This is a genomic window from Streptomyces sp. NPDC008001 (genome assembly GCF_042958085.1).
GTDB lineage: Bacteria > Actinomycetota > Actinomycetes > Streptomycetales > Streptomycetaceae > Streptomyces.
Window position 1 is genome coordinate 112,214 of sequence record NZ_JBIBIZ010000011.1, and the last position, 42,037, is coordinate 154,250.

The 42,037-nt window shown below is 72.9% G+C and carries 36 protein-coding genes (1 of these 36 only partly in view); 20 read left to right on the top strand and 16 right to left on the bottom strand.

Annotated features, from left to right (window positions below; genetic code table 11):
- Both ACFZCD_RS28770 and ACFZCD_RS28775 read left to right on the top strand, forming a co-directional pair.
- Nucleotides 1–233, top strand: partial view of an aldehyde dehydrogenase family protein gene (locus ACFZCD_RS28770; RefSeq protein ID WP_391835823.1) — the 3' portion only. It extends 1,246 nt beyond the left edge of the window; 233 of the gene's 1,479 nt are visible here — the last part of the coding sequence; the start codon falls outside the window, past its left edge; it ends in the stop codon at nt 231–233.
- Nucleotides 234–265: 32 nt separating this feature from the next.
- On the top strand, nt 266–1,336 hold the full coding sequence (locus ACFZCD_RS28775; RefSeq protein WP_391835825.1) for a Zn-dependent alcohol dehydrogenase: 1,071 nt from the start codon (nt 266–268) through the stop codon (nt 1,334–1,336).
- Between the two features lie 27 nt (nt 1,337–1,363).
- Here ACFZCD_RS28775 and ACFZCD_RS28780 read toward each other — a convergent pair whose 3' ends face one another.
- Nucleotides 1,364–2,398: a GlxA family transcriptional regulator gene (locus tag ACFZCD_RS28780; protein WP_391835827.1), complete on the bottom strand. Its 1,035-nt coding sequence runs from the start codon at nt 2,396–2,398 to the stop codon at nt 1,364–1,366.
- Between the two features lie 161 nt (nt 2,399–2,559).
- On the opposite strand from ACFZCD_RS28780, the gene ACFZCD_RS28785 reads away from it, so the two are divergent.
- Together ACFZCD_RS28785 and ACFZCD_RS28790 are read left to right on the top strand one after the other, a co-directional pair.
- Entirely contained in the window at nt 2,560–3,906 is a 1,347-nt protein-coding gene (locus tag ACFZCD_RS28785) for an MFS transporter (protein ID WP_391835829.1), read from the top strand.
- Between the two features lie 188 nt (nt 3,907–4,094).
- Entirely contained in the window at nt 4,095–5,114 is a 1,020-nt protein-coding gene (locus tag ACFZCD_RS28790) for a hypothetical protein (protein WP_391835831.1), read from the top strand.
- A 22-nt stretch (nt 5,115–5,136) separates the two neighbouring features.
- On the opposite strand, the gene ACFZCD_RS28795 is transcribed toward ACFZCD_RS28790, so the two are convergent.
- The 3 genes from ACFZCD_RS28795 to ACFZCD_RS28805 all read right to left on the bottom strand — a co-directional run bounded on the left by ACFZCD_RS28795 (nt 5,137) and on the right by ACFZCD_RS28805 (nt 9,045).
- Complete coding sequence (locus ACFZCD_RS28795) at nt 5,137–5,796, bottom strand: flavin reductase family protein (protein ID WP_391835833.1); 660 nt, start codon at nt 5,794–5,796, stop codon at nt 5,137–5,139.
- 95 nt (nt 5,797–5,891) lie between these two features.
- Nucleotides 5,892–6,782: an enoyl-CoA hydratase/isomerase family protein gene (locus tag ACFZCD_RS28800; protein ID WP_391835835.1), complete on the bottom strand. Its 891-nt coding sequence runs from the start codon at nt 6,780–6,782 to the stop codon at nt 5,892–5,894.
- Between the two features lie 37 nt (nt 6,783–6,819).
- The gene (locus ACFZCD_RS28805; protein WP_391835837.1) at nt 6,820–9,045 is read right to left on the bottom strand and encodes an acetate--CoA ligase family protein; all 2,226 of its coding nucleotides are present in this window, start codon (nt 9,043–9,045) and stop codon (nt 6,820–6,822) included.
- 158 nt (nt 9,046–9,203) lie between these two features.
- Here ACFZCD_RS28805 and ACFZCD_RS28810 point away from each other — a divergent pair, with 158 nt between their 5' ends.
- Nucleotides 9,204–9,728 (top strand): Zn-ribbon domain-containing OB-fold protein, encoded by a 525-nt coding sequence (locus ACFZCD_RS28810; RefSeq protein WP_391835839.1) that lies wholly within the window; start codon nt 9,204–9,206, stop codon nt 9,726–9,728.
- Here ACFZCD_RS28810 and ACFZCD_RS28815 read toward each other — a convergent pair.
- The gene (locus ACFZCD_RS28815) at nt 9,671–10,360 is read right to left on the bottom strand and encodes a pyridoxal 5'-phosphate synthase (RefSeq protein ID WP_391835841.1); all 690 of its coding nucleotides are present in this window, start codon (nt 10,358–10,360) and stop codon (nt 9,671–9,673) included. The genes ACFZCD_RS28810 and ACFZCD_RS28815 overlap by 58 nt on opposite strands.
- 59 nt (nt 10,361–10,419) lie before the next feature.
- A complete protein-coding gene (locus ACFZCD_RS28820; RefSeq protein WP_391835843.1) occupies nt 10,420–11,598 on the bottom strand; it encodes an acetyl-CoA acetyltransferase in 1,179 nt (392 codons plus the stop codon).
- Nucleotides 11,599–11,686: 88 nt separating this feature from the next.
- Between ACFZCD_RS28820 and ACFZCD_RS28825 the strand changes: the two genes are divergently transcribed.
- Together ACFZCD_RS28825 and ACFZCD_RS28830 are read left to right on the top strand one after the other, a co-directional pair.
- Nucleotides 11,687–12,904: an acyl-CoA dehydrogenase family protein gene (locus tag ACFZCD_RS28825; protein WP_391835845.1), complete on the top strand. Its 1,218-nt coding sequence runs from the start codon at nt 11,687–11,689 to the stop codon at nt 12,902–12,904.
- Nucleotides 12,905–12,966: 62 nt separating this feature from the next.
- Nucleotides 12,967–13,398 carry a nitroreductase family deazaflavin-dependent oxidoreductase gene (locus ACFZCD_RS28830; RefSeq protein WP_391836195.1) on the top strand — a complete coding sequence of 144 codons (432 nt, stop codon included), beginning with the start codon at nt 12,967–12,969 and terminating at the stop codon, nt 13,396–13,398.
- 142 nt (nt 13,399–13,540) lie between these two features.
- Here the strand turns inward: ACFZCD_RS28830 and ACFZCD_RS28835 are convergent, their stop codons facing one another.
- A complete protein-coding gene (locus ACFZCD_RS28835) occupies nt 13,541–14,188 on the bottom strand; it encodes a TetR family transcriptional regulator (protein ID WP_391835847.1) in 648 nt (215 codons plus the stop codon).
- Between the two features lie 489 nt (nt 14,189–14,677).
- Between ACFZCD_RS28835 and ACFZCD_RS28840 the strand changes: the two genes are divergently transcribed.
- Nucleotides 14,678–17,194 (top strand): PQQ-binding-like beta-propeller repeat protein, encoded by a 2,517-nt coding sequence (locus ACFZCD_RS28840; protein WP_391835849.1) that lies wholly within the window; start codon nt 14,678–14,680, stop codon nt 17,192–17,194.
- Nucleotides 17,195–17,304: 110 nt separating this feature from the next.
- Here the strand turns inward: ACFZCD_RS28840 and ACFZCD_RS28845 are convergent, their stop codons facing one another.
- The 3 genes from ACFZCD_RS28845 to ACFZCD_RS28855 are packed head-to-tail and all read right to left on the bottom strand — an operon-like array spanning nt 17,305 to nt 19,710.
- Nucleotides 17,305–18,096 carry an enoyl-CoA hydratase/isomerase family protein gene (locus ACFZCD_RS28845; RefSeq protein WP_391835851.1) on the bottom strand — a complete coding sequence of 264 codons (792 nt, stop codon included), beginning with the start codon at nt 18,094–18,096 and terminating at the stop codon, nt 17,305–17,307.
- Nucleotides 18,093–18,560: a Zn-ribbon domain-containing OB-fold protein gene (locus ACFZCD_RS28850; RefSeq protein ID WP_391835853.1), complete on the bottom strand. Its 468-nt coding sequence runs from the start codon at nt 18,558–18,560 to the stop codon at nt 18,093–18,095. Before ACFZCD_RS28850 ends, ACFZCD_RS28845 begins: the two co-directional genes overlap by 4 nt.
- 4 nt (nt 18,561–18,564) lie before the next feature.
- Entirely contained in the window at nt 18,565–19,710 is a 1,146-nt protein-coding gene (locus ACFZCD_RS28855) for a lipid-transfer protein (RefSeq protein WP_391835855.1), read from the bottom strand.
- 306 nt (nt 19,711–20,016) lie between these two features.
- On the opposite strand from ACFZCD_RS28855, the gene ACFZCD_RS28860 reads away from it, so the two are divergent.
- Both ACFZCD_RS28860 and ACFZCD_RS28865 read left to right on the top strand, forming a co-directional pair.
- Nucleotides 20,017–21,657 carry a FadD3 family acyl-CoA ligase gene (locus ACFZCD_RS28860; protein WP_391835857.1) on the top strand — a complete coding sequence of 547 codons (1,641 nt, stop codon included), beginning with the start codon at nt 20,017–20,019 and terminating at the stop codon, nt 21,655–21,657.
- A gap of 85 nt (nt 21,658–21,742) precedes the next feature.
- Entirely contained in the window at nt 21,743–22,180 is a 438-nt protein-coding gene (locus ACFZCD_RS28865; RefSeq protein WP_391835859.1) for a pyridoxamine 5'-phosphate oxidase family protein, read from the top strand.
- Nucleotides 22,181–22,207: 27 nt separating this feature from the next.
- Here ACFZCD_RS28865 and ACFZCD_RS28870 read toward each other — a convergent pair whose 3' ends face one another.
- From ACFZCD_RS28870 to ACFZCD_RS28880, 3 genes are all read right to left on the bottom strand, one after another.
- The gene (locus ACFZCD_RS28870; protein WP_391835861.1) at nt 22,208–22,516 is read right to left on the bottom strand and encodes a hypothetical protein; all 309 of its coding nucleotides are present in this window, start codon (nt 22,514–22,516) and stop codon (nt 22,208–22,210) included.
- A 662-nt stretch (nt 22,517–23,178) separates the two neighbouring features.
- The gene (locus tag ACFZCD_RS28875) at nt 23,179–23,421 is read right to left on the bottom strand and encodes a hypothetical protein (RefSeq protein ID WP_391835863.1); all 243 of its coding nucleotides are present in this window, start codon (nt 23,419–23,421) and stop codon (nt 23,179–23,181) included.
- A 550-nt stretch (nt 23,422–23,971) separates the two neighbouring features.
- On the bottom strand, nt 23,972–26,896 hold the full coding sequence (locus ACFZCD_RS28880; protein ID WP_391835865.1) for a BTAD domain-containing putative transcriptional regulator: 2,925 nt from the start codon (nt 26,894–26,896) through the stop codon (nt 23,972–23,974).
- Nucleotides 26,897–27,060: 164 nt separating this feature from the next.
- Here ACFZCD_RS28880 and ACFZCD_RS28885 point away from each other — a divergent pair, with 164 nt between their 5' ends.
- From ACFZCD_RS28885 to ACFZCD_RS28910, 6 genes are all read left to right on the top strand, one after another.
- Nucleotides 27,061–28,287: an amidohydrolase family protein gene (locus ACFZCD_RS28885; RefSeq protein WP_391835866.1), complete on the top strand. Its 1,227-nt coding sequence runs from the start codon at nt 27,061–27,063 to the stop codon at nt 28,285–28,287.
- The gene (locus tag ACFZCD_RS28890) at nt 28,274–29,257 is read left to right on the top strand and encodes a TIGR03619 family F420-dependent LLM class oxidoreductase (RefSeq protein ID WP_391835868.1); all 984 of its coding nucleotides are present in this window, start codon (nt 28,274–28,276) and stop codon (nt 29,255–29,257) included. The genes ACFZCD_RS28885 and ACFZCD_RS28890 overlap by 14 nt, the downstream gene beginning before the upstream one ends.
- 138 nt (nt 29,258–29,395) lie before the next feature.
- Entirely contained in the window at nt 29,396–30,169 is a 774-nt protein-coding gene (locus ACFZCD_RS28895; RefSeq protein WP_391835870.1) for an SDR family NAD(P)-dependent oxidoreductase, read from the top strand.
- 100 nt (nt 30,170–30,269) lie between these two features.
- Entirely contained in the window at nt 30,270–31,397 is a 1,128-nt protein-coding gene (locus ACFZCD_RS28900; protein ID WP_391835872.1) for an LLM class flavin-dependent oxidoreductase, read from the top strand.
- Nucleotides 31,398–31,567: 170 nt separating this feature from the next.
- Entirely contained in the window at nt 31,568–33,334 is a 1,767-nt protein-coding gene (locus tag ACFZCD_RS28905; protein ID WP_391835874.1) for an amidohydrolase family protein, read from the top strand.
- Between the two features lie 239 nt (nt 33,335–33,573).
- The gene (locus tag ACFZCD_RS28910) at nt 33,574–35,133 is read left to right on the top strand and encodes an APC family permease (protein WP_391835876.1); all 1,560 of its coding nucleotides are present in this window, start codon (nt 33,574–33,576) and stop codon (nt 35,131–35,133) included.
- 31 nt (nt 35,134–35,164) lie between these two features.
- Here the strand turns inward: ACFZCD_RS28910 and ACFZCD_RS28915 are convergent, their stop codons facing one another.
- Nucleotides 35,165–35,761, bottom strand: a complete 597-nt coding sequence (locus ACFZCD_RS28915) for a YceI family protein (protein WP_391835878.1) — start codon at nt 35,759–35,761, stop codon at nt 35,165–35,167.
- A gap of 278 nt (nt 35,762–36,039) precedes the next feature.
- Here ACFZCD_RS28915 and ACFZCD_RS28920 point away from each other — a divergent pair, with 278 nt between their 5' ends.
- Nucleotides 36,040–36,732, top strand: a complete 693-nt coding sequence (locus tag ACFZCD_RS28920; RefSeq protein ID WP_391835880.1) for a TetR-like C-terminal domain-containing protein — start codon at nt 36,040–36,042, stop codon at nt 36,730–36,732.
- On the top strand, nt 36,729–37,625 hold the full coding sequence (locus ACFZCD_RS28925; protein ID WP_391835882.1) for a serine hydrolase domain-containing protein: 897 nt from the start codon (nt 36,729–36,731) through the stop codon (nt 37,623–37,625). Before ACFZCD_RS28920 ends, ACFZCD_RS28925 begins: the two co-directional genes overlap by 4 nt.
- Nucleotides 37,626–37,641: 16 nt before the next feature.
- Here ACFZCD_RS28925 and ACFZCD_RS28930 read toward each other — a convergent pair whose 3' ends face one another.
- On the bottom strand, nt 37,642–38,424 hold the full coding sequence (locus ACFZCD_RS28930; protein WP_391835884.1) for an SDR family oxidoreductase: 783 nt from the start codon (nt 38,422–38,424) through the stop codon (nt 37,642–37,644).
- A 76-nt stretch (nt 38,425–38,500) separates the two neighbouring features.
- Here ACFZCD_RS28930 and ACFZCD_RS28935 point away from each other — a divergent pair, with 76 nt between their 5' ends.
- Nucleotides 38,501–39,436, top strand: a complete 936-nt coding sequence (locus ACFZCD_RS28935; protein WP_391835886.1) for a sigma-70 family RNA polymerase sigma factor — start codon at nt 38,501–38,503, stop codon at nt 39,434–39,436.
- A gap of 50 nt (nt 39,437–39,486) precedes the next feature.
- Here ACFZCD_RS28935 and ACFZCD_RS28940 read toward each other — a convergent pair whose 3' ends face one another.
- A complete protein-coding gene (locus tag ACFZCD_RS28940) occupies nt 39,487–40,488 on the bottom strand; it encodes a DUF5937 family protein (RefSeq protein WP_391835888.1) in 1,002 nt (333 codons plus the stop codon).
- 61 nt (nt 40,489–40,549) lie between these two features.
- Here ACFZCD_RS28940 and ACFZCD_RS28945 point away from each other — a divergent pair, with 61 nt between their 5' ends.
- Complete coding sequence (locus ACFZCD_RS28945) at nt 40,550–41,821, top strand: MFS transporter (RefSeq protein WP_391835890.1); 1,272 nt, start codon at nt 40,550–40,552, stop codon at nt 41,819–41,821.
- The last annotated feature ends 216 nt before the right edge of the window (nt 41,822–42,037 follow it).

The following is a 42,037-nucleotide window of genomic DNA, read 5'->3' on the forward strand; positions in this document are numbered from 1 at the left end:
GCATCGCCAACAGCACGTCCTACGGGCTCCACGACTACGTGTTCAGTGCCGACACCGCCCGCGCCTGGGCCCTCGCCGCCCGCCTCCGCAGCGGAAATGTCGGCATCAACACCGTTCAACGGCACCCCGAGACGCCCTTCGGCGGCTTCAAGGAGAGCGGCGTCGGCCGGGACGGCGGCTCGTTCGCCCTGCACGCGTACAGCGAACTCCAGTCGGTCGTCTGGGCGTCCTGAGCCCGGCCCGCCCCCTCCGAGAGGACCCAGCAGTGCGAGGCGTCATCTTCGACGGAAAACGAACCCTGGTCGCCGGCGACCTGGAGGTCCGGGAGCCGGGCCCCGGCGAGGTCCTGGTGTCGGTCGCCGCCGCCGGGCTCTGCCACAGCGACCTGTCGGTCGTCGACGGCACGATCCCGTACCCCCTCCCCGTGGTGCTCGGGCACGAAGGCGCGGGCGTGGTCGAGGCCGTCGGCCCCGGCGTCGCCCACGTCGCGCCCGGCGATCACGTGGCCCTGTCGACGCTCGCCTCCTGCGGTGTCTGCGGCGAGTGCGGCCGGGGCCGCCCGGCCATGTGCCGCGCGTCGATCGGCAGGCCCTCCCGGCCTTTCACCCGGCGGGGTGAGCGGCTTTTCCACTTCGCCTCCGCCTCCGCCTTCGCCGAACGCACCGTCGTCAAAGCCGTCCAGGCGGTGCCGATCCCCGGCGATGTACCGCTGACCTCCGCGGCGCTGCTCGGCTGCGGCGTCCTCACCGGCGTCGGCGCCGTACTCAACCGCGCCCGCGTCGGCCCCGGCGACTCGGTCGTCGTGATCGGCGCCGGCGGGATCGGGCTCAACGTCCTGCAGGGCGCCCGCATCGCCGGAGCGTCGGTCATCGTGGCCGCCGACGCCAATCCTCACAAGGAGGCGGCAGCCCGGCAGTTCGGCGCCACGCACTTCGTCGACGGCACCGCGGCCACCGGCACCCCGGCAGCCGTACGCGACATCCTCCCGGACGGCGCCGACCACGCCTTCGAATGCGTCGGCGACACGCGGCTCGTCCGGCAGGCGGTCGACCTCCTCGGCCGGCACGGGCAGGCGGTGCTGCTCGGCGTGCCGCCCGCCGGCGCCGAGGCGTCCTTCCGGGTCGATTCGCTCTTCCTGGACAAGGCGATCCTGGGCTGCCGCTACGGCTCCTCACGCCCCCAGCGCGACATCGCCCTCTACGCGGAGCTCTACCGGCAAGGACGCCTCCTCCTGGACGAACTCGTCACCAGCACCTACCCCGTCGAGGACTTCGCCCGGGCCGCGGACGACACCCTTCACGGCCGCGTCTCCCGCGCAGTCCTCACCTTCCGCTGACCCCCTGTCCCGCCGCCGACCCCTGACTCAGCGGGAGGAGGAGACGTCCGGCGCCGCGCGGAACGTGCGCCGGTAGGCGGTCGGGGACACCCCCAGCGCCGCCTGCAGATGCTGCCGCATCGACGCAGCCGTACCGAACCCGGCGTTCCGCGCCACCTGGTCCACGGAGAGATCGCTGTCCTCCAGCAGGTGCCGCGCGCGCTCGACCCGCTGCTGGGTCAGCCACTGGCCCGGGCTGATGCCGACCTCCTCGCGGAAGCGGCGCGTGAACGTCCGGACGCTCATCGCCTCCTGCTCGGCCATGTCGCGCAGCTGGATCGGCTGGTCCAGCCGCCCCAGGGCCCAGGCGCGGGCACCCGTGGTCGTCGCCAGCTGCGGCTCGGGCACCGGCCGCTGGATGTACTGCGCCTGACCGCCGTCGCGGTGCGGCGGCACGACGCTGCGCCGGGCCACCTCGTTCGCCACGGAGGTGCCGTGGTCGCGCCGCACGATGTGCAGGCACAGGTCGATGCCGGACGCCACCCCCGCCGACGTCAGCACGTCGCCGTCGTCCACGAAGAGCACGTCGGCGTCCACCCGCACGGAGGGGAACATCCGCTGGAAGCGCTCCGTGCTGCTCCAGTGGGTGGTCGCGGGCCGCCCGTCGAGCAGGCCGGCGGCCGCGAGGATGTACGAGCCGGTGCAGATCGACACCATGCGCGTGCCGGGGCGTATGCGGGCCAGGGCGCCGGCCAGCTCCTCGCCGAGCCGCCCCTCGTCGTAGGGCGGGCCGAACTCGTACGAGGCGGGGACGACGACCGTGTCGGCCTCGGCCAGGGCCTCCGGCCCCAGGTCGACGTTGAGGGAGAAGTCGGCGTCGGTCCGGACCGGCCCCGCGGCCAGCGCGCAGGTCACCACCTCGTACAGCGGCTCCCCGGAGGAGGTGAGGGCCTTCCCGAAGATCCGGTACGGGATGGAGAGCTCGAAAGGGATCACTCCTGCCAGGGCGAGCACGGCGACCCGGTGCGGCGGGGCGTCGGGATGCTGGTCGGAGCGGGTGATCCTGGTGGTCTGCTGTGTCATTCCCGTTCGCCCCCGGTGCGTTCCGTCCGCCGCCACGCATGTTCCGTTCGTCTCCCCCGTACGGGCAAGAGACGTTTTCGTCACCCTACATGGCCCGATCCTTGCGGATGCTGTCCTCTCGGCCACTCGTTCGGCCGGTGCCCGCTCCTGATGCTGAGGGCGTGACCCAGACAACCGGACATCCCGCACCCCCGGAGAGCGCTCCCGCCGGCCCGCTTCCCGCCGCAGAACCCGCACCGCACCGCCCGCGCCTCCACCGCGCGTGGTCGGTGGCCGCCGTCACCTTCGTGACCATCATCGGCGCGGCGGGCTTCGCCTCCCTGCCCGGCCTGCTGATCGAACCGCTCCACGGGGAGTTCGGGTGGTCACGCGGCACGATCGGGTTCGCCGCCTCCGTCAACCTCGCCCTGTACGGCCTCACGGCGCCGTTCGCCGCCGCCCTGATGGACCGCTTCGGCATCCGCAGGGTCGTCGCCTGCGCCCTGACCGTCATCGCGGCCGGCGCCGGGCTGACGGTCTTCATGACCGCCGCCTGGCAGCTCGTGCTGTGCTGGGGCGTGCTCGTCGGACTCGGCAGCGGATCGATGGCCCTGGCCTTCGCCGCGACCGTGACCAACCGGTGGTTCACCGCCCGGCGCGGCCTGGTCACCGGAATCCTCACGGCCGCCGGCGCCTCCGGGCAGCTGGTCTTCCTGCCGCTGCTCTCCTGGATCGTCGAACACCACGACTGGCGGCCCGCCGCGGTGACCGTCTCCGTCGCCGCCCTCGTCGTCGTCCCGTTCGTGTGGCTGCTGCTGCGCGACCACCCTGCGGACGTCGGCGTCGCCCCGTACGGCAGTGACGTCCCCGTACCGAAGCCGGCCCCCGCGCAGGGCGCCGCGCGGCGTGCGGTCAGGGCACTGCTCGATGCGGCCCGTACCGGGCCCTTCTGGCTCCTCGCGGGGACCTTCGCGATCTGCGGCGCGTCCACGAACGGTCTCGTGAAGACCCACTTCGTGCCCGCCGCGCACGACCACGGCATGCCCGTGACGGCAGCCGCCGGACTGCTCGCCGTGGTCGGTGTCTTCGACGTCGTCGGGACCGTCGCCTCCGGCTGGTTCACAGACCGGTTCGAGGCGCGCCGGCTGCTCGCCGTCTACTACGGCCTGCGGGGCATCTCCCTGATGTTCCTGCCGATGCTGCTGGCGCCCACCGTCCACCCGCCGATGATCTTCTTCATCGTCTTCTACGGGCTCGACTGGGTCGCCACCGTGCCGCCCACCATCGCGCTGTGCCGCGAGCACTACGGCGAGGACAGCGCGATCGTCTTCGGCTGGGTGCTCGCCTCCCACCAGGTCGGTGCCGCAGTGGTGGCCTTCCTCGGCGGGGTGGCACGCGACGCCTTCGGCTCGTACGACGTCGTCTGGTACGCCTCGGGCGCGCTGTGCGCCGTGGCGGCCCTCATGGCCCTCGTCATCCGCAGGCGCCCGCGGACCACGGTCGGGCTCCCGGCCGCGGAGCCGGTGTGATCCCTGCTGCGATCGGCATCCGGGGGCTTGCGCCCGCCTGCGCCCGGATGTGTTGTTTGTTCGTGCCCTGATGCCCTCCGGTCCCTGCGCCACGGCGTGCAGCTCACATGCGGGCAACAGGGATTATTCGGTCGGCAAAAGCAACCTCTCAGCCGCTGGGGGAATCATTCTTGGGGAGAGGGGCGGCGATGACACAGCAGGCTGAGCCGGACGCGACGGCGGAAGCGGTACCGGCCGACGCACAGTCCGGTCCTGGTGCCCAGAAGGCGCCCGGGGTACAGAGGCGGGTGATGCACCCGGACGGTTTCGGCGCGGCATACTGCGCGTCGATGGCCGGGCTGTGCGCGGAGGCGGCCGTAGCGGGCACCATCGGCGTCCTGGTGATGCTCTCGCGCGAGCATGCGGGCCTGCCCCACGGCCTTCTTGCGATCGCCGCCGTCGTGTTCGCCGTCGCCCTCCTCGGCATCCTCGTCAGCGGGTTCGTCACGGCCGTCACCGTGATGCCCGCCCTGGCGCTCGCCCGCCGTGTCTCCCGCCGCACGGGGCGCCCCGAGGGGGCGCTGTGGGACGCGGTCGCGGTGCCCGTCGTGGCGGCCGCCGCGGTGGCCGTGTTCGGCGGGGTGTCGGCGCTCGGCAGCCTCTCCCTGTCGTCCCCGGTGAAGTACCTCCTGGGGTGGGCCTCCCTCACGGTCGCCCTGCTGCCCGCCACGCTCATCGCCGGGGTCGCCGGCCGGCGCGTCCGTGAAGGCCGGTCCGTACGGATGGCCCGGCGGGTGTCGCGCGACGGCGCCGTCGCCTGGCTCGCGGTGTGCGCCGTGGGCGCCGCGGTCTACGGGTCCGGCCTGGTGAGCGTCTACCAGCCGCCCCGGCTCGACACGGAGCAACTGGCGGGCACGTGGACCGACGGCCACGGCGGTACGGTCAAGCTGGCCGAGGACGGTGCGGCGGTGGCCGACGGCCTCGACAACTACGTGTGGGACGGCACCGGCAAGGACAGGCCGAAGGACTGCGACGGCTCGGGCACGTGGAAGCCGGTCAAGGACGGCGGGAAGGTCGAGGGGCTGTCCCTGCACATCGGTTCGTGCGAGCTCACGCGCAATTGGAGCGTCAGCGGCACCGTCAAGGAGCCGCGGATCTCTCACGAGATCGGCAAGCCGGGTTCGGGCAAGCGGTACGTACTGACGAAGGTCGTCAAGCACAGGAAGTAACGGGAAGCAGCGGGAACGGGCGTCATGCCTTGAACGGAGTGAACGTCCCGAACGCGCTCCTGTGGAAGACCAGCGGACGCTTCTGTTCCGCTCCTTCGCCGTCCTCGGCACCCAGCGCTTCGACGCGTCCCACGACGATGAGATGGTCCCCGCCGGTGTGCACGGCGTGGATCTCGCAGTCGACCCATGCGGGCACTTCCGCGAGCAGGGGTGAACCCGTCGCGGGCGAAGGGCTGTGCCGCACCCCGGCGAACTTGTCGGCCGCCTGCGCACCGCTCACTGCGAAGGCCCGGCAGAGCGCGCCCTGCCCGGCGCCGAGGATGTTGACGCAGAACACCCCTGCGCGGGCGATGCGCGGCCACGTCGTGGACGTACGGCCGACCATGAAGACGACCAGCGGCGGGTCGAGGGAGAGCGAGGCGAAGGACTGGCACGCGAAGCCGGCGGGAGGCTCACCGCCGGCTCCGGGGGCGGTGATCACGGTGACGCCGCTGGCGAACCGGCCGAGGACGCGGCGCAGCTCCCCGGGAGCGGGCGGAGGCTTCTCGTCCGCTCGTACGGCCCGCAGCTCCGGGCGGGGCATCGGGTCGGGCGGCCGCGCCCCGGGGTCCGGGGGGCCGCCGGGCCGCAGATAGCGGACGGCGAGAGCGGCCATGCCTGCGTGTCCCATCATGGAAACCATTGAAGCTGATGAGCCGTCAGCGTTGAAGGCTTATGCCGGGCCTCCGGGTTGCATGGTCGTGCAGTCGCGTGTCCACGGACTGCCGGGATTTCGGGCTAGCGCCCGCGGTAGACGGGGCTGCGGTGTTCGAGGAAGCTTCTGACGCCCTCCTGTGCGTCGTCCGTCGTCATGTTGATCTCCTGGGCCGCGGCCTCCGCCGCGAACGCCGCCGTGCGGTCGGTATCCAGCGAGGCGTTGACCAGTTGCTTGGTGAGGGCGAGCGCCCGGGTCGGCCCGGTGGCCAGGCGCTCGGCCCACGACCGGGCCGTCGCCGCCAGCCCCGCCCCGGCCACGACGCGGTTGACCAGCCCCATCCGCTCCGCTTCGGCGGCGGTGAGGGCGTCCCCGAAGAACATCAGCTCCTTCGCCCGCTGCGGCCCCACCAGCCGCGGCAGGAGGTACGCGCCGCCGCCGTCGGGTACCAGGCCGCGGCGGGCGAACACCTCGACGAACGTGGCCGATTCGGCCGCCAGGACGAGGTCGCAGGCCAGTGCGAGGTGGGCGCCGAGCCCGGCGGCGGTGCCGTTCACGGCGGCGATCACGGGTTTCTCGCAGTCCAGCACGGCGGAGATCAGCCGCTGGGCGCCCCGGCGGATCGTACGGGCCACGTCGCCGGGCAGCCGGCCTGATGCCACGGAGGCGGCGGATACGCCCGGGACGGCAGGGTCCATTGCGCTCGAAGGGGTGGCGCGGAGGTCGGCCCCGGCGCAGAACGCGGCGCCCGTGGCGGTGATGACGACGGCCCGGACGGCCGGGTCGGCGGAGGCTCCGAGCAATTGGGAAATCAGGCATTCCCGCTGTTCAGGAGCGATGGCGTTCATGACTTCGGGCCGGTTGAGCGTGATCCACGAGACCCCGTTGTCAGTGGTGTGGAGTATCACTGAGTCATCGGGACCGCTGTGCTCGAGCGGGTTGTCCCGCGGTTTGTCACGGGGGGAGAGGGACATGGGGGTTCTCCTGCTTCTACGCGCTGCCGCGCGCTGTTCAGTGGCAGAAGGCGAGCGCGTCCAGGGCCACGGCGCCCTGACCGCGCTCCAGCACCACCAGAGGGTTGATGTCGAGCTCGGCAAGTGCCCCGCCCAGCTCCAGGGACATGCGCTGGACGCGCAGGACGGTCTCCACGAGCGCGTCCACGTCGGCCGGGGGCGCCCCCCGGACGCCGTCCAGCAGGGCGCGTCCGCGCAGCCCTTCGAGCATGGCGCGCGCGTGGTCCTCTCCGAAAGGCGGCACGGCCACGGCCGTGTCGTGCAGGACCTCCACCAGCGCACCGCCCAGGCCGACGGTCACCGTCGGGCCGAACAGGCTGTCGGGGGAGATGCCGACGACCATCTCCACCCCGCGCCCCACGAGCTGGCAGACGAGGATGCCGTCCAGCGGCAGCCCTTCGTAGCGCGCGATGTCGGTGAGCTCGCGGTAGGCGTCGCGGACCTGGCTGGCCGAGGTCAGCCCGATCTTGATCAGGCCCAGTTCGGTCTTGTGGGCGAGCTGCGGCCCCGACGCCTTCATGACCACGGGATAGCCCACGAGGCCGGCGGCCCGCACGGCGGCGGCCGCGCTGGTCACCAGCTGTTCGCGCGGCACGCGTATGCCGTACGCGCGCAGCAGCTGCTTGGCCGCGTGCTCGCTGAGCTGCTCGCCCGGGCGCATGAGGCCCTGCGCCTTGCGCGCCGACGGGGACGGGGTGCGGGGCGCGGTGTCGAAGGGGGAGCGGTAGGTGTCGGTGAAGCGGTGGTGTCCGAGGTAGGCGCGTACGGCGGTGATGCAGTTGGAGAAGGTGCGGAAGGTGGCCACGCGGGAGGAGCCGAGGAGGGTGGTGCGATAGGCGTCCTCGGTGCCGACCGGGGAGCCCCAGACGACGCAGACCAGCTTGTCCGTCCGCTCCGCCGCGGCGACGAGGTCGCGGACGAGCTTGTCGCTCAAGGGCGGGAAGGGGCCGGGCACGGGACAGATGAGGACGCCTATGGACGGGTCGTTCAGCAGCGCGTCGATGATCTTCCGCCCGCGTTCGTCGCCGACGGGGTGGCCGCCGCAGTCGACGGGGTTGGCGACGCTCAGGTAGTCGGGTATCCACTGGTGGAGCTCGGCCTGTTTCGCGGTGGAGAGGGCCGGCAGGGCGAGGCCGGCGGCCGTGGCCAGGTCGGCGAAGTGGGCGCCGGTGCCGCCCGAGATCGAATAGACGGCGACGCCGGGGGCGCGGGGCGGCCGGGCGCGGGCGAGCAGGGCCGCGGTGTCCTGCAGCTCGTCCAGGCTGTCGACGCGGATCACGCCGAACTGCCGCATGGCCGCGTCCACCACGTCGTCCGCGCCGGTCAGCTTGCCGGTGTGGGAGGCGGCGGTGCGGGCGCCGGCTTCGGTGCGGCCGACCTTGACGGCCACGACGGGCACCTTGTGGCGGGCGGCCCGGTCCGCGGCGAGGAGGAAGGAGCGGCCGTCCTTGAGCCCTTCCACATATGCGGCGATCGCTCCGACCTCGGGCCGGGTGGCGAAGTAGGAGATGAAGTCCGCGCACTCCAGGTCCGCTTCGTTGCCGGTCGGGGCCCAGTGCGAGAGCCGGATGCCGAGCTCCTGGAGGGCGAAGACCGGGCGGCCCTGGTGGCCTGACTGGGTGATCAGCGCGATGGCGGGGCCTTCGAGGTCCTCGCGGAAGTCCTCGAAGGCGTTGAGGTTGGTGTTCGGGCCGAGGAGACGGACGCCGGAGCGCCGGGCGGCGTCCGCGAGGACGGCCTGGGCGGCGGCGCCCGCGGGGCCGGTCTCGGCGAAGCCGCCGGCGAAGGCCACGGCGAAGGCGGCCTTGGAGCCGTCCAGTTCCTCCAGCACGGGCAGCGGGTCGCCCACGAGGAGGACGGCGAGGTCGACGCGTTCGGGAAGGTCGCGGACGGACGGATGGCAGGGGAGGCCGAAGACGGAGGTACGGGTGGGGTGCACGGGGTGCAGGCGGGCGCCGACGCGTTCGGCCCAGGCGAGGAGCTGCCGGGTGATGCCCGTGTTGGGGCGGCCTTCGGCGTCCGAGGCGCCGACGACGGCGACGGTCTCGGGGCGGAAGAGCCGGTCCAGGTCGGGGATGTCCGAGCGCAGGGGCCTGCCGCTGACGTCGGTGTCCTCGGTGCCGTCGGCCGAGCCGTGGACGGCGGGGCCCGGACGCTCGCCGCAGGCCACCACGCGGGCCGGACGGGAGGTGGTGGTGAGGGTGCCGTGAGTCGATCCAAGCATCGTGTCTCGTCCACTCCTGCTCAATGGCCGACAAGCTGACGTATAGTCAGGCTACAGAGCTGACGTTCTGTCAGGAATGGCGCTGCGGGCAAACAAACGAAGGCCGGGGCAGGGGTGATTCCCGGAAAACGGGCAGTAAATGCAAGGGGGTTGAGGCATTGCATGCGAATCGGCCGCCCGAGCCTCCGGCGCCGCGATTCGACGTTCCGGAAGCCGATGCCTTCTCCCGCCCCTACTGGGAGGCGGCGGGCCGGGGCCGGCTGCTCATACGCCGGTGCCGTGCGGCCGGCTGCGGGCAGGCGCATCACTATCCCCGGGAGTTCTGCCCGCGCTGCTGGAGCGAGGACGTCGTCTGGGAGACGGCGAGCGGCCGGGCCGTGCTCTACACCTGGTCGGTGGTCCACGTGAACGACCTGCCGCCTTTCGGCGGGCGGCTGCCGTACACCGCGGCCGTGGTGGACCTTGCGGAAGGCCCGCGCATGATGACCGAAATCGTCGGCTGCGAGGAGGACGGACTGCGCATCGGCATGCCGCTCACCGCCGGCTTCCGGAGGCTGGAGGGGGAGCTCCCGGCAGGGCGGCCGCCCCTGTCCGTGCCGGTCTTCACCCCCGCCTCGTCACCCGCTCAGGGCCAGAGCAGCTCGGTCGACCAGCCGTCCTCCGGGGAGGCGCGGCGGCGGTAGTTCAGGCGCACGTGCCGGCGCCGGGCGTCGCCCTGGAAGAACTCGACCTCCTGCGCCTCCAGGACGTACAGCGTCCAGCTGTCGACGGGGGCGCCGGGCTCGCGGCGGGCCCGTTCCCAGGCGGCGTCCGAGGCGCGCTCCAGCTTCTCGTACGAGGGCAGCACCTCGCTCTGCCTGCCCACGAGCGCCGCTGCCAGCGCTCCCGTGGACCGCCGGGCCAGGTCCGCCCGGCTCTCCTCGGGGCCCGCGGCCGTGACCGTGCCCTGGATGCGGACCTGACGGCCGACCGCCGGCCAGTAGAAGCCCAGGGCCGCCTCGGGTCGTACGGCCAGCTCGCGGCCCTTGCGGCTCGTGCGGTGGGTGGCGAAGTGCCAGCCGCGCTCGTCGGCGTCGTGGAGCATCAGGGTCCGCACGGAGGGGCGGCCGGCCGCGTCGGCGGTGGCGAGCGTCATCGTGTGGGGTTCCGGGGAGCCTGCGGCGGCGGCCTCGCACAGCCACTGCCGGAAGAGGGGCAGCGGGGCGGCGGGGGCGGAGGCGGGGTCGAAGTGGGGCAGCTCCGTGTCCCACACGGGGAGGGAGCGCAGGAGGGCGTGGAAGTCCTGCCGGCGGGTGTCGTCCGGTGCGTCGCTCATGGGGTCATTCAACCTGCCGGAGCCCCGTCCGCCCCCTCCCTCGGCTTCAGGAGGCCCGGTCAGTCGCGCGCCAGGACCAGCGTCCCCGCCGAGCAGAACCAGCCGCCCGTGCCCGACGCGACGGCGATCCTCGGGAGCTCGCCGTCCGGTCTGCGGACCTGGCGGCCCTCCTCGGCCTCGCCGCGCAGCTGGCGTACGGCCTCGACGAGCAGGAAGAGGCCCCGCATCCCGGGGTGGCAGGCGGAGAGGCCTCCGCCGTCCGTGTTGACCGGCAGCCCGCCGCCGATCGTCAGCCGGCCGTGTTCGGCGAAGGCGCCGCCCTCGCCCTTCGCGCAGAAACCGAGGTCCTCAAGGGTCACCAGCGTCATGTAGGTGAACGCGTCGTACAGCTCGGCCACGTCCACCTCGGCAGGGGTGATCCCCGCGCGCTCGAAGGCCAGGGGTCCCGAGCGCGCGGCGGGGGAGACGGTGAAGTCCTCCCATTCCGACATCGTGGTGTGGGAGACCGCCGTTCCGGCGCCCAGGACCCACACCGGCGGGCGGGCCGCGTCCGCGACGTAGTCCTCGCCCGCGAGCAGCACGGCGCAGCCGCCGTCCGAGCGGATGCAGCACTGGAGCTTGGTGAAGGGGTCGGCGATCACCGGGCCGTCCAGGACGTCGTCGACGGTGATCGGGTCGCGGTACATGGCGTGCGGGTTGTGCAGTGCGTTGGCGCGGGCCTGTACGGCGATGCCGGCGAGCTGCCGGAGGGTGGTGCCGTACTCGTGCATGTGGCGGCGGGCGGCCATCGCGTACTTGGCGATGAGCGTGTGCCCGTACGGTGCTTCGAACTGCAGCGGGCCGCGCGTGCCGTAGGACAGGCCGGCGGTCCGGCGGCCGGCCTTGAGGTCGGCGCGGGCGGTGGAGCCGTAGACCAGGAGGACGGCGTTCGCGTGGCCTGCGGCGATGGCGTCGGCGGCGTGGGCCGCCATGACCTCCCAGGTGGCGCCGCCGACCGAGGTCGAGTCGGTCCACGCGGGACGCAGTCCCAGGTGGTCGGCGATCTCCAGGGGGGCCAGCGTGCCCAGCCCGGCGGAGGCGAGGCCGTCGACGGCGGTCCGGGGGAGCCCGGAGTCGGCGAGGGCGCGCCGGGCGGCCTGCGCGTGCAGGTCGTAGGGGGTGGCGGAATCGACCCGTCCGCAGTCGGAGAGTGCGATGCCGAGCACGGCGGCCTTGCGTGTGCGGCGGACAGCAGCCATGAACTGACGCTACATCAGATTCGCTCTGGGAAAGCGTGCCCGGCGCGCTTAATATGACGCCCCGTCAGAATCCTGGAGAGTGTTGCCCATGGACGCCGCATTCACCGAGGAGCAGGGCGAGATCCGGCGCACCCTGCACGAGCTGCTGCTCAAGCGCTGCGGCCCCGAGGAGCTCCGGGCCGCGGTCCGCACCCGGGCCGGTCACGACGAAACCCTGTGGCGGCAGCTGGCCGAACAGCTCGGCCTGCCCGGACTGGCCGTCGAGCGGCGCCACGGAGGCGTGGGCTGCGGCCCCACCGAGCTCGTACTGGCCTGCGAGGAGACGGGCCGGGTGCTGCTCCCGTCCCCGCTGCTCGCGACGGCCGGCCTGGTGGCCCCCCTCGTCGCGGCGCTGGGCACGCGCGCGCAGCGGACCGAGCTGCTGCCCCGTATCGCCTCCGGCGAGCTGACGGGCGCCCTCGCGCTGCCCTGCGCCCCGCTGCCCGCGGCGCTCGGCCTCACCGGGCCGGGCAGTGGTGCCTGGGCCGGAGGCGGCAGGACGGGCGGCGTGCAGGCGCGGCCGGAGGGGCGGGCCTGGCGGCTGTACGGAGAGGCGGGCCAGGTCCTCGACGGGCACAGTGCGGGGCTGCTGCTGGTCGCCGCGCGCGCGGGCGGATATGTCCGGGGCCGCACGCTGCTGTTCGTCCTGCGGCCGGATGTGGTCCGCGGGGTGCGCCGTACGCGGCTGACCGCCCTGGACGAGACGCGGCCCCAGGCCCGGATCGAGCTGCGGGACGCCGAGGCCGATCTGCTGGGCAGCGCGGACGGCGGCGTTGCGGAGGCGCTGGCGCGGGTGGGCATGGGCGTCGCGGCGATGCTGGCCGCGGAGGCCGTCGGGGCGGCGGACCGGGCGCTGGAGCGGACGGTCGGCCACGTGCGGACGCGCGAGCAGTTCGGGTGGCCGATCGGTTCCTTCCAGGCCGTCAAGCACCGCTTGGCCGACCTGTACGTGTCCCTGCAGGCCGCGCGCTCGGCCGCCTATTACGCGGCGTGGGCGGCGGGAACCACGGCTCCGGGCGGCTGCTCCGGCGGGGATGCGGGGGTCGCCCTCGCGCAGGCCCTGGAGACGCAGCAGGTGGTGGCCGCGGAGGCCGTCCAGCTGCACGGGGGCCTCGGGGTGACGTGGGAGCACGACGTTCAGCTGTACTTCAAACGGGCTGCTTCGGACGCCCTGCTCTTCGGCCCGCCGGAGCGGCTGCGGGCCCGGGCCGCGGAGCTCGCCGGGCTGTTCGCGGGGCGGACCGGCCGGGAAGCGGTGGCCCTGTGAACGCCGCCGGGGCGGAGCGTACGGAACGCATCGTGCAGCGGGTCTCCTCGACCCGTACGTTCATGAGGATCGCGCCGCTCGTCATCCCGGCCCTGGACCGTGCGGTGCACCGGCTGACGGGCGGCAGGACGCTGCTCAGCTCCCGGCTGCTGCCCAGCCTGGTGCTCACGTCGACGGGTGCCCGGACCGGGCTGCCCCGGCGCACTCCGCTCGCCTGCATGCCCGAGGGCCCGAGGACCGCGCCGGTCGCCTGGGTGCTCGTGGGAAGCAATTTCGGCCGTCCGGGTCACCCCGCGTGGTCGGCGAACCTGCTGGCGCACCCGGAGGCGGAGATCAGCTGGAGAGGCCGGGACGTGCCGGTGCGCGCGCGGCTGCTGCGCGGCGCGGAGCGGGAGGCCGTATGGGCGGAAGTGGTGGCGTTCTGGCCGCCGTACGCGCGGTACCAGGCGCGTGTGGAACGGGAGATCCGGTTGTTCCGGCTGGAGCGGCGGTGACGGGCCGGTAGCCGGTGAAAACCACGGCGGCGGGCCCCCTCCGGGCCCTGCCGGTGGGGCCCGCCGCTGCGATGACAGGACGTGCAGGGGTACGGACGCGCAGGCGTACGAGGTGCCGGAGTGCGCCGGAAGCTGCCGGAGGCTACCTCGTCGGCTTCTTGCCCGTGATGCCCAGGTGGACGAGGAGGGCGAGGTTCGGCTTGAGCTCGGCCTGCTTGACGCCCCAGCTCTGGAAGCCCTTCTGGTGCGAGGCCACCGCGGCGAGCATGGCGACGAGCGACCCGGCGACCGCCGCGGGGTTCACGTCCTTGTCCACCTTGCCCTTGGACTGGAGCTCCTTGACGGAGTCCGTCAGGGAGCTGGTGACGGCGTTGAGGATCTTCATGCGGATCTTGTAGAACCGCTTGTCGCCCTCGGCCGCCCCGAGGTCGACCACCCGCAGGATGGCGTCGTGCTTGCGCCAGAACCCGAGGAAGCCGTCCACGAGCTCCTCGGCGGCCTGCCAGCCGGACTTGCCGACCCAGGCCCGCCCGGAGACGAGCTCGGTCAGGCTCGCGCCCTCCTTCGCCATCTCCTCGGCGATCTCGAGGACCGCGCCCTCGACGTCCGGGAAGTACTGGTAGAAGGTCGCGGGCGAGGTGCCGGCCTTGCGGGCGACGTCGATGACCTTGACGTCGCGGTAGGGAGAGGAGCTGAGCATTTCGCTGAGGCAGTCGAGCAGCTTCTGCCGCGTCGCCTGTCCGCGTCGGCCGGCCACGCGGCCGTCGACGGTGCGTACTTGTCCTGTCATGCCGTCAGCTTACCGAGGGGTGATCGGAGCGCGATCCGGCCGCATGCAAATGGGGGCAGGGGTCCGAAGTGGGGTGTAAGCCCAGCTCAGGCGGGATGCGGGGGACCGCGGGAAGATCGCCGGGGATTGGCCCGTACCGGTGAATCGTCTTATCAACAGGCTGTGGACAACGCGCACCGGAGACCCTTCGCACGGTTGTCCACAGGTCCGCCGGAAGCCCTCGTTCCCCCGCTACCGTGGCAGTCGTGACATCTCCCGCGGGCCGTGCCGGAAGCCCCCGGGGGCAGCGGTGGGTCGCGCACGGGAAGCGGGGGTAGGAGCCGCGGGACGAGTCGTTCCGCATGTGGTGGGGAGAGGGTGAAGCGCGACCCGGTTTCGCCACCGCGTCGTTCGCCAGGAAGAATCAGCATGCGTACCCCGGGATAATTCGCGGTGAGACGCTGCACGGGGCTGAAACCCTTCAAGCCCCGACGGGGAGGTGGCAGGTCAGTGGTGGAGCAGCTTACGCAGCACGACCCGAGACGGATCGGCCCGTTCGAGGTGCTCGGCCGACTCGGTGCCGGTGGCATGGGGCTGGTCTATCTCGCCCGCTCGGCGTCCGGCCGGCGGGTGGCGATCAAGACGGTGCGGACGGAGCTCGCCGAGGACCAGCTCTTCCGGGTCCGTTTCACCCGCGAGGTGGAGGCGGCCCGCGCGGTCAGCGGCTTCTACACCGCGGCCGTCGTCGACGCCGACCCGCGCGCCGCCGTGCCCTGGCTGGCCACCGCGTACGTGCCCGCACCCTCCCTCGAAGAGATCGTCAACGAGTGCGGTCCCCTGCCCGCCCAGGCCGTGCGCTGGCTCGCGGCCGGGATCGCCGAGGCCCTGCAGTCCATCCACGGCGCGGGCCTCGTCCACCGCGACCTGAAGCCGTCGAACGTCCTCGTCGTCGAGGACGGCCCGCGCGTCATCGACTTCGGCATCGCCTCCGGCGTCTCCAACACCCGGCTGACGATGACCAACGTCGCCGTAGGCACGCCCGCCTACATGTCCCCCGAGCAGGCGCGGGACTCCCGCAGCGTCACCGGCTCCAGCGACATCTTCTCCCTCGGCTCCACCCTCGTCTTCGCGGCCACCGGCCACGCCCCCTTCCACGGCGCGAACCCCGTGGAGACGGTCTTCATGCTCCTCCGCGAGGGCCCCGACCTGAGCGGCCTGCCCGACGAGCTGCGGCCCCTGATCGACTCCTGCATGCAGATGGCCGCCGAGCACCGGCCGAGCCCCGCCGACCTGCAGTCCGAGCTGGCCCCCCACCTCTTCGCCTCCGGCGGGGGTGACGACAGCGGGACGGCCTCCGCCTGGCTGCCGGACAACGCCGTCTCGCTCATCGAACAGCGTCGCGCGGGCCACCGGCCCGCGGCGGCCGGCACCGGCAGGACGGGCCGCAGCCGCCCCGCCGCCCCGCCGCCCCCCGCGCAGCCGCCCACCCCCGCGCCCGCCTACGACGCGTCGGGCCCCGCCGCCCACAGCGGCCCCGCCTGGGGGGACGGGCGCGGCACCGGCCGCTCCCCGATGCCCGTCGGGCACGACCCGCGCGGAGGCCTGAGCACACCCCACGACTCCCGCGTCGCCGCCGGTACGGCCCCGCTCGCCCCGCCGGCCCGCTATCCGGCGCCGCCCGCGCAGGACGGCGCCGTCCGGCTGGCGGGGGCGCAAGTCCCCATCGGCCCCGGCCCGCGCGCCGCCGACGGCCGCGAGTCCCGCTCCCAGGCCGGCACCGGGCCCGCGACGGGCTGGGTGCGCCCGCCTGCCGGCGTGCCCGGCGGAGCACCCGCAGCGGTCCCCGCCCAGGCGACCGGCCCCGTGCCCGACGGTGCCAACTCCGCCGCCGACCAGGGACGTTGGCGGCCCTGGCGGTTCCGCATGTCCAACGACGTCTGGGGTACGCCGACCGTCGCCGGCGAGCTGCTGTACGTCACCTCCTTCGAGGTGCACGCCCTCGACGTGGCCACCGGGCGGCGCCAGTTCAAGACCCGGGACGTGGCCTGGGCGATGGCCGTCACCGACGGGCGCATCCACGCCTCCGACGGGCCCACGCTCTACGCCCTGGACGCGGCCGACGGCGCCGAGCGCTGGCGGCTCGCCACCGACGGCTGGGTCTACTCCCTGCGGGCCGACCGCGGCACGGTCGTCACGGGCACGCGCGGCGGCGGCGTCCAGGCCTGGGAGGCCGCCAACGGCGAGCTGCTGTGGGAGATGGGCGGCGCCCAGACCGACTTCGAGACGCCGGACTGCGGGCCGCTCGTCCACGACGGCGTCGTGTACGTGTGGGCCGACGCCCGCCTGCGGGCCCTGGAGGCCCGTACCGGCGCCGAGCGCTGGTCGTACCCGGTGGGCGACACCGCCTCGTGCGGCGGCGTGCCCGTAAGGCTCCTGGCCGCCCCCGACGGCGTCGTGTACGTCGCCGCGGGCACCCGCGTGCTGGCCATCGACGTGGCGCGCGGTGACGTGCGCTGGCGCTTCGAGGCCCCTGCCGTCTTCCTCAGCCCGCCCGCCTTCGCACCCGGCCCCGCGGTCACCGGAGGCGGCGTCTACATCGCCGACTACCTGGGCACCGTCTACGCCCTGGACGCGGCCACCGGCCGGGACCGCTGGCGCATCGCCACGGAGGCCCGGCAGTCCACGGAGCCGGTGCTGGTGGCGGCGGGCTCCGTCCACCTGGGCAGCGGAGGCGCGCTCTACACCCTGGACGCGGTCACCGGCACGCCGAAGTGGCGGTTCGCCGCCGGCGGTGACGTGATCGGCTCCCCGGTCGTCGCCGACGGCCGCATCCACTTCGGCTCCGCCGACCACTGCCTGTACACGGTGGACGCGGCGGGCGGCCAGCTGCGCTGGAAGCTCGCCACGGGCGGGGAGATCACCGGCTCGCCGGTGGCGGCGGGCGGCGTGGTCTACGCGTGCAGCAAGGACCGCTGCGTGTACGCCCTGGACGCGGCCAAGGGAACGGGGATGGCATCACGGCGCTGACAGGGCGCGGCCGCGCGGCCGCGTGGGCGCCGGTGGCGCACGCAGCCTGCTGCAGGCACGCAGCCTTCCGCCGGCACGCAGTCTTGTGCCGGCTGCAGCGCACGCTCCCGTCAGCGCAGGCGGTGGCCCCGCTGCCGTGAGGTGAACAACCGGGCCTGCTCCTCCGGGGGCAGGTTGCCCAGGGAGATCAGGTGCGGGGCCAGGGAGAGCGCCCGCTCGCGCGCGGCCTCCTTGGCCGCCCACAGGGCCCGCACCGTGCCCTGGACCGCCTCCGTCGGGTAGCCGGCGATGACGGCGGCCGCGCGCAGGGCCGCGGCGACGGCCTCCCCGGGCGCGGTCAGCTCGGAAACGAGCCCGATCTCGTACGCGCGCCGCGCGGAGAGCCGCTCGGCGGTGCCCATCAGAGCCGTGCGGGAAGCCTCGCCGAAGGGCATGCGCTGCGCCATGTGGATCGTCTCGTAGGCGCTGACCATGCCGTACGTCGTGTGCGGATCGAAGAAGGTGGCATTCTCGGCGGCCACGACGAACTCCGCCTCGCCGAGCAGGTAGAACGCCCCGCCGCACGCCATGCCGCCGACCGCCGCGATAACCGGCTTCCACAGGTCGGCCGATTTGGGTCCGGTATCGCGCAGGGGATCGTCCAGGGAGTAGGGCGAGGCGGGCTGGGGGACACCGGCCGAGCGGTCGATGCCGGTGCAGAAGGCCCGATCGCCGGCGCCGGTCAGGACGACGGCCCGGACGGCGTCGTCGAAGCGGAACCGGCGCCATATCGCGGCGAGTTCGGCGGCGGCAGCCAGGTCGAGGGCGTTGTGACGCTCGGGCCGGTCGAGGGTAACGAGGGCGACGCCGTCCGTGCGGACCTCCGCGCGCACGCCCGGGCCGCGGCGTCCGTCGCCGCTCACGACGACGCCTCCAGCAGCCAGCGCGGCACGGTGAAGCCGCCCGCGAGCCGGGCGAAGGTGACGTGCACCGGAGCGCCGATGTAGAGCTGTTCGGGGTCCATGGAGTCGATCTCCGCGTCCGGCGCCGCGACGAGGTTGCCGACGAGGCGGATGCGCGGGGCCTCCGCCAGCTCCACGACCACCACGTTGTACGGGGCCCGGGCGGCGTAGGCGGGCAGGAGGGGCGGGTGGGGCAGGACGTACGACCAGATGCGGCCGTGGCCGCTCATCTTCTGCCACTCACTGTCGAAGGACTGGCAGTGCGGGCAGCACGGGCGCGGCGGGAACCGCAGCTCGCGGCAGTGGCTGCAGGCCTGGATGCGCAGCTCGCCGCGGGAAGCGAACTCCCAGAACGGCGCCCCGTCCTCGTCGGGCTCGGGCAGCAGCGGGCCGTTGTCAGTGGTGCCCCTCATCATGGAGGACATGAGCTCAACTCCTCAGCAGCAGCGCCGATGTGGGGACGCCCTCGCCCGCCGTGACCAGGCAGGTCGTGGCGCCGGGCACCTGCGCGGTGGAGGTGCCGCGCAGTTGCCGGACGCCTTCGGTGATGAGGTTGAAGCCGTGCACGTAGGCCTCGCTGAGCCCGCCGCCGCCGGTGTTCAGGGGGAGCCGGCCGCCGAGCCCGAGCGCCCCGTCCTCGGTGAAGGCTGCGCCCTCGCCGCGCCCGCAGAAGCCGTAGCCTTCGAGGGAGAGCGGGATGAGCGGGGTGAAGGCGTCGTAGATCTGGGCGACGTCGATGTCGCCCGGGCCGAAGTCGGCCGTCTTCCAGAGCTGCCGGGCGGCGGTCCAGGAGGGGCCGGTGAGCGGGTCGTCGTTCCAGTAGTTGACCATGCCGTGGTGCTGGGCCGGCAGCCCCTGCGCGGCGGAGTGCACGTAGACGGGGGAGCGGCGGCAGTCGCGGGCCCGGTCGGCGGAGACGAGGACGCAGGCCAGGGCGCCGTCCGTCTCCAGGCAGTTGTCGTAGAGGCAGAGGGGTTCGCTGATCCAGCGCGAGGTCATGTAGGCCTCGCGGGTCAGCGGGCGCCCGTGCATGACGGCGGCCGGGTTCCGGTTGGCGTGGTCGCGGCAGGCACGGGCGACGTTGAAGAAGTGGTCCCGGGTGGCGCCGTACTCGTGCATGTAGCGGCGGGCGAGCATGCCGATCTCGTCGGCCGGCCGCAGCAGGCCGTAGGGGCGGGTCCACTGCGCGGGGGTGGGCAGCTGCGCACGGGTGTTGGTCCAGGGGCGGGGACCCGAGCCGCGCTTGCGGGAGCGCCAGGCGACGCCGACGGACGCCTGTCCGGTGACGATCGCCGCGGCGAGGTGGGCGACGGTGGCGCAGGAGGCACCGCCGCCGAAGCCGGTCCGGGCGAAGAAGGTGATGTCGTCCGCGCCGATGGCCTTGGCGATCTCGACCTCGTCGGTCTCCTCCATGGTGTAGGAGGCGAGGGCGTCGACCTGGGACGGAGGGATGCCCGCGTCGTCCAGGGCGGCCAGGATCGCGCGGCAGGCCAGGGTCTTCTCCGAAGCGTCGAGACGGCGGGCGAAGGGGGTTTGCCCGATGCCGACGATCGCGGTGGCGTCCTTGAGTAGCACTGAGGCTGCAGAAGCTGCAGAAGAGGCAGTCGCAGAAGAGGAAGCCTCAGAAGCTGTGCGGCCCGTGCGCTCCTTCCGCTCCGTTCGGGACTGCGGTTCCGTTGGCGCCTTCGGTTCCGTGCGCGCCTTCGCCGCCCGGGGAGTTGCGGGTGTCGTGCGTCTCGTGGCCATCGTCGCCTCCGTCGCCTCGGCGCTCCGGTTGGTCTCCCTGCTACCGCTGCTTCCCCTGCTGACAGCGCGGAAGGCTATCGCTAATCTGACGAATAGTCAGCATTGGGCCGGCCGGGGCGGCGGGGAGGGCACGCGATGCGCGGAGACCTGGAGTTCATGTCCGTACCCCGGCTGGTCCGCACGGCCGCCGCGCGCTACGGCGACCGCGAGGCCGTCGTCGAGGGCCGCACCAGGATCGGCTACGAGCAGCTCGCCGCCCGGATCGAGCGCGCCGCCGCCGGGTGCCTCGCGGCGGGCGTCGAGGCCGGCGACCGCGTGGCCGTCTGGGCGCCGAATACGCTCGACTGGATCGTCTCCGCCCTCGGGGCCGTGACGGCCGGAGCGGTCCTCGTCCCGGTGAACACCCGGCTCAAGGGTGCCGAGGCGGTCCAGGTGCTCGGGCGCACGCGGGCGAAGCTGCTCTTCGTCACCGGCACCTTCCTGGGCACGTCCTACGTCGCCGCGCTGCGGCGGGCTGCGGGCGGGGCGGCCCCCCTCCCGGGAACGGCCCGCAGGCAGGCGCCCCTTCCGGGGTTGCCGCACCTGCAGCAGGTCGTGGTTCTGGCCGAGGACGCCCCCTCGGGGTTCCGGACCTGGAAGGAGTTCCTCGCAGCCGGGGACGCGGTGCCCGCCTGGGCCGTCCGGGTGCGGGCGAACGCCGTCAGCCCCGACGCGCCCTCGGACATCATCTTCACCTCCGGCACCACGGGTGAGCCCAAGGGCGTGGTCGTCACCCATGCCCAGACCTTGCGTGCCTTCGGTGCCTGGTGCGACATCGCCGGACTGCGGAGAGGAGACCGCTATCTGATTGTCAACCCGTTCTCCCACACCTTCGGCTACAAGGCCGGTGTGCTCGCCTGTCTGATGCGCGGCGCGGTCATGGTGCCGCAGGCGGTCTTCGCGGCGGACACGGTGCTGGCCGGCATCGCGGCGGAGCGCATCACCGTGCTGCCCGGCCCGCCCACGCTTCTCCAGTCGCTGCTCGACCACCCCGCCCGGCCGGTGTGCGCGCTGTCGTCGCTGCGGCTGGTGGTGACGGGGGCGGCGGCCGTCGACCCGCGGCTGGTCGAGCGGCTGCGGGAGGAGGCCGGCATCCCCACGGTGCTGACGGCCTACGGGATGAGCGAGGCCACCGGTGTCGTCACTATGTGCCGGCGCCACGACCCGGCCGGGGTCGTGGCGGGCACGTCGGGCCGGGCCCTGCCGGACACCGAGGTCAGGGTCGCCGGGCCCGACGGGAAGGTGCTGCCGCCGGGCAGGCCGGGTGAGGTGCTGGTGCGCGGCTACCAGGTCATGTCGGGCTACTTCGAAGACCCGGGGGCCACGGCGGAGGCGGTCGACGCGGACGGCTGGCTGCACACGGGTGACATCGGCGTGCTGGACGACGACGGCAACCTGCGGATCACCGACCGGGCCAGGGACATGTTCGTGGTCGGGGGCTTCAACGTGTACCCGGCGGAGGTGGAGCGGCTGCTCGTCCGGCATCCGGGCATAGCCGAGGCCGCCGTCGTGGGGGTGCCGGACAAGCGGCTGGGCGAGGTCGGCAAGGCCTACGTGGTCCGCAGGGGCGGCGGCCCGGTCCCGTCCGGGGACGAGCTCATCGACTGGGCGCGGCGCGAGATGGCCGCGTACAAGGTGCCGCGGGAGGTGGAATTCGTGCCGGGGCTGCCGCGCAACGCCTCCGGCAAGGTGATCAAGCAGGGGCTGCGGCCGGCCGGTGGAACGGCGGCGGAATGAGTGAGGAACAGCGGCGCGGCCGGCGGTGCCGGGCGGGCCGCGGGGCGAAGATGGCCCCGAGGAGCCCCGACCGTACACGAGGTGGATGCCGATGCCGCTGTCCGTCGAAGAGCGTGAGAAGTTCCTGGCCGGCCCGCATGTCGCGGCGCTCGCCGTCGAAGCCGGCGAAGGGCGCGGACCGGTGAACGTGCCCGTCTGGTATCTCTACCGTCCGGGCGGCGAGGTCGTCCTCGTCACCGGCCGCGCCTCCCGCAAAGCACAGCTCATTGCCGACGCCGGGCGATGCACTCTCTTGGTGGACCGGACGTCTCCGACGTACCGGTATGTCTCCGTCGAGGGCGAGCTCGTGTCGCTCGAAACGGCGACGGAGGAGCTGGCGAGGGAGATCGCCGTCCGTTACCTGCCGACGGAAGCGGCAGTGGACGGGCACGTGGAGAGGATCATGGCCGACCCGGAAGCGGTCGTGGCGATCAGGCTGCGGCCGCGGCACTGGCACTCGGCCGACCTGGGGGCCGCGAGCTGACGGGCAGGACCGGCGCCGCAGCCGGGCCTAGCGTGCCGCTGCGGCGGGGCCGGCCCGCAGGGTGCCGTGGTCGTCCCGGCCGCCGGTGCCGTGATCGTCGCGGCCGCCCGTGCCGTGGTCGTCCCGGCCACCGGTGCCATGGTCGTCGCGGCCGCCCGTGCCGTGGTCGTCGCCGCCGATGGGGTGCGCGAGGCGTGCCAGGCCGGACGGCGTCGCCAGGGTCAGGTGGTCGTCGGCGGCCGCGGGACCCGCTGTGGCCAGCGCTCCGGCGGCGGCCATGGCGGTCATCGCGGCTATGACAAGGGCCTTCTTCGTACGCGTACTCGTGCCGTTCATTTTCCGACTCCTCTGATTCGGGGGGTAGTGATGCAGTGGTGGTGCACGTGTCGGCGAAGGTAGCGGGTGAGGACGACTGCGTCCGCCGTTCGGACCGAAGTGCATATATGAACTCCGGTCCTGCTGTGTGCAGTTCAGCGCCGCTGGGCGCATGACTGCAGGGGTCGGCGTCGACGGCTTCCCCTCCGTGCTGCCGACGCCGGCCCCTGACAGTCCCCCGTTGGGACATCCCTCTTCAGTTGTTGTGCGCGTTCCCCCGTTGTTCTTTTCCCCCGTTGAAAATCCCCCGTTGTTCTGTTGTCTCTTCAGTTGTCGTGCGTTCCCCCGTGCTGTGGCGCCCTTCTCCCCGTCCGGCGCCCCCCGTACTGCTCATGCGCCGGACGACCCCCGTTGGAAATCCCCCGTTGGAAAACCCCCGTTGGTTCTCCCCCGTCGTGCGTGTCCCCCGTACGGAACCCCCGTTCCGCGTTTCCCCCTGTCCTGCATCCCTTGTCGTGCGTTCCCCCGTGTGGTTCCCCCGTCGTGCGTCGTGCCCGGGTGCGTTCCCTGTGGATCTTCCTCCCCCGGAACGGCTCCCCGTCGTGCTCTCCCCCTGAGCCCCGGGCCGGGGAATTCTGACCGCCGATGTTTCCGGCCAGAAATCCCCCGCCCCGGGGACCCGATCAGATCAGCCCGGTTTTGGGCTTGTCCCCGGTGGTGTGGTCGTCCATGACGACCATGTCATCACCCGGAACGGGTTTTTTCTTCTTCAGGACGTTCTTGTCCTTGAGGATGACGGGCTCGCCGATCGTGGCGTGGTCGTCCGGCGGCGGCGCGAACTGCTGCCCCGCTGCGAACGATCCCCCCGTGGTGTGGTCGTCCTGTGGTGTGGCCACGCCTGGCGCGAGCTTGGGCTCATCGCTCATAGCGATCAACTCCGATGTGTCGGTGCGAGTCGTTTGGCGTGAGGGGTTGGTGCTGGGATGCAGAACCCGCCCGGCGACTCCCCCGATGGCCGCCGGACGGGGACTGGGGCTGATCACCCCTGAGGTGAGGCCTCACCTACGACCCGTCTGCCCCCCGACGCGACGGATCGACAGCACTCAGACTGCCGTGTCGCGATAAACGATCGATGAACGGGCACGTGACAGCGTTTTTCCGGGCCGTTCCAGGGCCGTTCCAGGGCCGTTCCGCGGCCGTTTCGCAGGCCGCTCCGCGCCCCGTCCGGCGGCCGCTCCGGGCCCGCGCCGGCCCGTGCAGGGGCGCAGGACACCCGGAGCCTGCCGGGCCCGCTCCTTGCTCGCTACCCAGGAGCGCAGAGTTCCACCCACCGCCCGGCAGTTCGCCCGATGCCGCGCGAGCCCGATGGCGTGCGTGCTCTACGCCGTCCGTGCGCGCACGCCAACCGTGCCCGATGCCGCGGGCGCCCTGCACCATGCGCGCTCTACGCCATGCCTGCCCTACGCCGTCCCTGCCCTACGCCGCCGGCACCACCGACAGCAGCCTCCGTACCTCCGCCGCCTCCGGCGCTCCCAGCTGCTCGTAGACCGCCAGCGCCTCCGTCCAGCAGGCGCGCGCCCGGCCCGGCTGCCCCAGCGCTTCGAGCGAGCGCCCCAGCACCGTCAGGATGTTGCTGCGCCGCCACTCGCCCCCGATGCCGCGGATCTTCAGCGCCTGCTCGGCGTGGTGGGCCGCGGCGGTCGGCCGGCCGGCCGCGAGGTGGACCTCCGCCAGCCGGTAGTGGGTCATGGCCTCCCAGAGCCGCTGCCGGTTGTCGACGAAGATCGACATGGCGTTGTTGAGCTGCAGCAGCGCTTCGTCGAAACGCCGTGCGTGGGTGAGGGCCAGTCCGTACGAGTACAGGCCGTTCGCGAGCCGCCAGCTGACCTTGTTCTCGCGGTAGATGGCGATGGCCTGTTCCACGAGCTCGATGGCCGAACCGATGCGCCCGGTCTCGATGTGGACCCGGGCCAGGTTGCTGAGGGCGCTCGCCTCGCACGGCCGGTTGCCGTCCTCGCGGAAGCACTCCAGGGCCTGCTCGATGTACGCCTCGGCGTCCTCGTAACGGTGCTGGTAGGTGGCGATGATGCCGCGGTTGTTGGAGGCGTAACCGCAGGGGATGGGGTCCTCCGTGGCGCGGCCGAGGAGGACGGCGTGCAGGGCGTGCTCGTCCGCCCGGTCGAAGCGTCCGGCGAGGCTGTGCACGTGTGTGAGCACGGTCCGGGCGCGGCCCTCGGCCCGGGTGTCCCCGGCCGCCTGCGCGGCGGCCAGCAGCGCCGTGGCGGCCTGCTCGTAGAGCCGGGAGTCGGCGCCGGACTCCGCGAGGTCCTTGGCGGCGAGCAGGAGGTCGACGGAGCGCCGCAGGGTGCCGCCCGTGGCGGACGCGTGCTGCCGGACGCAGGCGAGCAGGCAGCCGGCCTCGGCGAAGAGCCAGTCGGCCGCCGCGGCCTGGTCGGTGAAGTCGAGCCCCGGGTGGGACGTGGGCGTCAGGTGGGCGAGGAGCTGGTCGCCGGGGCGCTCCAGCACGTACACGCCGGCCGCAGTGGCGAGGTAGAAGTCGAGCAGCCGGGAGAGGGCGGCCTCGCCCTCGCCGGGCGGGTATTCGTCGCGTTCGGCGCATGCACGCGCGTAGAGGCGTACGAGGTCGTGGTAGCGGTAGCGGCCGGGTGCGGCGGACTCCAGCAGGGAGGTGTCGACGAGCGATTCCAGCAGTTCTTCGGTGGCGTCGGTGTCCAGGTCCAGGACGGCTGCGGCGGCGGCCAGGGAGATGTCCGGGCCGTCGGCAAGTCCCAGCAGCCGGAAGGCGCGGGCCTGGGCCGGCTCCAGCTGCCCGTAGCCGAGTTCGAAGGTGGCCTTGACGGCGAGGTCGCCGGCGCGGAGCTCGTCCAGGCGGCGGCGTTCGTCGCCGAGTTTCCGGGCGAGTACGGAGACGGTCCAGGTGCGGCGGGCGGCCAGCCGGGAGGCGGCGATGCGGATGGCCAGCGGCAGGAAGCCGCATGCCGCGACGACGTCCATCGCCGCATCCCGCTCGCTGTCCACACGCTCCGCGCCCACGATCCGGGTGAAGAGGACCAGCGCCTCGTCCGGGCTCATCACGTCCAGGTCGACCAGGTGGGCGCCGGCGAGGCCCACCATGCGCGTCCGGCTGGTGACGAGCGCGGCGCAGCCTTCGGTGCCGGGCAGCAGCGGGCGGACCTGGGCGGCGTCGCGGGCGTTGTCCAGCAGGGCCAGGACGCGGCGGCCGTCGAGGGTGGAGCGGAAGAGCGCGGACCGTTCCTGCACACCGTCCGGAATGGCGGCGTCCAGGATGCCGAGGGCCCGCAGGAACGATCCGAGCACCGCTTCCGGCTCGGCGGGCAGGGGGCCGGCGCCCTGCAGGTCCACGTACAGCTGCCCGTCCGGGAAGTGGTGCCGCGCGGCGTGCGCGACGTGCACCGCAAGTGTCGTCTTGCCGACGCCGCCGATGCCGGCGACGGCCGACACGGCCATCACCCGGCCGTCGCACGTCGCGAGCTGGTCGCCGAGCTCGTCCACGAAGGCGGTGCGCCCCGTGAAGTCGGAGACCGTCGCCGGCAGCTGGGCGGGCCGGATGAACGCGGGCCCGGCACAGGGCCGGTCGTCCGGGATGAAGGGCAGGGCGAGGTCGGCGTCGGCGTTGAGGATGCGCTGCTGGAGTTCGGACAGTTCGGGGCAGGGGTCGACGCCGAGTTCGTCGGCGAGGAGGCGGCGGGTGTCGGCGTAGACGGCGAGGGCTTCGGCCTGGCGGCCGCTGCGGTAGAGGGCGAGCATGAGCAGCTCGCGCAGGCGCTCGCGCAGCGGGTGGGCGGCGGTCAGGGCGGTGAGCTCGGAGACGGCCTCGGCGTGGCTGCCGACTTCCAGGTCCAGGTCCAGCCGGGTCTCGATCAGCGACAGCCGCCACTCCTCCAGGCGCGTGCGCTGGGTCTCGGCGTACGGGCCGGGCAGCCCGGCGAGCGGCTCGCCGTCCCACATCCCCAGGGCCTCGTTGATCAGGTCGCGGGCACGGTGGCGGTCACCGGAGGCGCGGGTCTTCTCGGCCTCGGCCACGAGGTGCTCGGCCCGGTCGATGTCCAGGCAGCCGAGGCCGACCCGGACGGCATAACCCCCCGACTCGCTCACCAGGACGTCCTGCCCCAGGGACTTCCGCAGCCGCGAGGCGTAGGTGCGCAGCGCGGCGAGAGCGGCGTGCGGCGGTTCGTCACCCCACAGCGCGTCCACCAGCTCGGGCGCGGTGGCGGTCCGGCCCCCGCGCAGCAACAAGGCGGCCAGGAGCGCCCGCTGCTGCGGCGAACCGGTGTTCAGCAGCTCCCCGCCGCGGCGGGCCCGCACGGGCCCGAGCACGGTGAATCGGAGCTGCTGCCCGTGCCCTGTGTCGCCGGCCATGGTGACCCCCTGCTTGTCCCGCTCGGTCGCACGGCCAGTCTGCCTTGTCCGGGGGCTCTGCGTCAGCAGTGGTCCGGCCTCTCCACAAGGCCTGCCAGAGACCGCCCCACCCCTGCGTCACACGCTTGCTGACGGAACGTCAGATCGTCGCTAACGTGTCAGCCATGGAGAGCATCCCCCGCATCATCTCGGTGGACGATCACACGGTCGAGCCTCCTCACGTCTGGTCGGACCGGCTACCGGCGAAGTTCCGCGACGTCGGACCGCGGATCGTGCGCGCGCCGGTGCAGGAGCTGACCTTCACCGGCGGAAGGTTCACTCCCGTCATGGGCGCCGCGGGCGACGGCGGCCCGGAGGCGGACTGGTGGGTCTATGAGGATTTGCACCGTCCGCTCACTCGGCTGGATACCGCCGTCGGATACTCCAGGGACGATGTCAGGCTGGAGGGAATCACGTACGAACAGATGCGGCCCGGCTCGTACAGCGTCCCGGAGCGATTGGCCGATATGGACCGCAACCATGTCCAGTCCGCGCTGTGCTTCCCCACCTTTCCGCGCTTCTGCGGCCAGACCTTCACCGAGGCGTCCGACCGCGAACTCGCCCTCCTGTGCGTCCGCGCCTACAACGACTGGATGGTGGAGGAGTGGTGCGGCCCCGCCGCCCGCGGCCGCCTCGTCCCCCTCGGCATCGTCCCCCTGTGGGACGCGGAGTCGGCCGCCGCCGAAGTCCGCCGCAACGCGGGGCGGGGCGTGCGCGCCGTCTGCTTCTCCGAGATCCCCCCGCACCTCGGCCTCCCCTCCATCCACACCGACGCCTGGGACCCCTTCCTGCGCGCCTGCGCCGAGACCCGCACCGTCATCGCCATGCACATCGGCTCCTCCTCGCGCATGCCCTCCACCTCGGAGGACGCCCCGCCCGCCGTCAGCTCGGTCATCACCTTCGCCAACTGCTGCTTCTCGCTGGCCGACTGGCTGATGTCCGGCGCCTTCGAACGCTTCCCGGAGCTGCAGATCATGTACGCCGAGGGGCAGATCGGGTGGATCCCCTACGTGCTGGAGCGCGCCGACGTCACCTGGGAGCAGAACCGCGCGTGGGGCGGCGTCGCCGGAAAGGTCCGGCGGCCACCGTCCGAGCTCTTCGCCGAGCACGTCCACGGCTGCTTCTTCGACGACGCCTTCGGCCTGCGCAGCCTCGACGCGATCGGCGCCGGGAACGTCCTCTACGAGACCGACTACCCGCATTCCGACTCGACCTGGCCGCACTCCAAGGAGGTCGCGGAACGGCAGATGGCGCACCTGCCGCAGGACGTCACCGAGCGCATCGTCCGCGGCAACGCCATCGAGCTGCTGGGGCTGACGGAGGAAGGGCTGTGGGGGCATGGGCCGAGGTGAGGAATCGCAGCCCGCCACCGGCCTGCAAGTACTGCCTCCGGGCCGGCTTTCGTACGGCATGCAGCTCCCCGTCACCTCCCTCAGCACCCTCTACGCCGAGCCCTGGGAGGTCGAGGCCGGCCCCGCCGAGCTGCGGCGGATCGCCCGCGCCGCCGACCGGCTCGGCTTCGCCTACCTCGCCACCTGCGACCACGTCGCCATCCCGGTCCGGCTGGCCGCCGCCATGGGCACCGTCTGGTACGACCCTGTGGCCACCCTCGCCCACCTCGCCGCCATCACCGAACGCACCCTGCTGCTCAGCCACGTCGCCGTGGCCCCGCTGCGGCATCCGCTCGCGCTCGCCAAGCAGTACGCCACCGTCGACCGGCTCGCCGGAGGCCGGCTCGTCCTCGGCGTCGGGGCCGGTCACGTACGGGAGGAGTTCGAGGCGCTCGGGGTCGACTACGGGAGGCGCGGCGCGATCCTGGACGAGACGGTCGACGCGCTCAAGGCGGCGCTCGGACCGTCCGAGTTCCCGCAGTTCAGCGGCCGCCGCTTCGCCTTCCGCGGCCTCGGTCAGGCGCCCCGGCCTGCCCGTACGCCACGCCCGCCCCTCTGGGTCGGCGGCTCCTCGCCCGCCGCGCTGCGCCGGGCGGCGCTCCGCGGCGACGGCTGGCTCTCCCAGGGCGACCGGCGCGACCAGCTGCCGCAGCGCGTGGCCGTGCTGCGGCAGCTGCGGGAGGAGGCGGAGCTGGACGGGCCCTTCGCGGTCGGGGCGATCTCCGAGGCGCTCTACGTGGGGAGCCCGGCCTGGGACACCGGCGGCCGCACGCTGACCGGCGCACCGGACACGCTCGCGGAGTCGCTGCGGGCGTACCGGGCGATGGGTGCGGACCAGATCCAGGTGCGGTTCCGCTCGCGCGACGCCGCGGAGCTGATGGACCAGATGCAGGCATTCGCGGAGGGGGTGGCACCGCTGCTGGAGGGCTGAGGAGGGCTGTCCGGCCCGCCCGCCCCGGCCCGGCACCCGCAGAGCGTGTGGAGAGGTCGCACGCTCACTCGCGCAGAGGCCGCACGCTCACTCGCGCAGGGCAGCACGCACGCTCACTCGCAGAGAGGACGCACACTCATGGGCACACTCGACGGCCGCGTCGTACTCGTCACCGGCGCGGCACGCGGGCAGGGTGAGCAGGAGGCGCGGCTGTTCGCCGCGGAGGGCGCGAAGGTCGTCCTCGCGGACGTCCTGGACGAGCAGGGCGGCGCCGTGGCGAAGGAGCTGGGCCCCGGCGTGGCGCGGTACGTCCACCTCGACGTCGGCGAGGAGGCGGACTGGCCTGCGGCGGTCGCCGCCGCCAAGGAAGCGTTCGGCGCGCTCGACGGCCTCGTCAACAACGCCGGGATCCTGCGCCGCAACCTCCTGGTCGACACGCCGCCGCAGGAGTTCACCGAGGTCTGCCGCGTCAACCAGCTGGGCACGTTCCTCGGCATGCGCGCGGTCGCGCCCGAGCTGGCCGCGGCGGGCGGCGGCACCATCGTCAACGTCTCCTCGTACGCGGCCCTGGCCGGCCTCGCCTCCCTCACCTCCTACGCGGCCTCGAAGGCGGCCGTCCTCGCCATGACCCGCGTGGCCGCCCTGGAGCTGGCGGCCGAGGGGATACGGGTCAACGCCGTCTGCCCGGGCGGGGTCGACACCCCGATGATCGACGCGGAGCGGGCCGCCGCGCTCCACCGGAAGCTGGTGCCCATGGGCCGGATCGGCCGCCCGGAGGAGGTGGCGCGGACGGTGCTGTACCTGACCGCGGAGGACTCCTCGTACGTGACGGGCCAGCACGTCGTCGTGGACGGGGGATGGCTCGCGGGGATGCCGCTGCCGGTGGACACCCGGCGCTCACCGTCGTCTTGACGTTGCCGTGGCCCGGTGCCAGAGTCTCAGCACTACCAGCGAACTGACGATGCGTCAGAAATGCGGCGTCGGAAACCGACCGGACGGACGGTGAACCTCCGTGGAATTCGGGATCTTCGTGCAGGGTTACGTTCCGGCGAGCCGGCGGCGGGACGATCCCCGGGCCGAGCACCACGCGCTGATGGAGGAGACCGAGTACGTCATCCAGGCCGACAAATCCGGCTTCAAGTACGCCTGGGCCTCCGAGCACCACTTCCTCGACGAGTACTCGCACCTCTCCGCCAACGACGTCTTCCTCGGCTACCTCGCGCACGCCACCGACCGCATCCACCTCGGCTCCGGCATCTTCAACCCGCTCCCGCAGGTCAACCACCCGGCCAAGGTCGCCGAGAAGGCCGCCATGCTCGACCACCTCTCCCGCGGCCGCTTCGAGTTCGGCACCGGGCGGGGCGCGGGCAGCCACGAGATCCTCGGGTTCCTGCCGGGCATCACCGACATGGACCGCACCAAGGAGATCTGGGAGGAGACGATCGCCGAGTTCCCCCGGATGTGGCTGGAGGAGGAGTACCCCGGCTTCGAGGGGAAGCACTGGTCCCTGCCGCCGCGCAAGATCCTCCCCAAGCCGTACGGACCCGCGCACCCCGCCATGTGGTACGCGGCGGGCTCGCCCTCCTCGTACGCGATGGCCGCGCGCAAGGGGCTCGGCGTCCTCGGCTTCAGCGTGCAGAAGGTCGCCGACATGGAGTGGGTCGTCGACTCGTACAAGACGGCGATCGCCGAGGCCGAGCCCGTCGGCGCGTACGTCAACGACAACGTCATGGTCACCTCCACGGCCGTCTGCGCGGAGACGCACGAGAAGGCCGTGGAGACCGCGGCCGCGGGCGGGCTGCACTACCTGCAGTCGCTGCTCTTCCGCTACCACGACACGTTCCCCCGCCCCGAGGGCATCCCGCGCTGGCCGGAGCTGCTCCCCGAGTACACGGAGGAGATCATCGAGCTCCTCATCGCCGAGGAGCTGATGATCTGCGGCGACCCGGACGAGGTCTTCCGGCAGTGCAAGCGGTGGGAGCAGGCGGGCGCGGACCAGCTCTCCTTCGGGCTGCCGGTCGGCGTGCCCTACGAGGACACGATGCGGACGATCCGGCTGATCGGCGAGCACGTCATTCCGAAGATCGACACGGATCCGGTGCACCGGACGACGCGGCTGCGCCGGACGGCGGGGCGCTGAGGGGTCGTCGTCCTCTCGTACGCCGGGGCGGCGTCTTCCCGGATCCGCCGCCCCGGCCTCCGGCGGTCCGCTCCACGCGTCCCGGCACCGCTGGGCGTCCTTCCGGCCCGTCCGCAGGAATCCGGCCCGTCCGCAGGAAATGGTGACCGACAGCAAAGGTGACAGCTGCCATGCTCGACCACCTGTTCAGGCGCGCCACCGTCATCGACGGCACCGGAGCCCCCTCCTACGCCGCCGACGTCGGCATCCGGGACGGGCGCATAGCCCTCGTCCGGCGGTCCCCGTGCCGGGTGCAGGCCGGCGGCCGCGTGGGGGAGCGGGCCCGCACCGAGGAGGACGCCTCCGGGCTCGTCCTCGCCCCCGGCTTCGTCGACCCGCACACCCACTACGACGCCCAGCTTTTCTGGGACCCGTACGCGACCCCCTCCATGAGTCACGGCGTCACCACGGTCGTCGGCGGCAACTGCGGATTCAGCATCGCCCCGCTGAACCCCGCGCGCCCCGCCGACGCCGGCTACACGCGGCGCATGCTGAGCAAGGTGGAAGGCATGTCCCTGGCGGCCCTGGAGGAGGGCGCGCCCTGGGACTGGTCGTCCTTCGGGGAGTACCTGGACGCGCTGGACGGGCGCATCGCCGTCAACGCCGGGTTCATGGCCGGGCACTGCGCCCTGCGCCGCTACGCGATGGGCCCGGACGCCGTCGGCGGGCAGCCGGACGAAGAGCAGCTGCGGCACATGACCGCTCTCCTCCACGAGGCGATGGAGGCGGGCGCCTGGGGCCTGTCCACCACGCAGTCGCCCACGCACTCCGACGGCGACGGCCGCCCGGTGGCGTCCCGGCACGCGCGCCCCGCCGAGCTGCTCGCGCTCGCGGCGGCCGTCGGCGAGCACGAGGGCACCCAGATCGAGGCGATCGTCGCCGGCTGCCTCGACCGTTTCGACGACGCCGAGATCGACCTGCTGACGGACCTGAGCACGGCCGCCGGCCGCCCCCTCAACTGGAACGTCCTCACCATCGACGCCGCCGAGCCCGGCCGCGTGCCCCGCCAGCTCGCCGCCAGCGAGCGGGCCCGCGCCGCCGGCGGCCGGATCGTCGCGCTCACCATGCCGATCCTCACGCCCATGAACATGTCCCTGGGCACGTTCTGCGCGCTCAACCTCATCCCCGGCTGGGGCGAGATCCTGTCCCAGCCCCTGCCCCACCGCATCACGGCCCTGCGCGAACCGGCCGTCCAGGCCGGCATGCTGCGCAGCGCCCGCAGCCCCGAGGCGGGCGTCTTCCGCCGCCTGGCCGATTTCGGGCGCTACGTCATCGGCGACACGTACGCGAAGGAGAACGACGGCCTGACCGGGCGCGTCGTGGCCGACATCGCCGCCGAACGCGGCCTGGACCCCTTCGCCTGCCTGGTGGAGATCTGCGCGGCCGACGAACTGCGCACCGTCCTGTGGCCGATGCCCACCGACAACGACCCCGCCAGCTGGGAGCTGCGCCGGACCACCTGGGACCATCCCGACGTCCTCCTGGGCGGCTCCGACGCGGGGGCGCACCTGGACCGGATGTGCGGCGCCCCGTACACGACGCGCTTCCTCGGGGACTGCCTGCGCGGCCGCAAACTGGTGCCGGTCGAGCGCGCGGTGCAGATGCTCACGGACGAGCCGGCGCGGCTGTTCGGCCTGCGCGGCCGCGGCCGCATCGCCGAGGGGTACGCGGCCGACCTCGTCCTCTTCGACCCGCAGCGCATCGACGCGGGCCCGGCCGCGCTCGTCCACGACCTGCCGGGCGACGGGCCGCGGCTGGATTCGCGAGCGGTGGGCGTGGTGAGCGTGCGGGTCAACGGGGTGGAGACGGTGCGGCACGACGTGGTGACGGGGGCGCTGCCGGGGACGGTGCTGCGGTCGGGGAGGGACACGGAGACGGTGGGGACGGGAAGGGCCTGAGGACGGGACGGTTCTGGGGACGGGCCCGGGTGCGGGAAAATTTTGAATGGGGCAAAAGGGGCGGTGCTGCGGTTCTCGCAGGCGGGGAATGGGGCGTACGGCCTGGAGGTTACCGGTCGTAACACGGACGGGCCCTTGGAATGCGAGGCAAGTGACCGCATACGGCCGGAAGTTCAAGGTACGGACCGACGGGCGCCGCCGGCCTCGATACGGAAACAGCACCACTTACCGTCCTGCCCATGGTTCAGGTCACTCCGCGGCCGCAGGCCGGAGACACGGGCAGGGATGGCGGCAGCGGGAACGGCAGGGACAAGGGTCTCGGCGGCAACTCCGTGGGCCTGCTCGGCAGCGCCGTCATCGGCATCTCCACCGTCGCCCCCGTCTACTGCCTGACCTCCACCCTCGGCCCGACCGCCGGCCAGGTAGGCATGCAGATGCCGGCCGTCTTCCTGGCCGGATTCCTGCCGATGCTGCTGGTCGCGTTCGCCTACCGCGAGCTGAACAAGGCCGTCCCCGACTGCGGCACGTCCTTCACCTGGACGGTGCAGGCGTTCGGGCCGCGCGTCGGCTGGATGTGCGGCTGGGGCCTCGTGATCGCCACGATCATCGTGCTGTCGAACCTGGCGGGCGTGGCGACCTCGTTCTTCTACCTCCTGCTGGGCGAAGTCACGGGCAGCGACGCGGTGGCCGCCCTGGACGGCGACCGGCCCGTGCACGTGGCGACGTGCCTCGCCTTCATCGCCGTCGCGACCGCGATCAGCTACCGGGGGATGACGGCGACGAAGGGCGTGCAGTACGCGCTGGTGGCCCTGCAACTCGCCGTTCTGGCCGCCTTCGTCGTGATGGCCCTGGTCAAGGCCCGGTCCGGCAGCCTGCCCGCGTCCATCGGCTTCTCCTGGACCTGGCTGGACCCGTTCGCCGTCCCGTCCTTCGCGGCCTTCACCGCGGGGCTCTCGCTCTCCATCTTCATGTTCTGGGGCTGGGACGCGTGCCTGACCGTCAACGAGGAGACGGAGGGCAGCGCGAAGACCCCCGGCCGGGCGGCGCTCCTCGCCATGGTCGTCCTCGTCGGCTCGTACCTGCTGACCGCCGTCGCCGCCCAGATGTTCGCGGGCGTCGGCGAGGAGGGCACCGGCCTCGGCAACCCGGACACCGCCGGCAACGTTTTCGCCGCGCTCGCCGACCCCGTCCTGGGCACGGCCCTCGGCGTGCTGCTGTTCGTGGCCGTGCTGGCCTCGGCCGCGGCGAGCCTCCAGACGACGTTCCTGCCCGTCGCCCGCACGGTCCTGGCCATGAGCACCTACGAGGCCCTGCCGCCGTCCTTCGCCCGCATCCACCCGCGCTTCAAGTCGCCGGGCCGCGCCACCGTCGCGGCCGGCATCGCCACGGGCGTCTTCTACGCGGTCATGAGCTTCCTCAGCGAGAACGTCCTCATCGACACGATCTACGCCCTCGGGCTGATGATCTGCTTCTACTACTCGATCACGGCGTTCGCGTGCGCCTGGTACTTCCGCGGGGAACTGGGGCGTTCGGTGCGCGACGCCCTCTTCAAGGGCGTGTTCCCGGTACTGGGCGGCGCCCTGCTGGCCGCGGTCTTCGGCAAGACGCTGTACGACATGGGGGATCCGTCGTACGGGAGCGGCAGCTCGGTGCTCGGGGTGGGCTCGGTCTTCGTGATCGGGGTGGGACTGCTGCTGTTGGGCGTCGTCCTGATGCTGCTGATGCAGCGCCGCAGCCCGGCGTTCTTCCGCGGGGAGGTGCTGACGCGGTCGACGCCGGCGCTGGTGGTGGAGGACTGAGCTTCTGAGCCTCTCGCCGGGCCGGGCCGGTCTACGGTGACGTCTTTGCCCCCGGTTCTGCCCCTGTCTTCGTCCCTTCCAGTACCGCCTCGACGTCGACCGTGACGTCGACCATGTCGCTGACGACCACGCCGCCCCGGTCGACCGTGTCGTTCCAGCTCACCCCGAAGTCCTGGCGGTTGAGGCGGGCCGTGGCGGTGAAGCCGGCCCGGCGCCGGGGACCCGCGTCGCGGCCGTCCTCCCACCACGGGGTGTCCCACTGCCCCAGATAGGTGACATCGAACGTCACGGGGCGGGTCACTCCCCGGATGGTGAGGTCCCCGGTGACCTCGAACTCGGTCGCGCTGGCCTGATGGACGCGCGTGCTCGTGAAGGTCCACTCCGGGTGGGCCTCGCAGTCGAAGAAGTCCGCGCTGCGGAGGTGGGCGTCGCGCTGCTCCTGGCCCGTGTACACCCCGGTCGCGTCGATCACCGCCTCCACGCGGGCGCTCTCCGGATCGCCGGGATCGACCTCCAGCGAGCCGCGCACGTTCTTCAGCTGGCCGCGCACGTAGGTGACCATCATGTGCCTGGCGCGGAACTCGGCGCCCGTGTGGCCGGGCTCGAAGAACCATCTGGTGATGCCCATGGCACCTCCCGGGCAGGGTGTCGGCCCCTTTGCCCAGGATAGGGCGGGTTTGCCAGGAGAGGGTGTCTGCGGGGCGGCGGCGGCCGGTGGTCCGCACCCCCGTCACGGACCACCGGCACGGGGGAGCGCGCGAGCTGCTCCGCACTGCCGTCACCTTAACGCGCTCTATCGCGCATTAAGCTGAACGGTAGCGAGGTGGACGCACGTCGTGCAACGCGGTTCCGTCCCCGGACGGCGGACATGACGTGAAGATCCGGTGCGCATTACATTGGACGTCCATGACCGAGCGACCGGAGCAATCGCAGCGGCCGCGGCAGCGCGGGCGGCCGGAGCGACCCGAGAGACCGCCGCACGGCTCCGCCCGCCCGGGCGGACGGACGGCCCGTACGCGCGCAGCCGTCCTCGCCGCCGCCCTGGACGAGCTCGGAGCGGCCGGCTTCGGAGCACTCACCCTGGACAAGATCGCCGCCCGCTCCGGCGTCCACGTCTCGACGATCCGCCGCCGCTGGCACACGGTCGAAGGCGTCGTCGTGGACCTGCTGGCCCAGCACAGCGCCGCGATCCCCACCCCCGACACCGGCGACTTCCGGAGCGACCTGCACGAACTCGCCCGCATCATCGCCGCCTTCCACGCCGCCCCGCGCAACCGCAACCTCGTCGAAGGCATCGTGGTGGCGGCCGCACACGCCCCCCACGTCGGGGACATCGTCCGCGACGCCTTCACCGCGCGCATCGAGCACGTCACCCGGATCGTCCACCGTGCGGTCGCCCGCGGCGAAGTCCCGCCGGACACCGACGCGATGGAAGTCATCGAGGCACTGGGTGCGCCGTTCTACTACCGGCTGCTCATCCTGCGCGGGAACATCGACGCCCGCCTGATCCACACGAGCGCGGAAACCACGTACCACGCGGCGCGCGCCGGAGCGTTCGGCAAACAACAACCACCTCTCCAGCACGACGGGGCACCATGAAATTCCCCGCGCCCACGCCCACATGCGTTCTGGGCAGCACCGGGCTCTGCGCCCCGCACACCGGCCGCGGACACGACCCCGACGCCTACGTCGAGATCGGCTCCCTGACGAAGGTGCTGACCGGGACCCTGCTGATGCAGCTGGCGGCCCGCGGCGTCCTCACCGTGGACGACCCTCTCGAACGATGGCTGAAGACGCCGGCGGGTACGGGCATCACCTTGCGGCATCTGCAGGAGCACACATCGGGGCTGCCCCGGCTGCCTCCCGGTACGACGCGCTCGGACCCGTACCGCGCTTTCACGGACGAGGCCTTGGGGGAAATCCTCGCCCGCCCGGACGGGCTTCTCACCGCCCCGCCCGGAGAGAAGGAAGAGTATTCCAACCTCGGTTATGCCGTGCTGGGCGCCGCATTGTCGGCAGCGGCGGGTGCCCCGTACCCGGAACTGCTCGCGGAACACGTACTGGACCCGCTGGGCATACGGAGCGAGGTCACGCACCGGCCCCCGCCGGACCGCAGCCTGATTCCGGCCGGTCTCTTCGGCCGCCGGCTCCGGCCGTGGACGATGACCGGTGCGATTCTCCCCGCGGGCGGCATGTGGGCGACCCCGAAAGCCGCGGCCCGCATTCTCACCGGCCTGGTGGTGGACCGCGTCCTGGGAGAACCGGCCGCCGCATGGCAGCGATCGGGCGAACTCGTCTGGCACAACGGCGCCACACGGAACGCCTCGGTCTTCGCCGGTGCCCTCCCGGACGGGCGGTGGATCCTCGTCCACCGCCTCGGCGGCTCGTCGGACGCGACGGACCGCATCGCGGTGGATCACCTGCGGGGAGAGCGGTGCGGGGACGGCGAAGGCCAAGGGCCGGGCCACTCGCTCGGTGAGGGGCGAGGGTGAGGGGCGAGAGCGGGGACTAGGCCACGCGTTCGGCGAGGAAGTCCTCCCAGGTCCGCTGCCCGACGGAGGCGCCCTCAAGAGTCAGGTTCTCGCCCGCTCGGTAGGCGCGGCCGACCTTCCCCGGCATCCGGACGGGCAGCATGAGCCGGTGCTTGCCGCGCGCCTGCAGATAGCCGCGGCTGAGCTCGTCCAGCCCGTACACCTTCGGCCCGGCGAGGTCGGGGACCAGACCGGCCGGCCGGTCGAGGGCCAGTTCCACGAGCCGGGCGGCCACGTCGCGCGCGTCGACCGGCTGCCAGCGGAGACCGCCCGGCGCGGGCACCACCGGCAGCTTCGCCATCTTCTCCACGACCGTCAGCGCCAGGTCGTGGAACTGGGCGGCTCGCAGCGTCGTCCACGGAATGCCGGACTCCGATACGGCCTGCTCGGCGCCCAGCTTGGCCCTGAAGTAGCCCAGCGGAAGCTTGTCCGCCCCGATGACCGAGATGTAGACGAGGTGCTGCACTCCCGCACGCCGCGCGGCCTCCACCAGGTTGCGGGTGGCCTCGTCGTCGCCCTTGGGGCCGCCCGCGAGGTGCAGGACGGTCTCGACGCCGTCGAGTGCGGCGGCGAGGCCCCCGCCCTTGAGCAGGTCCGCCGCCACGTGCTCGATGCCGTCGTCCGTGGATGCGCCACCGCGGCGGCTCAGCACCCGCACGGTGCGGCCTGCCTCCCGCAGGAGCGGCACGACGAGGCGGCCGAGCGTTCCCGTACCGCCGGTGACGAGAACGGGGGAGGTCGTCGCGGCCATCTTCACCATCTCCAATGCCCTCGCCCGGGAGATGATCTCCCAGGTCTCTGGCCCTATGACCCGCCGCGAAGAAGGAATGTGACAGGTGGACGAGAAGACTTCCGAAGCGTCTGCGGAAGCTGTGACAGCGCGCTTCGAGGAACACCGGCCGCGCCTGAGAGCCGTGGCCTACCGCATGCTCGGCTCGCTCAGCGAGGCCGACGACGCCGTTCAGGAGGCATGGCTCCGGCTCGACCGCAACGGCATCGCCGGCATCGAGAACCTCGGCGGCTGGCTGACCACCGTGACGGGCCGCGTGTGCCTCAACATGCTGCGCTCGCGCGAGCAGCGCCGCGAGGAACCGCTGGAGACGCGGATCCCGGACCCGGTCATCGGCCGCGAGGCCGGGGCGGGAGCAGGGGCAGGGGACGGCGGGGCGGGGGCCGACCCGGAGGGGGAAGCGCTGCTCGTCGACTCGGTCGGCCTGGCCATGCTGGTGGTGCTGCAGTCCCTGGGCCCCGCCGAGCGGCTCGCCTTCGTCCTCCACGACATGTTCCAGGTGCCCTTCGACGAGATCGCGCCGCTGATCGAGAAGACCCCGGCCGCGACGCGGCAGCTCGCGAGCCGCGCCCGCCGCCGGGTGCGGGACGGGGCCCCGGCTCCCGACCCGGACCTCGCCCGGCAGCGCGCCGCCGTCGACGCGTTCTTCGCCGCCGCGCGCGAGGGCGACTTCGAAGCGCTCGTCTCGGTGCTGGACCCGGACGTCGTCCTGCGCTCGGACGGAGGCCCCGGCCGACCCGGCCTCTCCGTCGTCCTCAACGGCGCCAGGACCGTGGCCGGCCGGGCGATCACCTTCGGACAGCTGTCCCCGTTCGTGCGGCCGGTGCTCATCAATGGGGCCGCGGGGGTCGTGGTCGTGGCGAACGGACGCCCGATGTCCGTCATGGCCTTCACCGTGGTGGACGGAAAGATCGCCGCGATCCAGGTCCTGGCGGATCCCGAACGCCTGGGGCGGCTGGAGTTGCCGGGTTCGGAGGCGTAGGGGGGACGCGGGGGCGGAGGCATCTGGAGACACGGCTGACACGGCCGGTGTCAGCGGTACAGGGCCTCGCCTCTTGCCGTCCTGGCGTAGAGCACGACCCGCCCTGTCCGGTGGGGTGCGATGAGGCCGGCCCGGGCGAGCTTGTGCAGGTGGGCGGAGACACCGCCCGGAGCCAGCCCGGTCCGGTCGGCGAGCTCCAGGGTGCCGGCGGGGGTTTCGAGGAGCTGGAGGAGCAGGGCGCGGGTGGCGCCCAGCACCGGGGCCAGGTCGGCGGCGGCCGCCCGGGCGTCGGCGGGCGATTCCCACAGGGTGCCTATGCCACGGACGGGGTAGCGGATCACGGGGACCCAGGGCGCTGAAGTCTTGAAGTAGAGCCTCGGCCACGCGAACGCCGACGGCACCAGGACCAGGCCGCGCCCCTCCAGCGAGCGGTGCGGATCGGGAAGTCCCGCCCGCCGGCTGGCGATCCGCAGGGTCCCGGTGTCCTGATCGAAGGTCAGGCCGGGGTGGATGTCGGCGAACATCGCCGCAGGCCCGCGCTCGGTCAGCGAGCGCGCGCGGTAGTGGATGTCGGACTCGAGCAGGGCCCGGATCTTCGGCCAGGCCGGGGCCAGGGTGCGCTGCCAGTACCCGCGCAGGTCGGCCACGACCGTTTCCATTTCGCGTCGCGGGGCCTGGAGCATCGGCGCCAAGCCGGCCGGCAGCTCGTCGCCGAAGGCTGCGGCCAGGTCACGGCGGACGACGTCGGAGGGGGTGCGGCGCACCTCGTCGAGTTCGTCGTCGAGCGCGGTCAGGGGTGACAGCGGGGTGGGCGCGAGGAACCCGGGAAGGTGGCCCGGAGGCCCGGCGGTGAGGTCGCGCGCCGCGGACGCCCCGGGCCCGGTGAGGAGCGGGTCGTGGCGGTGCTCGGACAGCCATGGCATGTGGATCGCGTGGCTCGCCGGCCGGGTCAGTGTCCTGATGGACGCCAGCAGCTCCCAGACCGGCGAGACGGCCCAGCGCAGCTGACTCAGATCCGCGGTGCCCAGGGACAGGGTGAGCGTGGACGGCACGAGGATTCACCCTAGCGTGAATCCGTTGAGGGGGGTGAGGGGTTGCCGGAGGGTGCCTGCCATGACAGAGACAGGGACAGCTGAGGCCATCACGACGGGGGCGGGACAGGGACCGGTGGCCGTTCCCCGGGATCGCACCCGCTATCTCACGGCGTCCGGGGTCGCGTTGTGGGGTGCCCAGATCGGCCAGGTGGCCGTTCCACTGACGGCGGTCACCGTCCTGCACGTGGGGGCGGGAGGCACGTCGCTGTTGAAGGCCGCACTGACATTGCCCTTCGTGATCCTCGGACTGCCGGTCGGCGCGTGGCTGGACCGGGTGCGGCACCGTCCGGTCATGATCGGCGCGGACGTGGTGCGGGCGGCCGCGCTGATCACCGTGCCCGTGGCCGCGTGGTCCGGGCACCTGACGATGGCCCACCTGCTGGCGGTCGTGGTGGTTCAGGGCGTGGCGACGGTCTTCTTCGACCTGGGCACCCAGAGCCTCGTCAAGGACCTGGCCCCCGGCGCCCTCCTCGCACGCACCAACGCCCGCCTGGCGACGATCACCCAGGCGGCGGTCATCGCAGGTCCCCCCTTGGCCGGGTGGGCGGCCGGACTGCTGAGCGCACCCACGGTGCTGCTCGTCATGGCCGCGGGATACCTGTGGTCCGCGGGGTGGCTGTCCACGCTCACCACGCACGAGCACCCCTCCGGTGACGCGACCCGGCCGCGCTTCCTGCAGCAGATCGGCGAGGGCGTCGCCTTCGTCGCCCGCCAGACCGTGCTGCGGACCGTGGTGATCGCCGGTTCGATGGTCAACATCGGCATCGCCGGTGTGACGACGTTGCTCCCGGTGCTCGCCCTGACCGAGCTCGGATGGAGTGAGGGGACTCTCGGGATGTTCCTCGGCGCCGGTGGCGTCGGTGGCCTGATCGGTGCCGCGACAGCCGTCAAGCTGGCCGACAAGCTCGGTGCGGGCCGGGCCGTCCTGCTCGTCGGGATCGCGGTCGCCCCTCTGGCCGTCGCCATCCCTCTGCTCGGCCGGCCGGTGCCCGGCCCCGTCGCGGCGGTGGGGTGGGCGCTGGTCATGCTCAAGGTCGGCTTCGACTCCGTCCTCATGATGACGTTCCGGCAGCAGGTCACCCCTGCCGGCCTCATGGCCAGGGTCAACGGCACCATGCGCGTGCTCTTCACCGGCGCCGTCACCCTCGGCTCCGCAACGGCCGGCGCCCTGGCCACGACCGCCGGCATCCGCTGGGCCCTAGGAGCCTCGGCCGCCTGCCTGGCCTGCGTCTGGATCCCGATCGCCCTGTCACCGGTACGTCGAATGACGACGCTTGGGGGTGGGGGGTAGGGGGGGAGGGGGGGGGGGTGCGGAGGTGCAGCGGTCTGAGGTGGGTGGTGGGCTGATGATCTCGGCCGGGGGTCGGCGGGGTGGTGGGTTGAGGTCAAGACAGGCTGGCAGCAGGGGGAGGGGTGGGGGGCGGGGGTCCGGTGGCTTTTGCCTGGGGCGGGTGGGGTGTTGGCCGCCGTACTCGCGTCGTCACGGATGCGGGTGCGTGAGGAGACC

Excerpts from the sequence above, each read along its gene's own strand:
- ACFZCD_RS28780 (WP_391835827.1), bottom strand. The coding sequence starts at position 2,398 with ATGACACAGCAGACCACCAGGATCACCCGCTCCGACCAGCATCCCGAC.
- ACFZCD_RS28790 (WP_391835831.1), top strand. The coding sequence starts at position 4,095 with ATGACACAGCAGGCTGAGCCGGACGCGACGGCGGAAGCGGTACCGGCC.
- ACFZCD_RS28795 (WP_391835833.1), bottom strand. The coding sequence starts at position 5,796 with ATGGTTTCCATGATGGGACACGCAGGCATGGCCGCTCTCGCCGTCCGC.
- ACFZCD_RS28800 (WP_391835835.1), bottom strand. The coding sequence starts at position 6,782 with ATGTCCCTCTCCCCCCGTGACAAACCGCGGGACAACCCGCTCGAGCAC.
- ACFZCD_RS28805 (WP_391835837.1), bottom strand. The coding sequence starts at position 9,045 with ATGCTTGGATCGACTCACGGCACCCTCACCACCACCTCCCGTCCGGCC.
- ACFZCD_RS28815 (WP_391835841.1), bottom strand. The coding sequence starts at position 10,360 with ATGAGCGACGCACCGGACGACACCCGCCGGCAGGACTTCCACGCCCTC.
- ACFZCD_RS28820 (WP_391835843.1), bottom strand. The coding sequence starts at position 11,598 with ATGGCTGCTGTCCGCCGCACACGCAAGGCCGCCGTGCTCGGCATCGCA.
- ACFZCD_RS28825 (WP_391835845.1), top strand. The coding sequence starts at position 11,687 with ATGGACGCCGCATTCACCGAGGAGCAGGGCGAGATCCGGCGCACCCTG.
- ACFZCD_RS28830 (WP_391836195.1), top strand. The coding sequence starts at position 12,967 with ATGAGGATCGCGCCGCTCGTCATCCCGGCCCTGGACCGTGCGGTGCAC.
- ACFZCD_RS28835 (WP_391835847.1), bottom strand. The coding sequence starts at position 14,188 with ATGACAGGACAAGTACGCACCGTCGACGGCCGCGTGGCCGGCCGACGC.
- ACFZCD_RS28850 (WP_391835853.1), bottom strand. The coding sequence starts at position 18,560 with ATGTCCTCCATGATGAGGGGCACCACTGACAACGGCCCGCTGCTGCCC.
- ACFZCD_RS28860 (WP_391835857.1), top strand. The coding sequence starts at position 20,017 with ATGCGCGGAGACCTGGAGTTCATGTCCGTACCCCGGCTGGTCCGCACG.
- ACFZCD_RS28865 (WP_391835859.1), top strand. The coding sequence starts at position 21,743 with ATGCCGATGCCGCTGTCCGTCGAAGAGCGTGAGAAGTTCCTGGCCGGC.
- ACFZCD_RS28870 (WP_391835861.1), bottom strand. The coding sequence starts at position 22,516 with ATGAACGGCACGAGTACGCGTACGAAGAAGGCCCTTGTCATAGCCGCG.
- ACFZCD_RS28875 (WP_391835863.1), bottom strand. The coding sequence starts at position 23,421 with ATGAGCGATGAGCCCAAGCTCGCGCCAGGCGTGGCCACACCACAGGAC.
- ACFZCD_RS28880 (WP_391835865.1), bottom strand. The coding sequence starts at position 26,896 with ATGGCCGGCGACACAGGGCACGGGCAGCAGCTCCGATTCACCGTGCTC.
- ACFZCD_RS28885 (WP_391835866.1), top strand. The coding sequence starts at position 27,061 with ATGGAGAGCATCCCCCGCATCATCTCGGTGGACGATCACACGGTCGAG.
- ACFZCD_RS28890 (WP_391835868.1), top strand. The coding sequence starts at position 28,274 with ATGGGCCGAGGTGAGGAATCGCAGCCCGCCACCGGCCTGCAAGTACTG.
- ACFZCD_RS28895 (WP_391835870.1), top strand. The coding sequence starts at position 29,396 with ATGGGCACACTCGACGGCCGCGTCGTACTCGTCACCGGCGCGGCACGC.
- ACFZCD_RS28905 (WP_391835874.1), top strand. The coding sequence starts at position 31,568 with ATGCTCGACCACCTGTTCAGGCGCGCCACCGTCATCGACGGCACCGGA.
- ACFZCD_RS28910 (WP_391835876.1), top strand. The coding sequence starts at position 33,574 with ATGGTTCAGGTCACTCCGCGGCCGCAGGCCGGAGACACGGGCAGGGAT.
- ACFZCD_RS28915 (WP_391835878.1), bottom strand. The coding sequence starts at position 35,761 with ATGGGCATCACCAGATGGTTCTTCGAGCCCGGCCACACGGGCGCCGAG.
- ACFZCD_RS28920 (WP_391835880.1), top strand. The coding sequence starts at position 36,040 with ATGACCGAGCGACCGGAGCAATCGCAGCGGCCGCGGCAGCGCGGGCGG.
- ACFZCD_RS28925 (WP_391835882.1), top strand. The coding sequence starts at position 36,729 with ATGAAATTCCCCGCGCCCACGCCCACATGCGTTCTGGGCAGCACCGGG.
- ACFZCD_RS28930 (WP_391835884.1), bottom strand. The coding sequence starts at position 38,424 with ATGGTGAAGATGGCCGCGACGACCTCCCCCGTTCTCGTCACCGGCGGT.
- ACFZCD_RS28945 (WP_391835890.1), top strand. The coding sequence starts at position 40,550 with ATGACAGAGACAGGGACAGCTGAGGCCATCACGACGGGGGCGGGACAG.